Raw genomic sequence first — 57,671 nt, 5'->3', positions numbered from 1 at the left:
TGCCCGATGGACTGGTGGCCCAGGCACACGCCAAGGATCGGCAGCTTGCCGGCAAAATGCAGGATGGCCTCTATGGAGACACCCGCTTCGCTGGGCGTGCACGGGCCAGGGGAAACGACGATGCGCTCGGGGTTGAGGGCTTCGATCTGAGCGATGGTCATTTCATCATTGCGAATGACCTTCACCTGAGCACCCAGCTCGCCCAGGTATTGAACGACGTTGTAGGTGAATGAGTCGTAGTTGTCGATCATCAGTAACATCGGCTGAACCTCTTGAATCTACTGACTTTGAATTCGAACCTTCCCCGGCCACAAGCGCGGGCAGCGGATGTTTCAGGCAAACGGGAAGGTAAACAGGGGCGGGCCGGACGGGCCGGCAGGAGATAAAGTCAGGCGCGCCAACGCCAACGGGCGTGGGCCTTGATTACGCGCATCAAGAGTTTGCTGACGATCAACACAGGATAGGTCTCGCTCATACGTCCCGGCACAGTAGCCTACCGGCGCGGCGGGCGCAATATGCCCGTAAACACGGGGAAACGAATGGACTTGGAAGGCATGCCCAGCGATTTGCTAAGGTCAATCCGATTGTCCTCATAAAAACAATGAAAAGGATGTTCATCGATGCGCCAAGCACCGTTACTGCGTTTCACCCTCGCCTCGCTGGCCCTTGCCTGCAGCCAGGCGTTCGCTGCTCCCTCCCCTTATTCCACGTTGATCGTATTCGGTGACAGCCTCAGCGATGCGGGGCAGTTTCCCGACCAGACCGGCGGTACTTCGGGGGCACGCTTCACCAACCGAGACGCACAGGGCAATTTCGCCCCCGTATCGCCAATGATCCTCGGCGGCAAACTGGGCTTTGGCGCCGCCGAGCTGGGCCCTTCGACCTCCCCCGGCAACCTGGCTCAGGGCCTTCCTGACGGCAACAACTGGGCTGTCGGCGGCTATACCACCGGGCAGATTCTGGCGTCGATTACCGACACCTCCGAAACGGTCATCCCACCCGGCCAACCAGGGGCCGGGGCGGTGCTGCGGGAGCGACCCGGCTACCTGGCCAACGGCCTGCGTGCCGATCCCAATGCGCTCTATTACCTTACCGGCGGTGGCAACGACTTTCTCCAGGGCCTGGTCAACAGCCCGGCGGGCGCCGCAGCGGCCGGCGCACGCCTGGCCGCCAGCGCCCAGGCCCTGCAGCAAGGCGGCGCACGTTACATCATGGTCTGGCTGCTTCCCGACCTGGGCAACACGCCAAACTTCAACGGCACGCCTCTGCAAGGCCCGCTGTCGCAACTCTCCGGTGTATTCAACCAATCGCTGATCAGCCAGCTCGGCCAGATCGACGCCGAGATCATTCCGTTGAACATTCCTGTGCTGATCGACGAGGTCCTGGCCAGCCCGGAACAGTTCGGCCTGGCCAGTGGCCAGAACCTTGTGGGTACCTGCTACAGCGGCAACGGCTGCGTGCAAAACCCGGTATACGGCATCAACGGCCTCACACCCGACCCGACCAAGCTGCTGTTCAACGACTCGGTTCACCCGACCATCGCCGGCCAGCAACTGATCGCCGACTACGCCTACTCGATTCTTGCCGCCCCGTGGGAGCTGACATTGCTACCCGAAATGGCCCATGCCAGCTTGCGCGCGCACCAGGACGAGCTGCGCAACCAGTGGCAGACGCCCTGGCAGGCAGTGGGTCAATGGCAAGCCTTCGTCAGCACCGGCGCCCAGGACCTGGACTTCGACGATCAGCGCAGCGCCGCCAGTGCGGACGGGCATGGCTACAACCTGACCCTCGGCGGCAGCTATCGACTGAACGACGCCTGGCGCGTGGGACTGGCTGGCGGCGTATACCAGCAGAAACTGGAGGCAGGCGAGCAGGACTCGGACTACAAGCTCGACAGTTACCTGGCCACGGCCTTCGCCCAGTTTCGCCAGGACCGTTGGTGGGCCGATTCTGCGCTGACGGCCGGCCACCTGGACTACCGCGACCTCAAGCGTACCTTCGCGCTTGGGGTAAATGACCGCAGCGAGAAAGGCGATACCGATGGCGAAGCCTGGGCCGTGACGGGGCGACTGGGGTACGACCTGATGCCCGAAGCCGGCAGTTGGCAACTGGCACCGTTCGTCAGCGCCGACTATGCGCGGGTGAAGGTCGATGGTTATGACGAGAAGAGCGGACGCTCGACGGCGCTGGGCTTCGATGACCAGGAACGCACTTCGCGGCGCCTCGGCGTGGGGGTGCTGGGCAGCGTGCAGGTGCTACCGAGCACCCGACTGTTCGCCGAGTTGGCCCAGGAACATGAGTTCGAGGATGACCAGCAGGATGTGACCATGCACCTGACGACGTTGCCGGCCAACGACTTCACCCTGACCGGGTATACGCCGCACAGCGACCTGACCCGGGCCAGCCTGGGGGTGAGCCACGAGCTGGTGGCGGGGGTGCATCTGCGGGGGAACTACAACTGGCGCAAGAGTGACGAGTTGACCCAACAGGGCGTGAGCCTGGGCGTCGCCGTCGATTTTTGAACCCGCCCCTCCCACAGGGTTGCCCAGGGTTCCACAGCGCCCCAGTCGCTTTACTTGGCGCTGGTCTGCTCGGCCAACGCCACCGCACGGAACATCGCCCGGCGCTTGTTGATGGTTTCTTCCCACTCCAGCGCCGGCACCGAGTCGGCAACGATGCCGCCGCCAGCCTGCACATGAAGCTCACCGTCCTTGATCACGGCCGTACGAATGGCAATCGCGGTATCCATGTTGCCGTTCCACGCGAAGTAGCCCACCGCACCACCGTAGACACCACGCTTGACCGGCTCCAGCTCATCGATGATTTCCATCGCGCGAATCTTCGGCGCGCCCGACAAGGTGCCTGCCGGCAGAATCGCCCGCAGTGCGTCCATGGCGGTCAGGCCCTCGCTCAGTTGGCCGGTGACATTGGAGACGATGTGCATCACGTTGGAGTAGCGCTCGATCACCATCTTCTCGGTCAAGCGCACGCTGCCGGTCGACGACACACGACCCACATCGTTGCGGCCCAGGTCGATGAGCATCAGGTGCTCGGCGATCTCTTTCTCGTCCGACAGCAGGTCGTCTTCCAACGCCCGGTCCGCTTCCTCGTTGGCACCACGTGGGCGAGTGCCGGCAATCGGGCGCACGGTGACCAGGTTGTCCTCCACGCGTACCAACACTTCCGGCGAGCTGCCGACCACATGGAAGTCGCCAAAGTTGAAGAAGTACATGTAGGGCGTCGGGTTGAAGCAACGCAGCGCGCGATACAGGTCGATGGGCGCGGCCTTGAAGTCGATCGACATGCGTTGCGACGGCACCACTTGCATGCAGTCACCGGCCAGGATGTATTCCTTGATGCGCCCTACCGCGTTCTCGTAGTCGTCACGGGTGTAGCTGGAGCGGAATTCAGGTTCGGCCGCCATCGGGCCGCTCAGGTCAAGGCCTCGGCGTGGCGTGATCGGCTGACGCAGGGTTTCCAGCAGGCCTTGCAGACGAGCCTGGCCTTGTTCGAACGCCTGCTCTTCGGCCGGGTCGACCAGCACGATGGCGTGCATCTTGCCCGCCAGGTTGTCGAACACCACCACGGCATCGGAAACCATCAACAGAATGTCTGGCACGCCCAGTGGATCCGGGTTCGGGCTCGCGCCCAAGCGCTTTTCCACATAACGCACGCAGTCATAGCCGAAGTAGCCCACCAGGCCACCGTTGAAGCGCGGCAAGCCGGGGATGTCGGCGACTTTGTAGCGGTCCTTGAAGGTTTCGACGAAGGCCAACGGGTCTTCGACCTCGTGGCTTTCCACTTCCACGCCATCCTGCAGGATGCTGACGTGGTAGCCATGCACACGCATCACGGTGCGCGACGGCAGGCCGATCATCGAGTAACGGCCCCACTTCTCACCGCCCTGCACCGATTCGAGCAGGTAGCTGTTGGGCTGGTCAGCCAGTTTCAGGTAGATCGACAGCGGCGTGTCGAAGTCGGCCAGGGTTTCGCAGGCCAGGGGAATGCGGTTGTAGCCGGCAGCGGCCAGGCGCAGGAATTCTTCGCGGGTCATGGGTAGCCTCGTGGCAAGCAGCAATAGGTTCGGGCAAGCGGACGGGCCGGCAGGCGCCGGCGGGCATAAGTCAGGCGCGCCAGCGCCAACGGGCCAGGGCCTTGATGACTTTCATCCAGAATTTGCCAGTGACCGCCACGGTAGACTCTCTGTCGGGTGAGGCTTGAAGGTCCGCCAACGTTATCCCAGTGGCCAGGTCTGCGCAACCGGGCAGCAGCGCGCGCAGGTCGTCGATCACCAGGTTCGGGGTCTCTTCATCGATGGGCCGGCCATGGTTGTAGCCATAGCTCAGGCCGACGCACTGCACGCCGGCGGCCTTGGCCGCCAGTACGTCGCTGCGCGAGTCGCCGACGAACAACGATTGCTCTGGCGTGACGCCCGCCATCTTCATGACGTGCAGCAGTGCTGCGGGGTCCGGCTTCTTCTGTGGCAGCGTGTCGCCGCCGATGATCCAGCGGAAGTAGCGGCCGATCTTCATCTGGTCCAGCAACGGCCCGACAAAACGCTCGGGCTTGTTGGTGATCAGCGCCATCTCCACGCCCTGCTTGCGCAGCCAGCGCAGGGTGTCCTGCACACCGGGATAGATGACGGTCAGTTCATGGTTTTCGGCGTAGGCCTCCATGAACAGCGCCAGCGCCTGTTCCGCCAGAGCATCGTCTACCGCAGCATGGTCGATGCTGCCAGCCAGCGCCCGGCGCACCAGCACCTGGGCACCGTTTCCGACCCAATGGCGAACGGCTTCAAGGCCTGCGGGCTGGCGCCCGAGTTCGAGCAGCATGCGGTCCACGGCAGCGGCCAGGTCTGGCACCGAATCGATCAGGGTACCGTCCAGATCGAACATCACCAGCCTGGGCAGCGCCCCGGGGAACAGCTGCTCGAAGCCGCTCATGGGCGGGCCTGGGCCATTTCGGCGCGCATCTTGGCGATGACTTCCTGGTAGTCCGGGGCATTGAAGATGGCCGAGCCGGCGACAAAGGTATCCGCACCGGCGGCAGCGATCTCGCGGATGTTGTTGACGTTGACGCCGCCATCGATTTCCAGGCGGATGTCACGGCCGCTGGCGTCGATCAGCGCACGGGCTTCGCGCAGCTTGTCGAGGGTGCCGGGGATGAACTTCTGCCCGCCGAAGCCTGGGTTGACGCTCATCAGCAGGACCATGTCGATCTTGTCCATCACGTACTTCAAGGCATCCAGGCTGGTGGCCGGGTTGAACACCAGGCCGGCCTTGCAGCCGCCGTCACGGATCAGCTGCAGCGAACGGTCGATGTGCTGCGTGGCTTCCGGGTGGAAGGTGATGTAGGTGGCGCCCGCTTCGATGAAGTCGCCGATGATGCGATCGACCGGGCTGACCATCAGGTGCACGTCGATCGGCGCGGTCACGCCGTACTTGCGCAGCGCGGTGCAGACCATCGGGCCGATGGTCAGGTTGGGCACGTAGTGGTTGTCCATCACATCGAAGTGAACGATGTCGGCCCCGGCGGCCAGCACCTTGTCGACATCTTCGCCCAGGCGGGCGAAATCGGCGGAGAGAATGGAGGGGGCAATAGCGTAGGGCTGCATGGCGCACCTGTTGGCAGAATCACGGTGGCGCGCATTGTAACTCACGGAATCGAATGAAGGCTGATTGGTATCAATCCGTCTCGACGGGTGCCTCTTTTGCCTGAAGCGGCCTCATCGCCGGCAAGCCGGCTCCCACAGGGAGAACAGTGGAGATCCTGTGGGAGCCGGCTTGCCGGCGATGAGGCCAGCACAGACAAGCATCAATCAGGCAGGCTGCTGGGTCCTCAACTTCTCGCTACGCCCCCGCAACCACTCCAGGGTCAGCAACAACACCACCGAGAAGCCAATCAGCAAGGTCGCCGCCGCCGCGATGGTCGGGCTCAGGTTCTCGCGAATGCCGCTGAACATCTGCCGTGGCAAGGTCGCCTGCTCCGGCCCGGCAAGAAACAGCGTCACCACCACTTCATCGAACGAGGTGGCGAAGGCGAACAGCGCACCGGAGATCACCCCAGGCGCAATCAGCGGCAAGGTCACCCGGCGGAAGGCCAACAACGGCGACGCGCCCAGGCTGGCCGCCGCCCGCACCAGGTTGTAGTTGAAACCCTGCAAGGTCGCCGACACGGTAATGATGACGAACGGCACGCCCAGCACCGCATGCACGAGGATCAGCGAGATGAAGCTGTTACCCATGCCCAGGGGTGCAAAGAACAGGTAACTGGCCACACCGATGATGACCACCGGTACCACCATCGGCGAAATCACCAGCGCCATCACCAGCGACTTGCCCGGGAAATCGCCTCGGGTCAGACCGATCGACGCCAGGGTGCCAAACACCATGGCCAGGAACGTGGCCGCCGGCGCAACGATGATGCTGTTCTTCAGCGCCCGCATCCATTCCGCCGAGGCGAAGAAGTCCTGGTACCACTGCATCGAGAAGCCCTGCAGTGGATACACCAGGAAACTGCCACTGTTGAAGGACAGCGGCACGATCACCAGCACAGGCAACACCAGGAACAAGAGAATCAGGCCGCACAGAATGCGCAGGCTGTAGAACCACACCCGCTCAACGGGTGACATGTATGGGCTCAGCATCACAAGGCTCCTCAGCTCAGGCGCAGGCGGCTTGCGCCGACCAGCCAGCTATAGATCAGGTACAGCAGCACGGTCGCCAGCAGCAACAGCCCGCCCAGCGCGGTGGCCATGCCCCAGTTGATGCTGGTGTTGGTGTAGAAGGCGACGAAGTAGCTGACCATCTGGTCGTTGGGGCTGCCGAGCAGCGCCGGGGTGATGTAGTAGCCGATGGCCAGGATGAACACCAGCAGGCAGCCGGCACCCACGCCCGCGTAGGTCTGCGGGAAGTACACCCGCCAGAAGCTGGCGAACGGGTGGCAACCGAGCGAAATCGCCGCGCGCATGTAGCTGGGCGAAATGCCTTTCATCACGCTGTACAGCGGCAGGATCATGAACGGCAGAAGAATGTGCACCATCGAGATGTACACGCCCGTGCGGTTGAACACCAGCTCCAGCGGTTGGTCGATGATGCCCATGGCCATCAGCGCACTGTTGATCAGGCCGCCCGACTGCAGCAGCACGATCCACGCCGCCACCCGCACCAGGATCGAGGTCCAGAATGGCAGCAATACCAGAATCATCAACAGGTTGCTCTGCCGAGTCGGCAGGTTGGCCAGCAGGTAGGCCAGCGGGTACGCCAGCACCAGGCAGATGGCCGTGATCACCACACCCATCCACAGGGTGCGGGCAAAGATATCCAGGTAAATGGCCTGGTCGGGCGTGGCCTTGGCCAGCTCGCCGAGGTCATCGATACGGTGGTCGAGTGCCGCCAGCAGGTAGAACGAGGTCACCGAGCTGGTATTGCGGCGGATCGCCTGCCAGTAGGCTGGGTCACCCCAACGCTCGTCGAGGGCTTGCAGGGCATCTTTGTAAGAGGCCGGCTCTGTCTTGAAAGGAAGCGCCCGCGCGGTTTTCGCCAACAGGCTGCGGTAGCCGGCCAGCTCCATGTTCAGGCGCTTGGACAGGTCGCCCAACGTCTGGTTCTTGCGTGACTCGGCCAGGTCCTGGCTCAGGGCCTTGTAGACCTCTTCACCCGGCAGGCTCTTGCCGTCCCACTGGGCGATGATTTCCACGGTGCGCGGCATGCCGCCGACCACTTCCGGGTTGCCGACGCTCTTGAACAGCAGCGCCGCGATCGGCACCAGGAACACCAGCAGGAGAAACAGCGCCAGCGGCGCGATCAACGCCTGCGCCTTCCAGCGGTTGACCCGCTCGGCGTGCTTGAGGCGCTGCTTCAGATTTGGACCTGCGCCTTCGTTGAGGGGCACTGCAATGGCCATGGCGAACTCCGCAAAACAGGCTGAAATTGGGGCTGCTGCGCAGCCCATCGCCGGCAAGCCGGCTCCCACACCCTCAGGTTGTCACCTCACCTGTGGGAGCCGGCGTGCCGGCGATGAGCCGCGTAGCGGCTCCCTATCGTTTACTTCTTCGCCGCCCAGGCGTTGAAGCGTTGCTCCAGCTGCTCGCTGTTGTCGGCCCAGAAGGCCACGTCGATCTGCACCTGGTTGGCAATGTTCTCAGGCGTGGTCGGCATGTCCTTTTTCACGTCGTCCGACAGCAGGCTGACGGCCTTGGAATTGGCCGGGCCATAGGCGATGTTTTCGGAGTAGGTTTTCTGCTGTTCCGGCTGGACGCTGAAGGCGATGAACTTCTTCGCCTCGTCCGCATCCTTGGCGCCTTTCGGAATGGCCCAGGCGTCGAAGTCGTAGATGCCGCCGTTCCACACCACCTTGAGGTTGCTCTCTTTCTGCACGGCGGCGATGCGGCCGTTGTAGGCCGAGCTCATGACCACGTCACCCGAGGCCAGGTACTGTGGCGGCTGGGCGCCCGCTTCCCACCACTGGATGCTCGGCTTGAGCTCGTCGAGTTTCTTGAAGGCGCGGTCCACGCCTTCCTTGGTGCCCAGCACCTGGTACACCTCTTTCGGTGCCACGCCGTCTGCCATCAGGGCGAATTCGAGGGTGTACTTGGCGCCTTTGCGCAAGCCGCGCTTGCCCGGGAATTTCTTCGTGTCCCAGAAATCGGCCCAGCTGGTAGGCGCGGTCTTGAGCTTGTCGGCGTTGTAGGCCAGCACGGTGGACCAGACGAAGAAGCCCACGCCGCACGGCTGGATGGCGCCCTTCACATAGTCGCTTTCGTTGCCGAACAGGGCCGGGTCGAGTTCTTCGAACATGCCTTCGTCGCAGCCGCGGGCCAACTCTGGCGACTCTACTTCCACCAGGTTCCAGGACACGCTGTTGGTATCGACCATGGCTTTGACCTTGGCCATCTCACCGTTGTACTCGCCAGCGACGATCTTGCCCTTGCCAGCCTTCTCCCAAGGCTCGTAGAACGCCTTGACCTGGGCCGCCTTGTTGGCGCCGCCGAAGGAAACCACGGTCAGGTCCGCCGCCATGGCCTGGCCGGCGGCGAACAGGCCGAGGGCCAGGGCGGTCAGTTTCAACTGCTTGCGCATTATTATTCTCTCCACAGTACAGGGTTGGTGAAGCAATCCATCAGTGGGCTTCGGCAATCGGATCGAGCGCGCGCGCGTGCTCCACCTCCCAGCCCAGCGGTACCACATCGCCCACGGCCAGTGCCGGGTCGAGCTCGGCGATCGGCTGCTTCACGAAGAAGTCGGCCTTGCCGCAGACTTCCAGGCGCACGCGCACGTGGTCGCCCAGGTAGATGAACTCGGCCACACGGCCAGAGAAGCGATTGACGCAGCTTTGGCTGTGGCCATTGAGGCGCACGCGCTCAGGGCGGATCGACAGGGTCACCGGTTCACCGGCCTGGCCGACGTTCACGGCCAGCGCCTCGACCCGCTCGCCGCGCGCCAGTTGCACCTGGCAGCGATTGCCGTCACTGGCCAGCAGGATGCCGTTGATACGGTTGTTCTCGCCGATGAAGTTGGCGACGAAGGTGTTGCGCGGCTCTTCGTAGAGGGTGCGTGGGTCGGCGATCTGCTGGATTTCGCCCTGGTGGAACACTGCCACGCGGTCGGACATGGTCAGCGCCTCGCCCTGGTCGTGGGTCACGTACACCACGGTCACCCCGAGGCGCTGGTGGATGTGCTTGATTTCCATCTGCATGTGTTCGCGCAGCTGCTTGTCGAGGGCGCCGAGCGGTTCGTCCATCAGTACCAGCTGTGGCTCGAACACCAAGGCGCGGGCCAGCGCCACACGCTGCTGCTGGCCACCGGACAACTGGCCGGGGTAGCGCTTGGCGAATGCGTCGAGCTGGACCATGTTGAGGACCCGCTTGACCCGCTCGCTGATGTCGGTCTTGCTCAGGTTGCGCACGCTCAAGGGGAAGGCCAGGTTCTCGGCCACCGTCATGTGCGGGAACAGCGCGTAGTTCTGGAACACCATGCCGATGTCGCGCTTGTGCGGCGGCACGTTGTTGATCGAGCGGCCCGCCAGCTGGATTTCGCCGGCGGTGGGGGTTTCGAAACCGGCCAGCATCATCAGGCTGGTGGTCTTGCCCGAGCCGGAGGGGCCAAGCAAGGTCAGGAACTCACCCTTGCGAATGTCCAGGTTGAGGTCCTTGACGATCAGCGATTCGCCGTCGTAGCTCTTCTGCACACCACGGAAGCTGACCAGCGTCTCGCCGGTGGTCGCGTTCGAATTCGCCTCGCTCATGCCTGCACCTTCTTGTTGGATGACTGCGTGGCAAAAGACTAGTGCAGGCGCAAGCGCCCGGAAATCGGGGCTGCTGAGAGAATGCCATCATCCGTTTGGAAGAGTTGTTGTAAGGAATGCCCTACAACGATGGCGGGTTTGGAATGGACCTCAAGTCCATCACATCACCTTGCGGGAGCGGGCTTGCCCCGCGAACCAGGGCGAAGCCCTGGCCATACGCCTCTATTGCCTGGGCCGGCCCTATCGCCGGCAAGCCGGCTCCCACAGGATCAGCTCAGTGTCAGTGGCAAGGCCGTGTCGCAAACAGAACGGTCACACCAGCTTGTGCTCCATGGCGTACTTCACCAGTTCCGCCAGCGAATTGACCTTGAGCTTCTGCATCAGCCGCGCCTTGTGGGTGCTGATAGTCTTGCTCGACAACGCCAGTTGCTGGGCGATGTCATTGACGTTGGCGCCCTGGGCCAACCGCTCGAACACCGAAAACTCCCGCTCCGAGAGCAAGGTATGCAGAGGCCGGGTTTCGGTCAGGCCTACTTCGAACACCATGCGGTCGGCCAGCGCCGGGTCGATGTAGCGTCCGCCTCCGGCCACCCGGCGGATCGCCGTCAGCAGCAAGGCCGGGTCACTGTCCTTGGTGGCATAGCCAGCCGCGCCAGCCTTGAGCGCGCGGGCAGCCATCTGCGCTTCGTCGTGCATCGACAGCATCAGGATCGCCGGCGCATCCTGCAGCGCACGAATGCGCGGTATCGCCTCCAGCCCGTTCATGCCTGGCATGGAGATATCCAGCAGCACCACTTCGCATGGGGTATGGCGCAAGGTATCGAGCAACTGCTCGCCATTACCGGCCTCACCCGCCACCTGCATGTCCTTGGCCAAGCCGATCAGCTGCTTGATGCCTTCACGGACGATGGTGTGGTCTTCGGCCACCAGCACTCGAATCACGCTCGTTCTCCTACTCCAACGGAATGGCCACGCTCAGGCTGGTGCCCTCGCCCGCTTCACTGTCCAACGTCATGCTGCCGCCCAGCATCAACACTCGCTCACGCACCCCTACCAGGCCGAACGAGGTCGGCCTGGGTTGATCGTGGCAAAACCCACGGCCGTCGTCGCTGACCGTCATGCGCAACTGCCCACCTTCGCGCACCAGCTCGATCTCCACGCTGTGCGCCTGGGCGTGGCGCATGACATTGGTCAGCGCCTCCTGCAGGATGCGGAACAGCCCGGTGGCCTTGGCATCGCTCAATGCTGGCAGATTTTCCGGCACCTGTACCAGGCAAGGAATCTGTGTGCGCGCTTCGAAACGCCGGGCCTGCCATTCGATGGCCGAAGCGATGCCGGCGTCGAGAATCGGCGGGCGCAATGCCGTGGCCACATCGCGCACCAGCTGGAACAACTGGGCGATCAGGCGCTTCATGCTGGCCAGACGCTCGTTCAGCGCGGGGTCCAGTTCGGCGAACGCCAGCTCGCACATCGACACCTCAAGCTTGAGCACCGTCAGCATCTGCCCCAGTTCATCGTGCACTTCGCGGGCGATCCGGGCTTTCTCTTCCTCGCGCACGCTCTCCAGGTGTGCCGACAGTTCGCGCAGCTGCTCCTGGGACCTGGCCAGCGCCAGCTCGGCCCGCTTGCCCTGGGTGATGTCCCAGACCACACCGTCCCAGACCACCCGGCCGTTGGCCAGGCGCCGGGCACTGGCCTTGATGTCGGCCCAGCGCTGTTCGCCGTCGCGGGTCAGGATACGCCCCTGCCAGGACCAGTCCTGGCCACTGGCAATGGCCAGGTCCTGCACCTGGTGGTAATGGGCCCGGTCTTCGGGGTGGACCAGGTTACGCAAGCCCATCTGCGGGTGCTGGATCTGCGCGGGGGTGTAGCCGACCAGCGCCTCGCTGCCCTCACTGATATAGGGGAATTCCGGGTCACCTTCGGCGGGAGCAGGCTCCAGGCGAAACACCAGGCCCGGCACATTGCCAGCAATCCCCTTCAACCGCGCATCGCTCTCACGCAACGCTGCCAGCGCACGGTGGCGCTCGGTCACATCGGCGAGATAGACCACCAGGTACTCGGCATCGCGAAAGCGCAGGAAGCTCAGCGACAGCTCTACCGGCAACAGGCTGCCATCGGCACGCAGGCAGTGAGTCTCGAACTGCCGCACACCACCCTCTCCGGTACGCGCGCCTTTCCACAACTGCAGCCAGCGGTCCATGCCGAGGTTGGGCTCGAAGTCGATCAACGGGCGTTCGAGCAACTCGGCCTCGGCATAACCGAGCATGCGTTCCACGGCATGGTTGGCGTAGCGCACATGGCTGTCCCAGTTGACCCAGAGGATACCCACCGTGCTCTGGTCGATGGCGAACTGGCTCAGGCGCAGCGCCTCTTCACGCACCTGCCGCTCGCTCAGGTTCTCCCTTGCCGCCAGCAGACTGCGCTCGAGCTGCCGCTGCTGACGGCGCTGCCAGACCAAGGTGGCAAGCGCACACAGCAGCGACATGCCGAACAGCAAGGCGAGGTTCTGCCAGAAGCCGGTCGAATCACTCAGGCGCGGGTATCTGGGTTGCAACCAGCGTTGGTGAAGCTGCTCCAGCTCCTTGGCCGGCATGGCCTGCAGGCCACGCTCGAGCACATCGGCGAGCATCGGCCAGTCACGGCGCGAACCGACTCGCAGCAACTGCGGCAGGCCAATGTCGCCGACCACCACCAGCTCGCTGAATTCGCTCTCTCGCGACAGCCTGCTGAGTTGGGCCTCGTCGAGTACCGCAAGACTGGCCTGACCGCCGACCACCAATTGCAAGGCCTCGCGCTCGCTGGGCACGCCCTGCAGGTTGAGGTTGCCGTAATTGCCACGCAGGTAGTCGGCCAGCACGCTGGGCATGCGCACCGCCACACGCTCGTCGGCTTCGAGTTTTTCCAGCTCCACGGCCATTGCCCCGGTGCGTGGCCCCACCACCAGTTGCGGCACGCGCATGTACGGATCGCTGAAGAGCCACAGGCGCAAGCTGGCGGGGGTCTGGGTCAGGCCGGGGGCGAAATCGATTTCGCCCGCCTGCAGGGCGTGCTCAAGGCTGGCCTGGTCGGCGAAGTTGCGCCAGGTCAGGTCCAGCTGGAGCGCCCCGGCCAGCCAGTTCACCAACTCGACATTGGCACCGTAAAGCTGCTGCAGGCGGCGATCGAACTGGGCATAGGGCGCTTGCAGCACCACGCCGACGCGCAGGCTGCGGTGACTCTCCAGCCATTGCTGTTGGGCGGGTTCGAGGACCACCGTTGGCGCCACTTCCGGCCTTGCCAAGGCGATCAAGGGCAGCCAGAGGCAGCCGATAACCCACAGGAGACGCAATCGCTTCATTCACACGCTCGTCTTGGCAAGGGCGGCCATGCAGCATGGCCGTCACGGGCAAATACTATTAGGCTGCCGGTACTATTCCGGCCTTGGGTTGATTCATGTTCACACTTTATCGCACGACGCTGGCAATGTGCTGCCTGGCCTCGCTCCTGCCCCTCGGCGCCCTGGCCGCCGACGGCGAAACACCACCCGCGGCCGCCGAAGTAGCCGCCGCCCCCGCCCCGCGGCCACCCCTGCTCGAACGTAGCCAGGAAGATGCACAGGCACTGGAGCGCCTGGTGCCCAAGGCCGAGCAACAGACCCTGCAGGCTGGCAACGAAAGTTTCCTGGCGCTGTGGAAGCCGGCCAACGACAGCGACCCGCAAGGCGCCGTGATCATCGTCCCGGGTGCCGGTGAGAACGCCGACTGGCCGAACGCGGTCGGCCCATTGCGGCGCAAGTTCCCCGATATCGGCTGGCACAGCTTGAGCGTGAGCCTGCCCGACCTGCTGGCCGACAGCCCGCAAGCGCGGATCGAAAGCAAGCCGGTTGCCGAGGTGCAGAAAGACCAGGGTGAAACCGCCCCGGCCAAGGACACGCCTGCGGACGCCAACGCCAATATTGCCCAGGCCACGGCGGCCGATAGCGACACCGCGCAAAGCACCGACGCCGAGCAGGCCAGCGACCAGAATGACCAGGCTGATGCCGAGCGCATCTTCGCGCGCCTGGATGCCGCCGTGGCCTATGCCCAGCAGCACAACGCACGCAGCATCGTGCTGATCGGCCATGGCAGCGGTGCGTACTGGGCGGCGCGCTACCTGAGCGAGAAGCAGCCAGCGCAGGTGCAGAAGCTGGTGATGGTCGCCGCGCAGACGCCCGCACGGGTCGAGCATGACCTGGAAAGCCTGGCACCTACCCTCAAGGTACCGGCTGCCGACCTCTACTACGCAACCCGCAGCGCCGACCGCAAGGCTGCCGAGTTGCGCCTGCAGGCCAGCAAGCGGCAGAAGGACAGCCAGTACAAGCAACTCTCTTTGATTGCCATGCCGGGTAACAAAGGGGCCGAGCAAGAGCAGCTGTTCCGCCGCGTGCGCGGGTGGATGGCACCGCAGGAATAGATGGCGCGGTCTGTACCGGCCCTATCGCCGGCAAGCCGGCTCCCACAGGGACTCCACAGATCCCCAGGTCCAGTGGAGCACCTGTGGGAGCCGGCTTGCCGGCGATAAGGCCCTCAAAGACCCCGCCGCTTGCGGATCAACGCATAGGCCTGATGCAACTCACGTGTCCGCTCGGTCGCCTCGCGCACCTGCACCTCACTCGCCCCACTCCCGGCGAGTTTGTCCGGATGGTGCCGACTGACCAAGCGGCGATACGCCTGCTTGACCCGGTCGCCGTCGGTGTCGGCCTCTACCCCCAACAGGCGCAGCGCCGCCGCATAGGTCATGACATCCGGGCTCACACGGGCCTTGCGTGGCTCGTACTCCAGCGACATGGCCTGCACCTGCCGCCGGCTGAGCCCCAGCTTCTGCCCCCAGTCCAGAAGTAAGTCACGCTCATGCTGGCCGGCCTTGCCGTCCGCCCAGGCCATGCGCCAGCACGCGCGCAGGGTGCCCTCGGCCGCATGTGGCTGCAGGCGAATGCGTCGCAGGTGCCCGCTCAACCGGTCCTTGCCCGCCTTGCCCCGGTTGAATGCGGCGATCGCTCGCAGCCGCTGCGCCTCGGCCAGGTCCAGGCGCACCATTTCCTGCCGGGCCTGCCGGATATGCTGCTCGGCTACCCGCCCATCGCTCTTGGCCAACCGTCCGAGCAGCACGAACAGCAACTCCTCATCACCCAGGGCCGGACGACCGCCCAGCCGTTCGCGCATGTCTTCCCAGCCCTGCACCCGCAGGCGCCGGTCCATGGCCTGGCCCAGCAGCGCCCCGAGCAGCGCACCGGGAATGCTGGCAACTGCGAACCCCGCGCCCAGCCCGATCACAGTGCCTGGCCACCACATCTCAAGCGCGCTCGCCGATCAGGCGCTCGGCCTCGGCCAGACGCTCCAGGGTGCCGACATCGACCCAGTTCCCGCAGTAATGCTCGCCAGTGACCTGTCCGGCCCGCATGGCCTGGCGCAACAACGGCGCCAGCTTGAAGGCGCCTGCCCGGCAGCCTTCGAACAAGGCCGGATGCAGCACCGACAGGCCGCTGAAGGTGAGGGTGCCGGGCGCATCGTCGCCATCCACTACGTGCTCCCCCTGCAGGCGGAAGTCGCCACGCCCGTGGTGGCCTGGGTTGTCGACCAGCACCAGGTGCGCAAGCCCCTGCAGCGGCGCCTGCAGGCGGGTGAAATCGTAGTCGGTCCAGACATCGCCATTGACCAGCAGGAACGGCGCCTCGCCCAGGAGGGGCAACGCCTTGAAGATCCCGCCCCCGGTCTCCAGCGGCTCGCCCTCTGGCGAGTAGCGAATGCTCAGGCCAAAACGGCTGCCATCGCCCAGGTGGTCCTCGATCTGCTGGCCAAGCCAGGCATGGTTGATCACCACCTCGGTAACACCGGCGCCCGCCAGGGCGCGCAAGTGGTACTCGATCAGCGGCTGACCGGCAACCGGCACCAGGGGTTTGGGGGTGTGCAGGGTGAGCGGACGCATGCGCTCGCCCTTGCCTGCTGCCAGGATCATCGCTTTCATGCAGGTACTCCGGCCTTGAGCTCGGCGATCAGCTGACCCAGTTCTGCAAGCTCCGGACGGCGGCTGATCACTTCCTCTATATAGGCGAAGAAACGCGGCACGTCGGCCAGGTAACGCGGCTTGCCATCGCGGTGGCAGATGCGGGCGAAGATGCCGATAACCTTCAGGTGGCGTTGCACGCCCATCAGGTCACTGGCGCGCTGGAAGTCTTCGAACGCCGGCTGCACCGGGATACCGGCGGCTTGCGCCTTTTCCCAGTAGTTGCGCAGCCAGCCTTCGACTCGGGCCTGTGGCCAGCTGAGGAACGCATCCTTGAACAGGCAGGTGATGTCGTAGGTGACAGGCCCGTAGACCGCGTCCTGGAAATCCAGCACGCCGGGATTGGGTGCGCTCTGCATCAGGTTGCGCGGCATGTAGTCGCGGTGCACCAGCACCTTGGGCTGGGCCAGGGCGCTGTCGATCAGCAGCTGGCTGGTGCGTTGCCAGGCAGCCTTCTGCTCGTCGGTAAAGCTCTTGCCGAGCTCGCGACCGACGTACCATTCAGGGAACAGTTCGACTTCACGGCGCAGCAGCGCGTCGTCGTAGCTGGGCAGCGGCGCCTCCATCGGCAGGCGCTGGAATGCCAGCAGCGCATCGATGGCGTCGGCGAACAGTGGATCGGCGTTTTCGGCGTTGATGATGTCGAGGTAGGTCTGATGGCCCAGATCACCCAGCAACAGGAAGCCGCGCTCCAGGTCCTGTGCGTGAATCTGCGGTACATGCACCCCCGCCCCGGCCAGCAGGTGGTCGATGGCGACGAATGGTCGGCAGTTTTCCTGGGGGGGCGGTGCATCCATGATCACGAAGCTGCGGCCCGCGCCCTGCCAGCGGAAGTAACGGCGGAAGCTGGCGTCGCTGCTGGCGGCGGTCAGGCTGCCTTCAGGCACCTCGCCCCAGGCGTTGCGGCGGAAAAGATCATTGAGCTGCTCATCGAGCCAGACAGTCAGTTGTTGCAGGCGTGCATCGTGTTCAGGCATTACAAGGGTCTCCGACGGCCCTAGCCGTCAAGCGGGTCATGCTTTATTATCCAGCATCTTTTTCAGACCATCGAGAGGCGTGCGGCCCCACACGCGGGCAGATGGCACGCAGGAAGCCCGGACTAATAAGATGGCATTGAAATCCCCCGCGTTTCGTAGAAAGTTTCCGTTGCTGGTGACCGGCGGTCTGCTGGCCCTGCAACCTCTTGCCACCCCTTATGTGGTGGCTGCCGAGCAGTTCGACTGCCAAGTGTCCGCCTCCGGTGGTTGGGACTGCAAGCCCAAGTCCCCAGTGAACAACCTGCCCCCGCGCCCGTTACACGACGGTGCTGCGCTCACATCCGGCACCGAAGCACCGTCGGCAGAGACCGAAAGCGCTGAAAAGCCGATGCTGGTCACCGAAAGCAAGGGCCGTGGCCTGAAGTCGCGCAGCGAAGACTACAGCCACCTGGACTGGGTCCCGCGTGAAAAGCTCACCGCAGCCCAGTTGGCCGAAACCGGCCCGTACTGCGGGGGCGCGTACGTCGAGCCGACTCGTCCAGGCATGGCCGACACCACGCCGAAGGACGAATCGCCGACCTACATCAATGCCAAGGTGTCCAAGTACCAGCAGGAGCAGCAGATCGCGACCCTCGCCGGTGACGTGGTCATGCGCCAGGGCAGCATGCAAGTCGAGGCCGACGAGGCCAACCTGTACCAGACCGAAAACCGCGGCGAGCTCAAGGGCAACGTCAAGATCCGCGACAACGGCTCGCTGGTGGTAGGTGACGAGGCGCAGATCCAGCTCGATACCGGCGAAGCCCAGGTCGACAACGCCGAATACGTGATGCACAAGTCGCATATTCGCGGTAACGCCCTGTACGCCAAGCGTGGCGAAAACGCCATCATCCGTCTCAAGGACGGTACGTACACCACCTGCGAACCGGGCAGCAACGCCTGGCAGCTGAAGGGCAACAACATCACCTTGAACCCGGCTACCGGCTTCGGTACCGCGACCAACGTCACCCTGCGGGTCAAGGATTTCCCGGTGTTCTACACACCGTACATCTACTTCCCGATCGACGACCGTCGCCAGTCCGGCTTCCTGCCGCCGTCGTTCAGCACCAGCAGCGATACCGGCTTCATGCTGGTCACCCCGTACTACTTCAACCTGGCGCCGAACTATGACGCCACGTTGTATCCGCGCTACATGGCCAAACGCGGCATGTTGATGGAAGGCGAGTTCCGCTACCTGACCAAGTCCAGCGAGGGTCAGTTCGGCGGCGCGTACCTGAACGACAAGGACGACGATCGCAAAGAGCAGACCGACTACGAAGATCAGCGCTGGATGGTCAACTGGCAGCACAAAGGTGGCTTGGACGAGCGCCTGATGGCCGAGGTCGATTACACCGCCATCAGCGATCCGTTCTACTTCCAGGATCTTGAGAGCGGTCAGATTGGCGTCGAAAGCCATGATTTCCTGAACCAGCAGGGTGCACTGACCTGGCGTGGCGACACCTACACCGCTCGCCTGAATGCGCAAGCCTGGGAGATGGCGACCATCTCGCAGATCACCCCATACAACAGGCTGCCGCAAATCACCCTCGATGGCACCCTGCCTTACAATCCGGGTGGCTTCGAATTCGGTTACCAGACCGAAGCCGTGCGCTTCGACCGGGACTTGAAAGACGATTTCGTAACCGATGAAGATGGCAACCCAGACTTTACCGCTGGCGCTGCGGGCCGTCGTCTGGACGAAAACATCTTCGGCGTCGCACGTGCCAACGGCAATCGCCTCAATGTTGCACCGGCCATCAGCCTGCCGATGACCGCCAGCTACGGCTACATCACGCCGAAGCTCAAGTACATGTACACCCATTACGACCTGGACCTGGACAGCAAGGGCAAGAGCGACATCGCCAACAACCCTTCTACGGTTGAACTCAATGGCGACTTCAAGAGCAGCCAGAACCGGGAAATACCGATCTTCAGCGTGGACAGTGGTCTGTACTTCGACCGCAACACCTCGATGTTTGGCACCAACTATCGCCAGACCCTCGAACCGCGCATGTACTATCTCTATGTCCCGTACAAGAACCAGACGGACATTCCGCTGTTCGACAGCGGCGAAACCCTGTTCAGCTACGATTCGCTGTTCCGCGACAACCGCTTCAGCGGTGTCGATCGCATCGGCGACGAGAACAAGCTGTCGCTCGGCGTGACCAGCCGCTGGATCGAAGACAATGGCTTCGAACGGCAGAACATCAGCCTCGGCCAGGCGTACTATTTCAAGGATCGCAAGGTCCAGCTGCCAGGCATCGACTACCGCACCCGCAAGGACTCGCAGTCCGACGTATCGCCATACGCGCTGCTGTACAACTACTACTTCAACCGCGACTGGCGCTTCAATTCGGACTTCAACTGGGACCCGGACAGCCGCAGCACCCGTTCGGGCAGCGCGATGTTCCACTACCAGCCTGAAGACAACCCGAACAAGGTGGTCAACCTCGGCTATCGCTACCGTAACGACACCATCTCGTACGACTCCACGACCGGTACGTGGAAAGTGGGTGGTGGCGACTACGGCACGCCAGGCACAGAGGGCTACATCAAGGATTACTACAAGATCCAGCAGCACGACTTCTCGGTCATCTGGCCGCTCGTGCCGCAATGGAGCGTGATCGCCCGCTGGCAGCACGACTACAACCGCAACCGCACCCTGGAAGCCATGGGCGGTTTCGAATACGACAACTGCTGCTGGAAACTGCGCCTGATCAACCGTTACTGGCTTGACTACGACGACTTCAGCCAGGCCACCCCGCAGAACGAAAAAGGCGACCATGGCATCTTCCTGCAAATCGTGCTGAAAGGCCTCGGTGGCGTGGTAGGCAACAAGGTCGAATCTTTCCTCGACGAAGGCATTCAAGGTTACCGTACACGTGAAGACCAAGCTTATTGATCGTCTGCGCCCAGCGTTGCTGGGTGCGGTGTTGCTCAGTGGTGTGGCGCATGCCGCACCGCAACCCCTGGACCGCGTCGTGGCCATCGTCGATAACGACGTAGTCATGCAAAGCCAACTGGACCAACGCGTGCACGAAGTGCAGCAAACCATCGCCAAGCGCGGCGGCGGTGTTCCGCCGACCGGTGCATTGGAACAGCAGGTACTGGAACGTCTGATCGTCGAGAACCTGCAGCTGCAGATTGGCGAACGCTCCGGCATTCGCATCACCGACGAAGAACTGAACCAGGCCATGGGCACCATTGCCCAGCGCAACGGCATGTCGATGGATCAGTTCCGCACCGCCCTGGCCCACGACGGTCTGTCGTTCGACGATGCTCGCGAGCAGATCAAGCGCGAGATGATCATCAGCCGCGTGCGCCAGCGCCGTGTAGCCGAGCGTATCCAGGTGTCCGAACAGGAAGTGAAGAACTTCCTGAACTCCGACCTTGGCAAGATGCAGATGTCGGAAGAGTACCGCCTGGCCAACATCCTCATCCCGACCCCGGAAGCCGCCAACTCTGAAGCCATTCAGGCTGCGGCGCGCCAAGTCGGCGATGTCTACCAGCAGCTCAAGCAGGGCGCCGATTTCGGCCAGATGGCCATTGCCCGCTCAGCCAGCGAGAACGCCCTGGAAGGCGGCGAAATGGGCTGGCGCAAAGCCGGACAACTGCCACCCGACTTCGCCAAGCTGCTCAGCAGCATGGCCGTTGGTGACATCACCCAGCCGATCCGCATTCCCAACGGTTTCATCATCCTCAAGCTCGAAGAGAAGCGCGGGGGCGGTGAGAGCGTGCTGCGCGATGAAGTGCATGTGCGCCACATCCTGATCAAACCAAGCGAAATTCGCAGCGAAGCCGCGACCGAGCAGCTGGCCGAGCGCCTGTACGATCGGATCAACAACGGCGAAGACTTCGCCGAGTTGGCGAAAAGCTTCTCCGAAGACCCGGGTTCTGCCCTCAACGGCGGCGACCTGAACTGGGTCGACCCGAACAGCCTGGTGCCTGAGTTCCGCGAGCAGATGTCCAGCGCCCAGCAAGGCGTGGTGACCAAGCCGTTCAAGACTCAGTACGGCTGGCATGTATTGGAAGTGCTGGGCCGCCGCGCCACCGACAGCACCGAACAGGCCCGCGAGCAACAAGCCCTGAACGTGCTGCGTAACCGCAAATACGACGAAGAGCTGCAGACCTGGCTGCGCCAGATCCGCGACGAAGCCTACGTTGAAATCAAGCTGCCTGGCGCCGACCAGGTCGCACAGTGAAGCCCCTGCGCTTCGCCGTCACACCCGGCGAACCAGCCGGCATAGGTCCCGACCTGTGCCTGCTGCTCGCCGCCGACGCCCAGCCACACCCCCTGATCGCCATCACCAGCCGTGACCTGCTCGCCGAGCGGGCCACGCAGCTGGGGCTGGCCGTCAACCTGTTGCCGGTGTTGCCGGGCCAATGGCCCGATCAGCCTGCACCCGCGGGGAGCCTCTATGTGTGGGACACCCCGCTGGCGGCACCCGTGCTGGCGGGTCAGCTGAACCAGGCCAATGCCGCCTTCGTCCTGCAAACCCTGACCCGTGCAGGCTCAGGCTGCATGAACGGCGATTTCGCGGGCATGATCACTGCCCCGGTGCACAAGGGTGTGATCAACGAAAGCGGCATCGCCTTTTCCGGCCATACCGAATTCCTTGCCGAACTGACCCATACGACCCAGGTCGTGATGATGCTGGCGACCCACGGCCTGCGCGTGGCCCTCGTGACCACGCACCTGCCGCTTCGGGACATCGCGGACGCCATCACCCCTGAGCGCGTGGAACGGGTAACGCGTATCCTGCATGCCGACATGCGTGACAAATTCGGCATCGCCAACCCACGGATCCTGGTCTGCGGACTCAACCCGCATGCCGGTGAAGGCGGCCACCTTGGCCGCGAAGAAATCGACATCATCGAGCCGACACTGGCCCGCTTGCGCAGCGAAGGCATTGACCTGCGCGGCCCGCTGCCGGCCGATACCCTGTTTACCCCCAAATATCTGGAGCACTGCGACGCAGTGCTGGCGATGTACCATGACCAGGGCCTGCCCGTACTCAAGTACAAAGGTTTTGGTGCCGCGGTCAACGTGACCCTGGGCCTGCCGATCATCCGTACCTCGGTCGATCACGGCACCGCCCTGGACCTTGCCGGCACTGGCAAAGTCGACACCGGCAGCCTGCGCGTCGCCCTGGAAACCGCCTACCAGATGGCCGAGAACCGACCATGAACGAGCACTACCAACACCGGGCGCGCAAGCGCTTCGGCCAGAACTTCCTGCACGATGCGGGAATCATCGACCGCATCCTGCGGGCGATCAACGCCAAGGCCGGCGAACACCTGCTGGAAATCGGCCCAGGCCAAGGTGCCCTCACCGAAGGGCTGCTGGGCAGTGGTGCACAGCTTGACGTGGTGGAACTGGACAAAGACCTGGTGCCGATCCTTCAGCACAAGTTCGCAGGCCGCGACAACTTCCGCCTGCACCAGGGCGACGCCCTGAAGTTCGACTTCAACCAGCTGGGCGTGCCAGCACGCAGCCTGAAAGTGGTTGGCAACCTGCCGTACAACATTTCCACGCCGCTGATTTTCCACCTGCTGAGCCATGCCGGGCTGATCCGCGACATGCACTTCATGTTGCAGAAGGAAGTGGTCGAGCGCATGGCCGCAGGCCCGGGCGGTGGCGACTGGGGGCGGCTGTCGATCATGGTGCAGTACCACTGCCGAGTCGAACACCTGTTCAACGTCGGCCCAGGCGCGTTCAATCCGCCGCCGAAGGTGGATTCGGCCATCGTGCGCCTGGTGCCCCATGAAGTGCTGCCGTACCCGGCCAAGGATCATCTGCTGCTCGAGCGCGTGGTTCGCGAAGCCTTCAACCAGCGTCGCAAGACCCTGCGCAACACGCTCAAGGGCCTGCTCGACAGCCAGGCCATCGAAGCCGCCGGCGTCGATGGCAGCCTGAGGCCTGAACAGCTGGACCTGGCCGCCTTTGTGCGCCTGGCCGACCAGCTGGCTGATCAGCAAGCCTGATTCAAGCTGTACCGGCCTATCGCCGGCAAGCCGACCCCACAGGCACACCACAGCATTCAAGCGCTGTGGCGATCCCCGTGGGAGCCGGCTTGCCGGCGACAGGGCCATAACAGGCACTTCACCTCCCCCTCCCCAATAGCCTAGACTGCATGGATCGCCGTATTCGCGTGCTTGCTCAAGGCCTTTGCATGTCCGACCCTCGCTATCAGATCGACGTCAGCGTCGTGACCCGCTACCTCAAAGAACAATCCGACCCCGAAAGCAGTCGTTTCGCCTTCGCCTACACCATCACCGTGCAGAACAACGGCTCGGTCACCGCCAAATTGATGTCCCGCCACTGGCTGATCACCAACGGTGACGGCGAAGTCGAAGAAGTGCGCGGAGCCGGCGTAGTGGGTCAGCAACCGACCATAGAACCCGGTCAGAGCCACACCTACAGCAGCGGCGCGGTTATCAGCACCCGTGTAGGCACCATGCAGGGCAGCTACCAGATGTTTGCCGAAGACGGCAAGCGCTTCGACGCCGAGATCGTGCCCTTCCGCCTGGCGGTCCCGGGAGCCCTGCACTGATGGCTACCTACGCCGTCGGTGACCTTCAAGGCTGCCTGCAGCCGCTGAAATGCCTGCTCGAACGGGTCGACTTCAACCCGGCGGTCGACCGTCTATGGCTGGTCGGCGACCTGGTGAACCGCGGCCCCGAGTCGCTGGAAACCCTGCGCTACCTCTACTCGATTCGCCAGTCGCTGGTCTGCGTACTCGGCAACCACGACCTGCACCTGCTGGCGGCCTGGCACAATGTCGAGCGCCTGAAGAAAAGCGACACGCTGCGCGAGATCATCGAAGCACCTGATGCCGACCTGCTGTTCGACTGGTTGCGCCAACAGAAGCTGCTGCACTACGACGAGCCACGCGGCATCGCCCTTGTACATGCCGGTATTCCACCCCAGTGGACCCTGGGCAAGGCACTGGAGCTGGCAGCAGAAGTGGAGGAAGCGCTACGTGATGACGGGCGCCTGAAACTCTACCTGGATGGCATGTACGGCAACGAACCCAACAAATGGAGCAAGAACCTCAGCGGCATCGAACGCCTGCGGGTCATTACCAATTATCTGACCCGTATGCGCTTCTGTACCGCCGAAGGCAAACTTGACCTCAAGAGCAAGGAAGGTGTGGGTACCGCCCCCAAGGGTTACAAACCCTGGTACGCCCACAAAGACCGCCGCTCCCGCCACGTGAAGATCATCTTCGGCCACTGGGCCGCGCTCGAAGGGCGCGTCGACGAGCCCGGAGTGATTGCCCTGGACACGGGCTGTGTGTGGGGCGGCGCCATGACCCTGTACAACGTCGACAGCGGTGAGTACCACCGCTGCGAATGCGCCGACGACGGCAACCTGCGCCAGCCGGCACAACCCGTTAAACTCACCGATCACCCCTGAAGGAAGCCGTACCCATGAGCGAATTCAAACGCATCCCTCCCGAGCAGGCGCTGGCCCTGCGCGCGCAAGGTGCGGTCGTCGTCGACATTCGCGACCCGCAAGCCTTTGCCGCCGGCCACATCACCGGCGCCAAGCACCTGGATAACCACTCGGTCGCCGACTTCATCCGCAATGCCGATCTGGATGCCCCAACCCTGGTGGTCTGCTACCACGGCAACTCCAGTCAGAGCGCGGCTGCCTACCTGGCAGGCCAGGGCTTCTCGGACGTGTACAGCGTCGATGGCGGCTTCGAACTGTGGCGCACCACCTACCCAACGGAAACCGCCCAAGGCGCTGCCGAATAATTTTTTCATTTTACTGCAGCCCGCGCCCCACGCGGGCTTGCGCCAGACCTGACGAACGGTCACCGGCAACTTCTCCGCCGCTTCCCCTTGACCTTGCGGATAACCAACTATTCTTAAGCGCAGGCCATCCAAAAAAAGGGGAGAGCCGGTACACCGGCGTGCGGGTCATCGGTAAGCGTTACAGGGTGTTCTGGGGGGTATACAGCAATCGGCGAGTCCGGTTGCATGCCAGCATCAGCTGACTGATCCGGCGTCGTCTCCACGTATCGAGCGAGGTGACGTCATGAGTATTTTTAGCCACTTCCAACAACGTTTTGAGTCTACGCGCCAGGAAGAACTTTCGCTGCAGGAGTACCTCGAGCTGTGCAAAGAGGATCGCAGTGCCTACGCATCGGCAGCTGAACGGCTGTTGCTGGCCATCGGTGAGCCGGAACTGATCGACACCTCAAGCAACTCCAGATTGTCGCGAATCTTTTCCAACAAAGTGATCCGCCGGTATCCGGCCTTTGCCGACTTCCATGGCATGGAAGAGTGCATCGACCAGATCGTCTCCTACTTCCGCCACGCCGCCCAAGGCCTGGAAGAGAAGAAACAGATCCTCTACCTGCTGGGCCCGGTAGGCGGCGGTAAATCGTCGCTGGCCGAGAAACTCAAGCAGCTGATGGAAAAGGTCCCCTTCTACGCGATCAAGGATTCGCCCGTATTCGAGTCGCCGCTGGGCCTGTTCAATGCCACTGAAGATGGTGCCATTCTCGAAGAAGAGTACGGCATCTCGCGACGCTACCTGAACACCATCATGTCGCCATGGGCCACCAAGCGCCTGCAGGAATACGGCGGTGACATCAGCAAGTTCAGGGTGGTCAAGCTGTACCCGTCGATCCTCAACCAGATCGCCATCGCCAAGACCGAGCCGGGTGACGAGAACAACCAGGACATCTCTGCCCTGGTCGGCAAGGTGGATATCCGCAAACTCGAGGAATTCCCGCAGAACGACGCCGACGCCTACAGCTACTCGGGCGCGCTGTGCCGGGCCAACCAGGGCCTGATGGAATTCGTCGAGATGTTCAAGGCGCCGATCAAGGTCCTGCACCCACTGCTCACTGCCACCCAGGAAGGCAACTACAACAGTACCGAAGGCCTGGGCGCGATCCCCTACTCCGGGATCCTGCTGGCTCACTCCAACGAATCGGAGTGGCACACCTTCCGCAACAACAAGAACAACGAGGCGTTCATCGACCGGATCTACATCGTCAAGGTGCCGTACTGCCTGCGCGTCAGCGACGAGATCAAGATCTACGACAAGCTGCTGGTCAACAGTTCGCTGGCCAAGGCCCACTGCGCGCCAGACACGCTCAAGATGCTCGCCCAGTTCACCGTGCTCTCGCGTCTCAAAGAGCCGGAGAACTCCAACATCTACTCGAAGATGCGCGTCTATGACGGTGAAAACCTCAAGGACACCGACCCGAAAGCCAAGTCGATCCAGGAGTACCGCGACGCCGCAGGTGTCGACGAGGGCATGAACGGCCTGTCGACCCGCTTCGCCTTCAAGATCCTCTCCAAGGTGTTCAACTTCGACCCGCACGAGGTGGCCGCGAACCCGGTGCACCTGCTGTATGTGCTGGAACAGCAGATCGAACAGGAGCAGTTCCCGGCCGAAGTGCGCGAGCGTTACCTGCGCTACCTGAAAGAGTACCTGGCACCGCGCTACATCGAGTTCATCGGCAAGGAAATCCAGACCGCCTACCTCGAGTCGTATAGCGAGTACGGCCAGAACATCTTCGACCGCTATGTGCTGTACGCCGACTTCTGGATCCAGGACCAGGAATACCGCGACCCGGAAACCGGCGAGATTCTCAACCGCATCGCCCTCAACGAAGAGTTGGAGAAGATCGAGAAACCGGCCGGTATCAGCAATCCGAAGGATTTCCGCAACGAGATCGTCAACTTCGTACTGCGTGCCCGCGCCAACAACAATGGCAAGAACCCGAGCTGGCTGAGTTACGAGAAGCTGCGCGTGGTGATCGAGAAGAAAATGTTCTCCAACACCGAAGACCTGCTGCCGGTCATCAGCTTCAACGCCAAGGCCAGCAAGGAAGACCAACAGAAGCACAACGACTTCGTCACGCGGATGGTGGAGCGTGGCTACACCGACAAACAGGTGCGCCTGCTGTCGGAATGGTACCTGCGGGTCAGGAAATCGCAATAAAGCGGCAAGCTACACGCCGTGCGCCCCGGGCTGGCCTTACAGCCCGCGGCCGCGGCGGCTGCTTTACGTGCAGCTCGTAGCTTGAAGCGTGCAGCTGTTCCCAGCTACCGGAGGGACCATGAGCTACGTTATCGACCGACGCCTGAACGGCAAGAACAAGAGCACGGTAAACCGCCAGCGTTTCTTGCGGCGTTACCGTGAACACATCAAGAAAGCCGTCGAAGAGGCCGTAAGCCGCCGCTCCATCATGGACATGGAGCATGGCGAGCAGATCAGCATTCCGGGACGGGATATCGATGAACCGGTGCTGCACCATGGTCGCGGCGGCAAGCAGACCATCGTGCATCCGGGCAACAAGGAATTCACCGCCGGCGAGCACATCCCCCGGCCTCAGGGCGGCGGCGGTGGAGGCGGCCGTGGCAAGGCCGGCAACTCCGGCGAGGGCATGGACGATTTTGTCTTCCAGATCACCCAGGAAGAGTTCCTCGAATTCATGTTCGAAGACCTCGAACTGCCCAACCTGGTCAAGCGCCATCTGACCGGTGCCGACACTTTCAAGACCGTGCGCGCGGGGATCGCCAACGAAGGCAACCCGTCACGTATCAACATCGTCCGTACCCTGCGCTCGGCTCACGCCCGGCGTATCGCCCTGACCGGCAGCAGCCGTGCGCTGTTGCGTGAGGCGCAGAAGGAACTGGCCCGCCTCAAGGTGGAAGAGCCAGACAACTTCACCGACATCCAGGAGACCGAGCAGGAGATAGAGCGGCTCAAGGCGCGCATCAATCGCCTGCCCTTCCTTGATACCTTCGACCTCAAGTACAACCTGCTGGTCAAGCAACCCAACCCCAGCTCCAAGGCGGTGATGTTCTGCCTGATGGACGTGTCCGGCTCGATGACCCAAGCCACCAAGGACATCGCCAAGCGCTTCTTCATCCTTTTGTACCTGTTCCTCAAGCGCAACTACGACCGCATCGAAGTGGTGTTCATCCGCCACCACACCAGCGCGCGCGAAGTTGACGAGGAAGAGTTCTTCTACTCCCGGGAAACCGGCGGCACCATCGTCTCCAGCGCATTGAAAATGATGCAGGAGATCATGGCCGAGCGTTACCCGGCAAGCGACTGGAACATCTACGCCGCCCAGGCTTCCGACGGCGACAACTGGAACGATGACTCGCCGATCTGCCGCGAGATCCTCTCCAAGCAGATCATGCCGCACGTGCAGTACTACACTTACGTCGAGATCACCCCGCGTGAGCACCAGGCGCTGTGGTACGAGTACGAGCGAATCGGCGAGTCCTTCCCCGATACCTTCGCCCAGCAGCAGTTGGTTTCGGCCGGCGATATCTACCCGGTCTTCCGTGAACTCTTCCAGCGCAGGTTAGCCACATGACCGCCAGAGCACAGAGACGCCAACCCATTTCCACGGGGTCCGAGTGGACGTTCGAGCTGATCCAGACCTACGACCGGGAAATCAGCCGCCTGGCCGAACGTTATGCCCTGGACACCTATCCCAACCAGATCGAAGTGATCACTGCCGAACAGATGATGGATGCCTACGCATCCGTCGGCATGCCGCTGGGCTATCACCACTGGTCCTACGGCAAGCAGTTCCTCAGTACCGAGAAGTCCTATAGTCGCGGCCAAATGGGCCTGGCTTACGAAATCGTCATCAACTCGGATCCCTGCATCGCCTACCTGATGGAAGAAAACACCATGTGCATGCAGGCACTGGTGATCGCCCACGCCTGCTACGGCCACAACAGCTTCTTCAAGGGCAATTACCTGTTCCGCACCTGGACTGACGCCAGTTCGATCATCGACTACCTGGTGTTCGCCAAGCAGTACATTGCGCAGTGCGAGGAGCGCCATGGCATCGATGCCGTCGAAGACCTGATCGACTCTTGCCATGCGTTGATGAACTACGGTGTAGACCGCTACAAGCGCCCCTACCCCATTTCAGCCGAGGAAGAACGGCGCCGCCAGAAGGAGCGTGAAGAGCACCTGCAAAAGCAGATCAACGACCTATGGCGCACCATTCCCAAAAGTGCGGACAAAGGAGGCGAGCGCGATGATGCACGCTTCCCCGCCGAACCTCAGGAAAACATTCTCTATTTCATCGAAAAACATGCACCTTTGCTGGAGCCGTGGCAGCGTGAAGTGGTGCGTATCGTGCGCAAGATCGCGCAGTACTTCTACCCGCAGCGCCAAACCCAGGTCATGAACGAAGGGTGGGCCACGTTCTGGCATTACACCCTGATGAACGACCTCTACGATGAAGGCCTGGTAACCGATGGTTTCATCATGGAATTCCTCCAGTCGCATACCAGCGTGGTGTTCCAGCCTGGCTTCGACAGCCCTTACTACAACGGTATCAACCCCTACGCACTGGGTTTCGCGATGTACACCGACATCCGTCGGATGTGCGAAAACCCGACCGAGGAGGACCGCCACTGGTTCCCCGACATCGCCGGCAGTGACTGGCTGTCGACCATCAAGTTCGCCATGAGCAGCTTCAAGGATGAAAGCTTCATCCTGCAGTACCTGTCACCCAAAGTGATCCGCGACCTCAAGCTGTTCAGCATTCTCGACGACGACCAACGCGACGACCTGCTGGTACCGGCCATCCACGACGAAGCAGGCTACCGCACTATCCGCGAGCAGCTGGCCTCCCAGTACAACCTTGGCAACCGCGAACCCAACGTGCAGATCTGGAGCATCGACCGCCGGGGTGACCGCTCCCTGACCTTGCGCCACCAGCAGCACAACCGCAAACCGCTGGGCGACTCCACCGAGGAAGTACTCAAGCACCTGCACCGGCTGTGGGGCTTCGATATCCACCTGGAAACCGTGCAGGGCGACCAGGTGGTCAAGACCCATCACATGCCACCGCGTGGCGAGCACGGCGAAGGCGGCGATTATGGCCGCATGGACCTGGCCGTCATTCATCATCTCTAGCCGCAAAGCACCGCCATTGCTGCCGACAGGGTATCCTGTGGGCAGTAATGGAGGCTGCACATGCACATCTACAAAGTCGGCGGCGCGGTCCGTGACCGCCTGCTCGGACGCCCGGTCAGTGATATCGACTGGCTGGTGGTCGGCGCTACCGTCGAAGAAATGCACGCCAAGGGCTATCGCCCGGTAGGCGCTGATTTCCCGGTTTTCCTGCATCCCAAGACGGGCGAGGAATATGCCCTGGCCCGCACCGAACGCAAGAGCGGACGCGGTTATGGTGGTTTCACCTTCCATGCCAGCCCGGACGTAACGCTCGAAGAAGACCTGATTCGACGGGACCTGACCATCAATGCAATGGCCGAAGACGACCACGGTAACGTGATCGATCCCTACCATGGCCAAATCGATCTTGAGCAGCGCATTCTGCGTCACGTTTCACCGGCGTTCGCCGAAGATCCCCTGCGAGTACTGCGCGTAGCGCGCTTTGCCGCTCGCTATGCGCCGCTCGGCTTCAGGGTCGCTGACGAAACCCTTGCGCTGATGCGGCAGATCAGTGCTTCCGGCGAGCTGCAGGCGTTGACCGCCGAGCGCAGCTGGAAGGAGATCGAGCGCGCATTGATGGAGGACCAGCCACAAGTGTTCATCCAGGTACTGCGCGATTGTGCAGCCCTGCGCGAGCTGATGCCTGAGATCGAGACTGGGACGGCTTCGCTGAACGCGCTCATCCTGGCTGCCGAGCACCATCAACCCCTGCACGTGCGCTGGGCCTGCCTGCTGTGGGGTCTGCAACCGGCTGCGATCAAGGCGCTCAACCAGCGCTTCAAGGCCCCGCGCGAATGCCAGGAGCTGGCCATGCTGGCTGGCGAGTTTGGTGAGCGTGGCCAAGGCGCCTTTGAATTGGAGCCAGAGGCTTTACTGGAGTTGTTGCAGAAGTTCGACGTGTATCGGCGACCGCAGCGGTTCGAGGACTTCATTGCCACGTGTGAAATGGATGCGCGGGGACACGGCGCGCAAAGTTACCCACAGGGCGACTACTTGCGTGGCGCAGCGACGACAGCGAGGGAAGTGGATGTGAAGCCCTTGGTGGCCGCGGGGCTGACCGGGCAGCAATTGGGAGAGGCGCTCAAGCAGGAACGGCTCAAGGCACTGCAAGTCTACAAACACGCCCCAAAGCCCTGAAGCTTGCACGATCCCTGTGGGAGCCGGCTTGCCGGCGATGAGGCCGGAGCAGGCACAACACGACCGCCTTGGGCAGCCTGTTCGGGCCCTATCGCCGGCAAGCCGGCTCCCACAGACCGTTTTCAATGCTTGTGGTGTGCCCCGCTCCATTCAGGCCGGGGTGAGCTGCAACCCGCGCCACTCGAACGCAACAGGCGCCAGCACCTGCTCGATGCGCGCTTCCTGCCACAACTGCGCCATGCCCTTCCCCGCTCCCGGATGCACCAGTTCAGGCGCCAGCAATGCCAAGGGCCACAGCACAAAGGCATTTTTCAGGATCTCGGCCCTGGGCAACACCAACCCATCATAGGTACCGTGCAGATCGTCATACATCAGCACATCGATATCCAGCGGCAAACCCTTGCGGTCCGGGGCATATCGGCCGTTGTCAGCCTCGATGAACTTGAGGCGGCGGTCCAGCTCCATCAGCGGCAGGTCGGTCTTGCCCGTCACCACGAAGTTGATGAACGGGCCACTCTTGATCCCTACCGCGTGGCTCTCGAAAGCCGGAGAACAGCGCATGTCAGTGAGTATGGCGGCCAAGGCATCGAGCCCGGCGCACAGGTGCCTGTGGCGGTCGATATTGCTGCCAAGGCCCAGGTAAACCGTGCTCAAAGGCATCCGCGCTCGATCTCCACGCCAACACCACCACGGGCTGCGGGGACCGCCCCCGGCTTGGTCAGCTTCAGCCGTACCCAAGGGATGTGGAATTCGTCCATCAGCGTCGCCACCAAGCGTTCGGCAAAGGTTTCCACCAGCTCGAAGCGCGCCTGCTCGGCAAAGGCCTGGATACGCGACGAAACGCTGGCGTAGTCCAACGCCAGGCTCAGATCATCTCCAGCCGCAGCTGGGCGATTTTCCCAGGCGAAACTCAGGTCCAGGCGCAGGCACTGGCGAATATCCCGTTCCCAGTCATAGGCACCAATGACGGTGTCGACTTCCAGGCCTTCGATGAACACTCTGTCCAAGCACTTCTCTCCACAGCACGACAAGGGCGACTGGCGCCGTTAGAATCAGGGCGTCCTCGCCCGGAATAGTTAGCATGTTTTGGTTACTGGCGCTGCTTGCCTACCTGCTCGGCTCACTGTCCTTCGCCATCGTCCTCAGCCGCCTTTCGGGCAGCCCGGACCCGCGTTCCAGCGGTTCGGGCAATGCCGGCGCCACCAACATGCTACGCCTGGCGGGCCGCAAGCTGGCGATCCTGACCTTGCTCGGCGACCTGTGCAAGGGCTTGTTACCGGTGTTGCTCGCGCGCCTGGCCGGGCTCGACTTGCAGGAACAAGCCTGGGTCGGCATCTGCGCGGTACTCGGTCACCTGTTCCCAGTGTACTTCCACTTCCAGGGCGGCAAGGGCGTGGCCACCGCAGCGGGCATGCTGATGGGCCTGTACTTCCCTGCCGCGCTACTGGCCATCGGCGCCTGGCTGATGACCTTCTACCTCACCCGCACCAGTTCGCTGGCGGCACTGATCGCCACGCCTCTGACCCTGCCATTGCTGGCCTGGCGCGAGCCCGAGGCCTTGCTGCCGGTCAGCGTGCTCACAGTGATGATCGTCTGGCGCCACCGCAACAACTTGCGCGACCTGTTCGCCGGGCGCGAGCGGCACTTCTGACGCGATTCACAGGGGAGGCAACTGCTCCATCGGCCAGCGCGCCTGCACGCTGATCGCCAGGTCTTGCTGCTGCCCGGCCAACAAGCGCTGGCAGCCGGCATAGGCGATCATCGCGCCGTTGTCGGTGCAGAACTGGGGGCGCGCGTAGTACACGTTGCCTTTGATACCGGCGAGCATGTCCTCCAGGGATACACGCAACGCCTTGTTGGCGCTCACACCACCGGCGATCACCAGGCGCTTGAGGCCCGTCTGCTTGAGGGCCCGCTTGCACTTGATGGTCAGAGTCTCCACCACCGCCTGCTGGAACGCCAGGGACACGTCGCAACGGGTTTGCTCATTGTCGTCGCCAGCATTGCGGCACTGTTGCCAGGTGTTGAGGGCGAATGTCTTGAGGCCACTGAAGCTGAACTCAAGGCCCGGGCGATCGGTCATCGGCCGCGGGAACACGAAGCGTCCAGGCACACCCTGTTCGGCCAGGCGAGCGATTTCCGGGCCGCCGGGGTAATTCAGACCCATCAGCTTGGCAGTCTTGTCGAACGCCTCACCGGCGGCGTCGTCGAGGCTCTCGCCCAGCAGCTCGTACTGGCCGATACCATCGACGCGCACCAGCTGGGTATGCCCGCCAGACACCAACAAAGCGACGAACGGAAACTGCGGAGGGTTTTCCTCCAGCATCGGCGCCAGTAAATGACCTTCCATATGGTGCACACCGATCGCCGGGATATCCCAGGCGAACGCCAGTGCCTGGGCGCACGAGGCGCCGACCAGCAACGCCCCGACCAGGCCAGGACCCGCGGTGTAGGCGATGGCGTCGATCTCGGTGGCCACGCAGCCGGCCTCGTCCAATACCTGACGGATCAGCGGCAACATGCGTTTGACATGGTCCCGCGACGCAAGCTCGGGCACGACCCCGCCAAACACACGGTGCAGGTCAATTTGGCTGAACAGCGCATCGGCTAACAAACCGCGTTCGCTGTCGTATAATGCGACGCCGGTTTCGTCGCAGGATGTTTCCAATCCCAGTACTAGCATGGGCTCGTCCCTTGTGGGGGCTGATTTCGAAGCCGCGCATGATAGTCCCCGTGCCGGGTGCCGACCAGCGGTTTTCGATCAGAGGCTTTGCATTCCGGCGTGCTAAGGGTTAACATCCGCAACCCTTGAAAACCGACGTTCTCCAGCACACCTTTGTTTTGCCAGGAGCACGTCTACCCCGGTAATGAATTAAGGTAGCCCTGGATGCCAGCCGTCAAAGTTAAAGAGAACGAACCCTTCGACGTAGCTCTGCGTCGTTTCAAGCGCTCCTGCGAAAAAGCCGGTGTACTGGCTGAAGTTCGTAGCCGCGAGTTTTACGAGAAGCCGACCGCAGAGCGTAAGCGCAAAGCAGCTGCTGCTGTTAAGCGTCACGCCAAGAAAGTTCAGCGCGAACAGCGCCGCGCCGTTCGTCTGTACTAATACAGACGTTCAACGCAAAGCTTCTGCCCTGCCCGGCTCACCGCCGGGCCGATGGCAGCGGTTTGTTTCAACCTTGAGCAGCTAGCCCAAGGCGTCCGCCGCAACTCGTAGTGGACAACCGCTTCAACACGTCAGAACTGGTCTTCGACCAGCCGTGCACGTCCTGACTGACGAGCCCCCGGTAATTTTGGTGGCTACCGACGAGCACACATTCCCTCGCACTTCCCCTAGCTGCACTCGCCCCAACCGGCGCGCTAGCGATTAGACTTGCCAGTTGCCAGATGACGAGACTGCTATGGCCGGGCTGATTCCCCAAAGCTTCATTGACGACCTGATCAACCGCCTCGACATCGTCGACGTGGTGAGCTCACGCGTCCAGCTGAAAAAGACCGGCAAGAATTACTCCGCCTGCTGCCCGTTCCACAAGGAGAAGACTCCCTCCTTCACGGTCAGCCCGGACAAGCAGTTCTATTACTGCTTTGGCTGCGGTGCCGGCGGTAACGCCCTGGGTTTCGTCATGGACCACGACAACCTGGACTTTCCCCAGGCCGTCGAGGAACTGGCACGCGCCGCCGGCATGGAAGTACCTCGCGAGGAGGGCCGGCGCGGGCAGAAACCACGCCAGCCGACCGACTCGCCGCTCTATCCCCTGCTGGATGCCGCCGCCGAATTCTACCGCCAGGCCCTGCGCAGCCACCCCACCCGCAAAGCAGCGGTGGAGTACCTCAAGGGCCGCGGCCTGTCAGGCGAAATTGCCCGCGACTTCGGCCTGGGCTTCGCCCCGCCAGGTTGGGACAACCTGCTCAAGCACCTGGGCGCCGACACCCTGCAGCAGAAGGTGATGATCGATGCCGGCCTGTTGATCGAGAACGCCGAAAGCGGCAAGCGCTACGACCGCTTCCGCGACCGAGTGATGTTCCCGATCCGCGACAGCCGCGGGCGCATCATCGCCTTTGGTGGCCGGGTGCTCGGCGACGACAAGCCCAAGTACCTCAACTCGCCGGAAACCCCGGTGTTCCACAAGGGCCAGGAGCTCTACGGGTTATACGAGGCACGCAAGCACAACCGAAACCTCGACGAGATCATCGTCGTCGAAGGCTACATGGACGTCATCGCCCTGGCCCAGCAGGGCCTGCGCAACGCCGTGGCCACCCTCGGCACCGCGACCAGCGAAGAGCACCTCAAGCGCCTGTTCCGCGTGGTACCCAGCGTGCTGTTCTGTTTCGACGGCGACCAGGCCGGACGCAAGGCGGCATGGCGCGCGCTGGAATCAACCCTGTCGGCCCTGCAGGACGGGCGTCGGGCGCGCTTTCTGTTCCTGCCCGAAGGCGAAGACCCCGACAGCCTGGTGCGCGCCGAAGGCACCGATGCCTTCATGGCACGCATCAACCAGCACGCCCAACCGCTGGCTGACTACTTTTTCGAGCAACTGAGCGTCGAGGCCGACCCTCGTTCGCTGGAAGGCAAGGCGCATATGGCGACCCTGGCCGCACCGTTGATCGAAAAAATTCCTGGCGCCAACCTGCGCCAGTTGATGCGCAATCGCCTGAAGGAAATCACCGGCCTCGATCCGCAGCAGGTCGAGCAGCTGGCCCAACACGCCCCCGCCGCCAGCAGCGTGCCGGACTATGACCCCGGCTTCGACTACGACGCCATGGCCAGCTACACCCCGGACTACAGCGACATGCCGGTGCACGACTACGCCCCGGCGCAGCAGGAGCAGCAGTGGAAGCCGAACAAGGGTGGCGGCAAGAAACCGTGGAGCGACAAGCCCTGGGACAAGAACCGCAAAGGTGGCAAGCCGTGGCAACAGCGCGACGAAGCGCCGCCACGCACCCCAGCACCGGTGGAACCACCGACCCTGGCCGCCCTGCGCACTCTGCTGCACCACCCGCTGCTGGCTGGCAAAGTCGAGGACGCCAGCCATTTCGCCGACGAAGAACACCTTTACAGCCAGCTGCTGGTGGCATTGATCGAAGCCGCTCAGAAAAATCCTGGGCTAAGCTCAATGCAACTGATCGCACGCTGGCACGGCACCGAACAAGGTCGCCTGTTGAGGGCCTTGGCAGAAAAGGAATGGCTGATCGTGGCCGACAACCTTGAACAACAGTTTTTCGACACTATAACTAGCTTGTCCGCCCGCCAACGCGAGCGCAGCCTGGAACAACTGCTCAGAAAAGCACGTCAAAGCGAATTGACCAGCGAGGAAAAATCACAGCTCCTCGCCCTGCTGAGCCGGAATGTTCCCGCACAAACGCCGACCTCATCTGGCGCGTGAGGCCCATGCTCGGGTATAATCCTCGGCTTGTTTTTTGCCCGCCAAGACCTTCAGTGGATAGGGTGTTATGTCCGGAAAAGCGCAACAGCAGTCTCGTATCAAAGAGTTGATCACCCGCGGTCGTGAGCAGGGCTACCTGACTTACGCGGAGGTCAACGACCACCTGCCGGAGGATATTTCAGATCCGGAACAGGTGGAAGACATCATCCGCATGATCAACGACATGGGGATCAACGTATTCGAGAGTGCTCCGGATGCGGATGCCCTTCTGTTGGCGGAAGCCGACACCGACGAAGCCGCGGCCGAAGAAGCCGCTGCTGCGTTGGCGGCAGTTGAAACCGATATCGGCCGCACGACCGACCCGGTGCGCATGTACATGCGCGAAATGGGTACCGTCGAGCTGCTGACCCGCGAAGGCGAGATCGAAATCGCCAAGCGTATCGAGGAAGGCATTCGCGAGGTGATGGGTGCCATCGCCCACTTCCCGGGCACTGTCGACTATATCCTCGGCGAATATGACCGCGTCACCACCGAAGGTGGCCGTCTGTCGGATGTTCTCAGCGGTTACATCGACCCTGACGACAACATCGCCGCCCCGACCGAAGAGGTGCCGATTCCTGGCGCCAAGGCCGCGGCTGCGAAGGAAGAGTCCGACGACGAAGAAGAAAGCGAAGAAAGCAGTGATGACGAGGAAGAGGCCGAAAGCGGTCCGGACCCAGTCGTCGCAGCCCAGCGTTTCGGTGCAGTCTCCGATCAGCTCGCTGTCACCCTCAAGGTGCTGAAAAAGCATGGCCGCAGCCATGCCGAAAGCATCGGTGCCATGCAGGCCCTGGCCGATCTGTTCATGCCGATCAAGCTGGTGCCCAAGCAGTTCGACGTACTGGTAGAGCGTGTACGTGATGCCTTGAGCCGCCTGCGTCAGCAAGAGCGCGCGATCATGCAACTGTGCGTCCGTGATGCGCGCATGCCGCGTGCCGACTTCCTGCGCCTGTTCCCGAGCAACGAAACCGACCAGACCTGGAGCGGTGACCTGGCCAAGCGCAACACCAAGTGGGCTGCCGCCCTGGGTGAAAAGGACGCCGCCATCGTTGCTTGCCAGCAGAAGCTGATCGACCTCGAGACCGAGACCGGCCTGACTGTCGCCGAGATCAAGGAAATCAACCGTCGCATGTCCATCGGTGAGGCGAAAGCCCGCCGCGCCAAGAAGGAAATGGTCGAGGCGAACCTGCGTCTGGTGATCTCCATCGCCAAGAAGTACACCAACCGCGGCCTGCAGTTCCTCGACCTGATCCAGGAAGGCAACATCGGCCTGATGAAGGCGGTGGACAAGTTCGAATACCGTCGCGGCTACAAGTTCTCGACCTACGCCACCTGGTGGATTCGCCAGGCGATCACCCGCTCGATCGCCGACCAGGCGCGCACCATCCGTATCCCGGTGCACATGATCGAGACGATCAACAAGCTCAACCGAATTTCCCGCCAGATGCTGCAGGAAATGGGCCGTGAACCGACCCCGGAAGAGCTCGGTGAGCGCATGGAAATGCCTGAGGACAAGATCCGCAAGGTATTGAAGATCGCCAAAGAGCCGATCTCCATGGAAACACCGATCGGTGACGACGAAGATTCGCACCTGGGCGACTTCATCGAGGACTCGACCATGCAGTCCCCGATCGACGTGGCCACGGTCGAAAGCCTCAAGGAAGCGACCCGCGACGTGCTCTCGGGCCTGACCGCACGTGAAGCCAAAGTGCTGCGCATGCGTTTCGGTATCGACATGAACACCGACCACACCCTCGAAGAGGTGGGCAAGCAGTTTGACGTGACCCGTGAGCGGATCCGTCAGATCGAAGCGAAGGCGTTGCGCAAGTTGCGCCACCCGACTCGCAGCGAGCATCTGCGCTCCTTCCTCGACGAGTGATGACGAACCCCGGCCCAGGCCGGGGTTTTTCTTTTGGGATAAAGGCTCGTCGTGGCCACTCGCTACCCACCGGGCCAAATGCCCGTCTACACTCGACTTCAGACCACCTGAATGCGAGGCCGATATGCCGCCGATGCCGGCCATTCTGTTGCTGCTCCTGATCCTGTGGAACACAACGGCCGGCGCCCTGACCCTGACAGACGAGGAAAAAACCTGGCTTGCTGCCCACCCGCAGCTGAAGCTGGGCGTCGACGCCTCATGGCCACCATTCGAGTTTCGTGACCAGGAGGGCCGGTACCAGGGATTGGCCGCCGATTACATCGCCTTGCTCCAGGAACGCCTGAGTGTATCGCTCAAGCCGGTCGAGCCCAGCAGCTGGACCGAGGTACTCCAGCAGGCGCGGGAAAACCGCATCGACCTGTTGCCCGGCATCATGTCCACGCCGGAGCGCCAAGGCTACCTGGCCTTTACCCGCCCCTACCTGGACTTCCCGATCGTCATCCTGGCCCATGATGGCGGCCCGCAACCACGCACCCTGAAGGACCTTTACGGCCTGAAGATCGCCGTGGTGGAAAACTACGCCCCCCACGAGCTGCTGCGCACCCATCACCCCGACCTCAACCTCGTGGCCATGCCCAATGTCAGTTCGACCCTGCAGGCACTGGCCACCGACGAAGTGGATGCGGTAGTCGGCGACCTCGCTTCGAGCATCTGGAGCCTGCGCCAGCTCAAGCTCGACGGCCTGTACGTCAGTGGTGAAACACCCTATCGCTACCAATTGGCCATGGCCGCACCGCGCGACAAGAAGATATTGGTCGGCATCCTCGACAAGGTCATGGCCGACATGTCCAGCGACGAAATCAACCAGATCCAGCAACGCTGGGTCGGCAACGTGGTAGACCAGCGCAGCTTCTGGCGCGACGTGCTGATGTACGGCCTGCCCGCCGTCCTGCTGCTGGTGGCCATCCTGGCCGTGGTTATCCGCATCAACCGCCGGCTCAGCTCGGAGATTTCCCGGCGCATCGCGCTGGAACAGGAGCTGCGCAGCAGCGAATACCACTACCGGGGCCTGATCGAGAGCCTGTCGGCGATCGCCTGGGAAGCCGACGCCAACGATTTCACCTACAGCTACGTGTCGCCCCATGCCGAAGACTTGCTCGGCTATCCCTTGCACGATTGGCTCAAAGCCGGCTTCTGGCGCAGCATCCTGCACCCCGAGGACGCGCTGTGGGCCCAGGCCTTCTGCGAAAGCGAAACGGCTGCCGGGCGCGACCACAGCCTCGATTACCGGGTGATTGGCGCCGACGGCCAGGCCCTTTGGGTGCGCAATATCGTCAGCATGATCGAACACGGCCACCGGCCGGTGATGCGCGGGCTGATGATCGATATCAGCGAAACCAAGCGCACCGAGGACGCCCTGCGCCTGTCCGAGCAGAAGTTCGCCTCGGTGTTCCAGCAATGCCCCGATATTCTGCTGATCGCCCGCCATAGCGACGGCTGCCTGCTGGAGGTCAACGAAGCCTTCGAAGAACAGATCGGCCTTAGCCCAGGCCAGGTCATAGGCCGTACCGCGACCGAGCTGGACCTCTGGGGCGAGCGAGGCGCCGGCCCGCATCTGCTCGAGCGCCTGCATCAGGGCGGCATCCGCAATCTGGAAATGAGCTACCGCCGCAGCAATGGCCAGCTGTTCATCGGCCTGACGTCTGCAGAAACCTTCGAACTGGACGGCACCCTGGCCTTCGTCGTGGCGGTGCGTGACATCAGTCAGCTGAAAGAAACCCAGCAACAATTGCAAATTTCCGAAGAGAAGTTCGCCAAGGCTTTCCATGCCTCTCCCGACGGCCTGTTGCTGTCGCGTCAGAGCGATGGCCTGCTGGTCGAGGTCAACGAAGGCTTCTGCCGCCTGACCGGCTATGAACTCAATCCCTCGATCGACCAGACATCTTTCGACCTGGGGATCTGGGTCGACCTCAATGAACGCAAGCGCATGATCGACCAACTGGCCCGCGATGGCTTCGTGCGCGATTTCAGCTGCCATATCCGCCGTAGCGACGGGCAGATTCGCCTGTGCGAGCTGTCCGCAAGGCCGCTTCCGATTGGCGGGGTCGACTGCATGCTGACCATCGCCCGCGACATTACCGAGCGCCACCTGATGCAAGAGAAGTTGCAGCTGGCCGCCACCGTGTTCGAAAACACGGCCGAAGGCGTGCTGATCACCGACATCGACCAGCGCATCAGCGCCGTCAACCGCGCGTTCAGCGAAATCACCGGCTACAGCGAAATCGAGGCACTCGGGCAGACCCCGCGTCTAATCTCTTCCGGCCAGCATGACAGCGCCTTCTATGCCGCCATGTGGCACCAGCTCACCGCCGAGGGGCACTGGCAGGGCGAGATCTACAACAAACGCAAGAATGGCGAGTTGTACCCTAGCTGGCTGACCATCAGCGCCGTGCGCAACAACGAGCGCGCAATCACTCACTTCGTCGCCGTGTTCGCCGATATTTCCAGCCTCAAGCACGCCCAGGCCAAGCTCGACTACCAAGCCCACCACGACCCGCTCACAGGCTTGCCCAACCGCGCCCTGTTCGAGAACCGCCTGCAGGCCGTGCTCACCTGTTCGCAGACCTCCAACCGCCAGGGCGCCGTGCTGTTCCTCGACCTCGACCGCTTCAAGCACATCAACGACAGCCTCGGTCATCCCGTCGGCGACCTGCTGCTCAAAGGCATCGCGCAGCGCCTCAAGGAGCAGGTGCGCGACGTCGACACCGTGGCCCGCCTGGGCGGCGACGAGTTCATCATCCTGCTGCCTGGCCTGCACAGGCCCAGCGATGCCAGCGCCATCGCCAACAAGCTGCTGGCCTGCTTCAGCGCACCCTTTCAGGCCGGCGAGCACGAGTTCTTCACCAGCGCCAGCATCGGCATCAGCCTCTACCCGCAGGACGGCACCGACGTCGCCACGCTGATCCGCAACGCCGACGCCGCCATGTACCGCTCCAAGGCCAAAGGCCGCAACCGCGTCGAAGCCTACACCCGCGACCTCACCGCCCAGGCCAGTGAACGCATTGCCCTGGAGCACGAATTGCGCCGGGCCATCGAGCGCAACGAAATGAGCTTGAGCTATCAGCCCAAGCTCAGCCTCAAGACCCAGGCCCTGGTCGGCGCCGAAGCGCTGATCCGCTGGAGTCATCCAACCTTCGGCGAGGTGCCGCCAGAGCATTTCATTCATCTCGCCGAAGAAAACGGCACCATTCTGCAAATTGGCGATTGGGTACTGGAGCAGGCCTGTCGACAGATACATCACTGGAAGATGGACTACCAGGCCTTCGGTCCGCTGTCGATCAACCTTGCCGGGGCGCAACTGCGCCACGGCGGCCTGGCCAAACGCATCGAGCAGTTGCTCAAGACTTACCAGCTCAAGGCTGGCGACCTGCAACTCGAGATCACCGAGAACTTCATCATGAGCCAGGCCGAGGAAGCCCTGGCCGTGCTGCACCAGCTCAAGCAGCTGGGCGTGCAGTTGGCCATCGACGACTTCGGCACCGGATACTCGTCGCTCAGCTATCTCAAGCGCCTGCCGCTGGACATCCTCAAGATCGACAAGTCGTTCATTCGCGGGCTTCCCGATGATCCACACGATGCCGCCATTGCCCGCGCGATCATCGCCCTAGGCCGCAGCATGCAATTGACCATCATTGCCGAGGGGGTGGAAAACCAGGCGCAGCAACGGTTCCTGGCTGCCGAAGGGTGCGAGCAGATCCAGGGGTACATCGTCAGCCTGCCGCTGCCGCCGGAGGAATTTGCCGCTACCTTTCTTCGCATAGCACTATCCGATCTTTCGGATGGCACGCTTTCGAAACCCTCGTTATAATCCGGGCGCTTACTGAGGGCCTATAGCTCAGTCGGTTAGAGCAGAGGACTCATAATCCTTTGGTCCACGGTTCGAGTCCGTGTGGGCCCACCATCAAATCAGGAGCTGCAGCGCTGCTGCAGTTTCGAGATTGCCTCATCAGATTCAGCGCTCGATAGCGCAGCTTGCCTCCCTGGCCATGCGCCTTCAGGCGCTTGATGCCCTGCTCCCGCCCCCTCCGCTGAGCGCCCCGCGTACCAGACGCTCACACCCAGGCCAGTCCGACAAACTCGCAAAAATTTGCCAGGTCACACTTGTACGCCCGGCCGGGTGCACGACAGCCCAAACGCAGCCCCCTCTTGCTCGCCAAGCTGGAAATCCAGTTTCGATCAGGTCGTGTCCTGGACAATAATGGTGCAGCGCTGGCAGTCGCCTTAAGAGCACCTGCCCATCATTCCTGAAGTAGCTGAGTCTATCTCGAACACATCAAGGCGACCTCGGGAACAAAAGCAACCGAGGACCGCCAACGCGTTAAGGAAGAAACCTGACATGGCCGTACCCGAAAAGCTGAGAGAACTGGTTTCACTGTATGAAGAAAACAGAACGGAATACCGCTCAGGCAAATTCAATGAAACACAGGCAAGAATCCAGTTCATCAATCCGCTGTTCGAGCTTCTGGGTTGGGATGTCAGCAACAAGAACGAGTACGCCGAGCTTTACAAGGATGTCGTTCATGAAGACGCGGTAAAAATAGGCGGAAGAACCAAGGCCCCCGATTACTCGTTTAGAATTGGAGGCGCGAGAAAATTCTTTCTCGAAGCGAAGAAGCCTGCAGTCCCGGTCACAGACGACATACCCTCAGCCTACCAGCTCAGGCGTTACGGTTGGAGCGCCAAGCTTTCTCTATCGGTACTGTCCAACTTTGAAGACCTTGCCATTTACGATTGCCGCATCAAGCCGGAGCCCTCGGACAAGGCAAGCAAGGCACGCGTCAAGATCTACCACTTCAAAGACTACGTAGAGCACTGGGACGAGATCTATTCCATCCTGTCCAAAGAGTCCGTTCTCAGAGGGTCTTTCGATAAATTCTCCAACGACGCCCGCAAGAAAAGAGGCACGGCACAGGTCGATGATGCGTTCCTGGATGATATCGAGTCATGGCGAGAAGCCTTGGCCAAAAACATCTTTCTGAGGAACAAGACGCTCAGCATTCGAGAGCTCAATACCGCCGTCCAGCGAACGATAGATCGAATCGTCTTCCTGCGGATCGCTGAAGACCGCGGCATCGAGCCTTACGGAACCCTCGGAAATCTCAAGGGCACCAAGAACATCTACGCCGCGCTCTGTGAGCTTTTTCGCAAAGCGGACGCTCGTTACAACTCTGGCCTCTTTCACTTTGATGAAGCAGACGGATCCCAGGAAACACTCGATAACTTCACGCTTGACCTGAAGATTGATGACAAAGTCCTGCATGAAATCATCAAAGGACTTTACTACCCCGACAGCCCTTATGTGTTCAGCGTTTTGTCTGCGGACATCCTTGGGCAAGTGTATGAGCAATTCCTTGGCAAGGTAATAAGCCATAGCAAGAACGCCATTACGATCACGGAAAAACCGGAAGTCAAAAAGGCCGGCGGGGTCTATTACACCCCCTCGTACATTGCCGAGTTCATCGTCGAAAACACCATTGGAAAATGGGTAAGCGGTCGCACCCCCAACCAGGTGTCTGGCAATGATGCGAGAGTCAAGGATTCCGCGCCCTTACGGATCATCGACCCTGCGTGTGGCTCTGGCTCCTTTCTCATCGTCGCCTACCAGTACCTGTTGAATTGGTACTGCACGAAATATGTAGAAGAAAACGCAGAAAAACACGCCAAAGGCAGGGATCCTAAACTCTACTATGCGGCGGGCGGTGAGTGGCGCCTCACCATTGCGGAAAAAAGACGCATCCTGACCAGTCATATCTTTGGCGTGGACATTGACCCACAGGCAGTGGAGGTCACCAAGCTGTCTCTCCTGCTGAAGGTGCTTGAAGGTGAGAACGGCGACGTCGTTTCCAGCCAGATGGATCTTTTCAAAATGCGCGTACTTCCCGACCTCGGGAAAAACATAAAGTGCGGAAATTCTCTTATCGGTGACGACTTCTACGAGCTGTTCGACGCCGACAGCTTGTCACTGGACGAACGACTGTCAGTCAACACGTTCAACTGGGACAGGGAGTTCTTCAAAGGATTCAAAGGGAAATTCGATATTCTAATCGGAAACCCGCCGTACCTTTACTCGTCTGCCGGCGAGAACAAGAAATACTTTTCAGAACACTATAAATACTCTCAATATCAAACCGACTTCTATCAGTACTTTATCGAGAAATCCTACACGCTTGTCAAAGATAACGGTGTCATCTCTTACATCGTCCCAGACTCGTGGCTAAACTCCTCGAACTTTAGCAACCTTCGCAAGCTCATGGTTGAAGTCAACGGCGTCAACACGCTGGTGTTCTTCGACTATCTGGTCTTCAAGTCAGCCAGCATCGAGAACACAATCTTCATCGGCTCTCCGACCCAGAGCAATTCAATTTCAGTCGTTCGATCATCGGCACCCGGCGTATTCACTGACTACGCTGTACTTGATACCTCGAAGGTCATCGCGCGAGGCATCATTGACCCCCGGTACACCGAAGCGGACGAGAAAATCATAGCCAAGGTGGACACGTTCTCTCCCGCCAGCGAGCGGTATGATATCAACCGCGGCCTGCACGCTTACCGCACAGACGGTTATGGAAAATCCGCCTATCAAGACGGTCCCCAAACAAAAGCTGATAAAGATAAACGCTCTTATCATTCCGAAGAAAAACTTAACGACACCTACCTGCCTGAAATTCGCGGTCGGGATGTCGGTTTTTTTGATTATTGCTACAGCGGAAGCTTCATTTCATACGGCGATTGGCTGGCCGAGCCGCGTCCAGAGCGGTTCATGAGAGCGCCCAAAGTCGTTCTCAGGAAGACGCTGGGCAGAAGGCTATCGTGCGCCATTATCGAAGAGCCTGCTGCTGTAGATCAGGCACTGTATATCGCTATTTCCAAAAACAGTTCGGCAGACGATCTGAAGCTGCTTGCCGGCCTGGCAGGGAGTACGTTTGGCGCGTGGTACATCCGCACAAAATATGCGATCTATGATCGTCTGCACCCTTGGTACACGAAAAAGAATCTTGCCGATTTCCCCATTCCGGAATCGACTTCACCGATCATCTCTGTCTATGAAAAGATTACTTCCAAGCGCGCCAGATTCAAGGAATCGAAGCTTGAGCAGGAGCGAAACCTGCTTCTCGCGGACATTGAACGGCTTGAGACATCCCTGGATGACGCCGTCTTCAATGCCTATGGCCTGACCGACAGCGAGAAAGCGGTCGTACTGTCAGGGGCACTCGATTAAGGAAGCCTTGCACATGACAAAGCCGCGCGAATGCGCGGCTTTTCCATGTTCCGCCCAGATCTACTCTTTGCTGCGCAGCGAGGTTTGCCGAGGGTTGTAGAACGTGCTGTTGGCTGGGATGTCACGGGTTACCAGCGACATGGCGCCGATGACCACATTGTCCCCGATGCTGATGTGATCGGCGATGATGCAGCTGTTGGCCCCCAGGCTGACGTTGTCGCCTATGTGCAGCGCGTAGTGTTCCAGGCCAAGGGTCTTGATCCCGATCGAGCAGTTCTGGCGGACGAAGAAATTGCGGCCAATGGTCACGTGCCGGGTAATCACCACGCCGGGCAAGTGGGCGATGCGCAGGCCGGGTGCGATCTGCGCGCCAATGTCGATGTCCACGGCGTACTTCAGGTTCAAGCGCTGCTGCATGCGCCGGGCGTGGCGCCGGGCCAGTCCGCCGCGGGCGTCGAGGTACTGCGCCAGGCGGAAAGCGAAGAGATAGCGAAGTTTATTGTCCTTGCGTACACGTCGCAGAACATTGAACAACAGGCTGATGCGGCGTCCGGGCCCTTTCTTGTTGGAGACTTCCATCCTCCAACATTCGAGCAGGTCGGCGAACTTCACACCGGGCCTCCACTGAAACGGTTCATTATGATGCCGCATAAATGGCCGTTATGCACTCGCCCTTGCCCTGCTCCCCTATGGCTGGCTAGGCTAGCCAGCCCACTGCAGAGACTCGCCATGCCGGATTCGCGCCCCATCACCCTCGACGAAATCGACCGCCAGTTGATCGCCCTGCTACAGATCAACGCCCGCGAGAGCGTTGCCACCCTGGCACGCCAGCTGGGCATCGCCCGCACCACCGTCAACTCGCGCCTGGCGCGCCTGGAAAAAGGCAAGGTCATCACCGGCTACGGCGTGCGCCTGGGCCAGCGCCTGATCGGTGGCGGCCTGCAAGCCTACGTCGGGATCAAGGTGCAGCCGCGTTCCGGCAAGGAAGTGGTACGCCGCTTGAGTGGCATGGGGCAAGTGCAGCAGCTGTGCGCGGTGAGTGGCGAGTTCGACTATGTGGCCTGGTTGCGCAGCGATACGCCAGAGCAGCTGGACCAACTGCTGGACCAGATTGGCAGTGTCGAGGGCGTGGAGAAGACCACCACGTCGATCATTCTGAGCAGCAAGGTCGATCGCGGCCAGCCGGCCTAGCTCGCCTCTCTGGCAGAATCGTCAAGTTCGATCAAGCCTTCGTCGTTATGACGAAACAACTTACATTCAGCCATCACTCTGCATCTTAATTACGAACATCCCACTCCATAAAATGACCCCCAGCCATCTCCTATACTCAGGCTCCGCCCTTCGCGCAGCCGCTCTGGCAAGGTCACTTCATGAACAAGAAAAACCGCCACCCCGCCGACGGCAAGAAACCCATCACCATCTTCGGCCCGGACTTCCCTTTCGCCTTCGACGACTGGCTTGAGCACCCTGCCGGCCTGGGCAGTATTCCCGCCGAGCGCCACGGTGAAGAGGTTGCCATTGTCGGTGCTGGCATAGCGGGCCTGGTGGCCGCCTACGAGCTGATGAAGCTGGGCCTGAAACCGGTGGTGTACGAGGCGTCGAAGTTGGGTGGCAGACTGCGCTCCCAAGCCTTCAACGGCACCGACGGCATCATCGCCGAACTCGGCGGCATGCGCTTCCCGGTCTCCTCCACCGCTTTCTATCACTACGTAGACAAGCTAGGTCTGGAGACCAAGCCCTTCCCCAACCCGCTGACCCCTGCTTCGGGCAGCACGGTAATCGACCTGGAAGGCCAGACCTACTACGCCGAAAAGGCCAGCGACCTGCCTGAACTGTTCCACGAAGTGGCCGACGCCTGGGCCGATGCACTGGAAAGCGGTGGCCAGTTCGCCGAGATCCAGCAGGCGATCCGCGACCGCGACGTAACGCGCCTGAAGGCACTGTGGAACAAGCTGGTGCCGCTCTGGGACGACCGCACTTTCTACGATTTCGTCGCCACTTCGCGCTCGTTCGCCAAGCTCAGCTTCCAGCACCGCGAGGTCTTCGGCCAGGTCGGCTTCGGCACCGGCGGCTGGGACTCGGACTTCCCCAACTCGATGCTGGAAATCTTCCGCGTGGTGATGACCAACTGCGACGATCACCAGCACCTGATCGTCGGTGGCGTCGAACAGGTGCCGCAAGGCATCTGGCGCCATGTGCCGGAGCGTTGCAGCCACTGGCCCGAGGGCACCAGCCTCAGTTCGCTGCATGGCGGCGCGCCGCGCACTGGCGTCAAGCGCATCGCCCGTGCCGCCGATGGGCGCCTGGCGGTCACCGACAACTGGGGCGACACCCGCCACTATGGCGCTGTCCTTGCCACCTGCCAGAGCTGGCTGCTGACCACCCAGATCGACTGCGAGGAATCCCTGTTCTCGCAGAAAATGTGGATGGCCCTGGACCGTACCCGCTACATGCAGTCGTCGAAGACGTTCGTCATGGTCGACCGGCCGTTCTGGAAGGACAAGGACCCGCAAACCGGGCGCGACCTGATGAGCATGACCCTCACAGACCGCCTGACCCGCGGCACCTACCTGTTCGACAACGGTGACGACAAACCGGGGGTGATCTGCCTGTCCTACGCGTGGATGAGCGACGCCCTGAAGATGCTGCCGCACCCGGTGGAAAAACGCGTGCAGCTGGCCCTGGATGCACTGAAGAAGATCTACCCGAAGACCGACATCGCCGGGCATATCATCGGCGACCCGATCACCATTTCCTGGGAAGCCGACCCGCACTTCCTCGGCGCCTTCAAGGGCGCACTGCCGGGCCATTACCGTTACAACCAGCGCATGTACGCGCACTTCATGCAACAGGACATGCCCGCCGAGCAGCGTGGCATGTTCATCGCCGGCGACGATGTGTCGTGGACCCCGGCCTGGGTCGAAGGCGCGGTGCAGACTTCGCTGAACGCGGTGTGGGGTATCATGAACCACTTCGGTGGCCAGACCCACCCGGACAACCCTGGCCCGGGCGATGTGTTCGACGAGATCGGGCCTATCGCCCTGGCCGATTGAGACAAGGAGGCAGCATGCGCATCGCTCTGTTCCAGGGCGCACCCAACCCGCTGGACGTGCCCGGCAACCTGCAACGGCTGCGCCACCAGGCGCAACGGGCGGCCGAGCGCGGCGCGCAGTTGCTGGTGTGCCCGGAAATGTTCCTGAGCGGCTACAACATCGGCCTGGAGCAGGTCGAGCGTCTGGCCGAGGCCGAGGATGGCCCTTCGGCCATGGACGTGGTGGAGATCGCCCAGGCTCACCGCATCGCCATCGTCTATGGCTACCCGGAGCGCGCCGAGGATGGCGCCTTCTACAACAGCGTGCAATTGATCGATGCCCATGGCCGCAGCCTGTGCAATTACCGCAAGACGCACCTGTTCGGTGAGCTGGACCGCTCGATGTTCAGCGCCGGCGCCGACCACTTCCCGGTCGTCGAACTGGAAGGCTGGAAGGTCGGGCTGTTGATCTGCTACGACATCGAGTTCCCGGAGAATGCCAGGCGCCTGGCGCTGGCGGGCGCCGAGCTGATTCTGGTGCCGACGGCGAACATGACGCCCTACGATTTCGTCTGCCAGGTGACCGTGCGCTCGCGGGCGCAGGAGAACCAGTGCTACCTGGTGTATGCCAACTACTGCGGGGCGGAAGGCGAGATCCAGTACTGCGGGCAGAGCAGCATCATCGGGCCGGATGGCAGCCTGCTGGCGATGGCCGGGCGCGATGAGTGCCAGTTGCTGGCGGAACTGGAGCATGAGCGGGTGGTACAGGGGCGCGAAGCGTTTCCCTACCTGACGGATCTGCGTCAGGAGCTGCATTGGCATAACGTCTGACGGCCCTATCGCCGGCAAGCCGGCTCCCACAAAAAGCCGGCTCCCACAAAAAGCGCGCTGCTCTGCTCTCCTGTGGGAGCGGGCTGGCCCCGCGAAGAGGCCTGCCCAGACACCGGAGTAGTCTGGCACGGGCTACGCCCATGTTCGCGGGACAAGCCCGCTCCCACAGGCATAAGCTCACCGCTGACTTTGTGGGAGCCGGCTTGCCGGCGATGAGGCCGGGCCTGCCAGTACAAATGGGTTAGCATGAACACCTGCCCCGGAGTTCCCATGCCTGACGCCACCCGCCATCTCACCCTCGCCAACGGCCTGCGTCTGGCCCTGCGCCACGCCCCGCACCTCACGCGCGCGGCGGCGGCATTGCGGGTGCATGCCGGCAGCCACGATGCGCCGCCCAAATGGCCTGGCCTGGCCCATTTCCTCGAACACCTGTTCTTCCTTGGCACGCCTCGCTTTCCCCTGGCCGATGGCCTGATGCGCTACGTCCAGGCCCTGGGTGGCCAGGTCAACGCCAGCACCCGCGAGCGCACCACCGACTTCTTCTTCGAAGTGCCGCCCGCCGCCCTGGACGGTGGACTGCAGCGCTTGTGCCAGATGCTTGCCGAACCCGACCTGGCCATCGATCGCCAGCGCCGCGAGCGGGAAGTGATCCACGCCGAATTCATCGCCTGGTCGCGCAACCCGCAGGCCCAGCAGCAGTTCGCGTTGTTGCAATCGGTGGGTGCAAACCATCCACTGCGTGGCTTTCATGCCGGCAATCGCTACACGCTGGCCTTGCAGGATCCTGCCTTTCAGCGGGCCCTCGCGGGTTTCCATGAACGCTTCTATCGAGGTGGGCAAATCACCTTGAGCCTCTGCGGCCCGCAAACGCTGGACGCGCTTGAACAGCTTGGCCGGCAAGCCGCCAGCCTGTTCGCGCCTGGAGAGCCTGTAGCGCAGTTGCCACCGCCCGCTTTATCGGCAAAACCCCACACACAGCTCTTTGCCCATGACAACCTGCCCAATGGCGCCGAACAGGCACTGGAATTGTTACTTGCCTGCCTGAGCGACAACAGGCCGGGCGGCTGGCTCGACGCACTTCGGCAGCGAGGCTGGCTGCAAGGGTTCAAGGCGCAAATGCTGTACGCCTACGCCGGGCAAGTGCTCTGGCACATCGACTTGCAGCTGACTCCAGACGCCAGCGCCGATGAAGCCTGGGCCTTGCTGCACGGCTGGTTCGGGTTCCTTCGCCAGCTTGACCCGGCGCAGCTCAATGCCGAGTTCAGGCTCTTGCAGCAGCGCCGCGAACGCAGCGCCAGTCCGCTTGAGCTGGCCCGCCGAGACAGTGCAGGCCAACCGTTCACGGCGCTGGATAGCCAGGCCTTGCACGCGCTGCAATCACTACTCGCACAGTTGCCATGCCGCGAACAGGGGCAATGGCAACTGCCTGCCATCGATCCGCTGCTGCTGGACGCATTGCCTGCTGCCAAGGCGAACCCTCTGCCCGCAGCCGTTACGTTCTGCGACCAACTGCCTGCGGCGCGCCAATACGCAGCGCTTTATTTGCGCTGGCATATACCTTCAGCCCTGCGCCTGCCTCTGCACGCCGCGCTGGAACGCGCCCTGCGCCCTCTACAGCAGCGCTGTGAGCGAGCTTCATTGCAGCTGCAATTCAGCGCCGCAGGCGAGTACTGGCAATTGCGCTGCGCGGGGCATCCGGCTGCGGTGATACGGGCTGTAGAACTGGCGCTGGCAAGCTTGCGCGTACCTTCACCCGGCAGTTGGCTCACGCCAGTGAATCAGGCGCCTGCCTTGATCCCGATCAGAGCACTGCTTAAGCGACTGCCTGATGCCGTACTCGGTACCGCCGACGAACCCGCGCCCGCCGGCACCCTCGGACAACAGGTACTCGAAGACGCATGGCAACACAGCCGCTGGCATGGGCTGTCCGTGGGCTTCGACCAGACCGCCCGCGATGCGCTTGGCGCCGTGCTGCAAGGCTGCCCTGGCCATGCTGGCAAGCCGGACGCTCCGCCCGCGTGGCAGGGCCACCGCTGGCACCACGCCCAGGTCCCCGGCAACGAACATGCACTGCTGCTGTTCTGCCCGCTGCCGGCTCGGCAGCAAGCCTGCGGCCGTCTGCTGGCCCAGCTGCTGCAGGGGCCGGTGTACCAACGTCTAAGGGTCGAGCTGCAACTCGGCTACGCGGTGTTCAGTACCTTCCGTCAGATCGAGGGCGTGGGCGGCCTGCTGTTCGGTGTGCAGTCGCCGCACACCCGCCACGGTGAAATCATCGACCATCTGTGGGCCTTGCTGCACCAGGGCGTGACGCTCGACCCAGGCGCTAGCCAGGTACTGGCCGAGCAATTCGATACAGCCGCCATGGCCAACGACGATCTCGCGCAATGGCTGTGGCAGACGCACCTCGCGGTACAGGGCGACGAGCTGGCATCGCTGCGCGCGTCTATTCTGAGCACGCAGCAAACAGATCTGGACGCGCTGCTTGATGCGATGCTCGACGAGCAATCCCCTTGGCTCTGCCTGGCCAATGCAGCTGCGGTGGCAGGACCCTGGCGGTAGGATTATTACATCGGCTGCAAGAGCGCTTTTCGAAGAATTAACCTTCCGGTACAAATTTTTCTTGTAAGATAGCGCAATCCCAGCCAATGGAACCTCCTGCGCAAGGTGGCATCCCAACAAGTAGCTGATCACCCCAACCCATTCGGAAGGAGTCTCCCATGTGGACCAAACCTGCATACACTGACCTGCGTATCGGCTTCGAAGTGACCATGTACTTCGCCAACCGCTAAGCCTTGCTTGCGGCTCGACGCCTCGGCCCGCCGGGGCGTCGTCGTTTTTCAGATATGCTTTTCGGATAAAGAGCCAAGCCATGTACATCCAGATTCTCGGCTCCGCCGCCGGCGGTGGTTTCCCCCAGTGGAACTGCAACTGCGTCAACTGCAAGGGCTATCGCGATGGCACCCTGCGCGCCACGGCACGCACCCAGTCATCCATCGCCTTGTCCGACGACGGCGAGCACTGGATCTTGTGCAACGCCTCGCCCGACATCCGCGCCCAGCTCCAGGCCTTCGCGCCCATGCAGCCAGCGCGTGCCCTGCGCGACACCGGCATCGACGCCATCGTCCTGCTCGACAGCCAGATCGACCACACCACGGGCCTGCTCAGCCTGCGCGAAGGCTGCCCGCACCAGGTCTGGTGCACTGACATGGTCCATCAGGACCTGAGCACCGGCTTCCCGCTGTTCACCATGCTCAGCCACTGGAACGGTGGCCTGCAGTGGAACCGCATCGAGCTCGAAGGCAGCTTCGTCATCCCGGCCTGCCCCAACTTGAGGTTCACGCCCTTCCCCCTGCGCAGCGCCGCGCCCCCCTACTCGCCGCACCGCTTCGACCCGCACCCGGGCGACAACCTTGGCCTGTTGGTCGAGGACACGCGCAGCGGCGGCAAGCTGTTCTACGCCCCCGGCCTCGGCCAGGTCGATGACAAGCTGCTGGCGATGATGCACGGCGCGGATTGCCTGCTGGTCGATGGCACGCTGTGGGAAGACGACGAAATGCAGCGCCGCGGTGTCGGCACCCGCACTGGCCGCGAAATGGGCCACCTGGCGCAGAACGGCCCCGGCGGCATGCTCGAAGTGCTGGACGGTTTTGCACAGCAGCGCAAGGTGCTTATCCACATCAACAACACCAACCCGATTCTTGACGAAGACTCTCCAGAGCGCGCCGAAGTGGTCCGCCGCGGGGTGGAAGTCGCCTACGATGGCATGAGCATCGAGTTGTAATGCACGCGGTACCTGTGGGAGCTGGCTTGCCAGCGATGAGGCCAGCCTGGGCAGCTCCCACAGGTTCCTGCTCCCGCGAGGCATTTTCTGTTCTACAGGAGCCAGCTGAATGAACGACGCACTGCCACTGTCCCCGGCCGAATTCGAACAGGCCCTGCGCGCCAAGGGCGCCTACTACCACATTCACCACCCGTACCACGTGGCGATGTACGAGGGCCGCGCCAGTCGCGAGCAGATCCAGGGCTGGGTAGCCAACCGCTTCTACTACCAGGTCAACATCCCGATGAAGGATGCCGCGATCCTGGCCAACTGCCCGGACCGCGAAATCCGCCGCGAGTGGATCCAGCGCCTGCTCGACCACGACGGCGCGCCAGGCGAGGATGGCGGTATCGAAGCCTGGCTGCGCCTGGGCCAGGCCGTGGGCCTCGACCCGGACCAGCTGCGCTCCCAGGAGCTGGTGCTGCCCGGCGTGCGCTTCGCCGTCGACGCCTACGTGAACTTCGCCCGCCGCGCCAGCTGGCAGGAAGCGGCCAGCAGCTCGCTGACCGAGCTGTTCGCCCCGCAGATCCACCAGTCGCGCCTGGACAGCTGGCCGCAGCATTACCCGTGGATCGACCCCGCCGGCTACGAATACTTCCGCACCCGCCTGGGCCAGGCCCGGCGTGATGTGGAACACGGCTTGGCGATCACCCTGCAGCACTACACCACGCGGGCGGGCCAGGAGCGTATGCTGGAAATCCTGCAGTTCAAGCTGGATATCCTCTGGAGCATGCTCGACGCCATGAGCATGGCCTACGAGCTGAACCGCCCGCCTTACCATTCCGTCACCCAGGAACGGGTGTGGCACAAAGGAATCGCCCTATGAGTCTTGATCGCAAACTGGTGCCGAACTGGCGCCCCGGCTACCGTTTCCAGTACGAGCCGGCGCAAAAAGGCCATGTGCTGCTGTACCCCGAGGGCATGATCAAGCTCAACGACAGCGCCGGCCTGATCGGCGGCCTGATCGACGGAAACCGCGACGTGGCGGCGATCATCGCCGAACTCGAACAACAATTCCCTGGTGTGCCCGAGGTCGCCGACGACATCGAGCAATTCATGGAGGTGGCCCGTGCCGAACACTGGATCACCCTCGCCTGAGGTGCCGGTCGGCCTGCCGCTGTGGCTGCTGGCCGAGCTGACCTACCGCTGCCCGTTGCAGTGCCCGTACTGCTCCAACCCGCTGGACTTCGCCGAGCAGGGCAAGGAGCTGACGACCGCGCAATGGTTCAAGGTCATGGCCGAGGCGCGCGAAATGGGTGCGGCGCAGATCGGCTTTTCCGGCGGCGAACCGCTGGTGCGCCAGGACCTTGCCGAGCTGATCGCCGAAGCCCGGCGGCTGGGCTACTACACCAACCTGATCACCTCGGGCATCGGCCTCACCGAAGCGCGCATCGCCGCCTTCAAGGAGGCTGGCCTGGACCATATCCAGATCAGCTTCCAGGCCAGCGACGAGCAGGTGAACAACCTGCTGGCCGGCTCGAAGAAAGCCTTTGCACAGAAACTGGAGATGGCCCGTGCGGTGAAGGCCCACGGCTACCCGATGGTGCTCAACTTCGTCACCCATCGGCACAACATCGACAAGATCGACCGCATCATCGAACTGTGCATCGCCCTGGACGCCGACTTCGTCGAGCTTGCCACCTGCCAGTTCTATGGCTGGGCGCACCTCAATCGCCTGGGCCTGCTGCCAACCCGTGAGCAACTCGAGCGCGCCGAGCGCATTACCAACGAGTACCGGGCGAAGCTCAAGGCCGAGGACAACCCGTGCAAGCTGATCTTCGTCACCCCGGACTACTACGAAGAGCGCCCCAAGGCCTGCATGAATGGCTGGGGCAGCCTGTTCCTGACCATCACCCCGGACGGTACCGCCCTGCCCTGTCACGGCGCCCGGCAGTTGCCGGTGCAGTTCCCCAACGTGCGCGACCACGACCTGCGGCACATCTGGTACGACTCGTTCGGCTTCAACCGTTTCCGTGGCTATGACTGGATGCCCGAGCCCTGCCGCTCGTGCGACGAGAAGGAAAAGGACTTCGGCGGCTGCCGTTGCCAGGCCTTCATGCTCACCGGCGATGCCAGCAAGGCCGACCCGGTGTGTGCCAAGTCGGCCGACCACGGCATCATCCTCAAGGCCCGCGAGGAGGCGCAAACCGCCGAGCTCGCCATTGAACAGATGACCTTCCGCAATGAACGCAACTCCCGTGTCATCGCCCGCGGCTGAATTCAGCGCCGCTCAGGCCGTCGCCGCCGGCACCGACTTCGCCGAGCTCAAGGTCAGTGACCAAGGGCTGTTCTGGAACGAGTTTCGCCCGGCCGACGGTGCCTGCCGGGTCTGGCGCTGGCACGGGCAACAGGCCAGTTGCCTGACGCCAGACGGCTTCAGTGTGCGCAGCCGGGTCTACGAATACGGCGGCGGCAGTTTCTGCCTGGGTGGCGACGGGCTGCTGTTCGTCAACGAACAGGACCAGCAGGTCTATACCCAGCCACTGGAAGGCGGCGCCCCCCGCGCACTGACAGGCGATAGCGCCAGCCGCTTCGGCGATGTGCAGTGGCACGGCGGCAAGGTGCTGGCCGTGCAAGAGCGCCATGGGCAGTCGGTCCAGCACCGTCTGGTCGCCTTCGACGAGTGCACCTTGGAGGTACTTGCCGAGGGCGCCGACTTCTATGCCTCGCCCACCTTGAGCGGCGATGGCCAACGCCTGGCCTGGATCGAGTGGGACCGCCCGGCGCAGCCCTGGACGGTCACGCGGCTGATGTGCCGAGCACGTGATACCGAAGGCAACTGGGGACAGGCGCGCTGCATTGCAGCGGCTGACGAATCCCTGCAGCAACCGCGCTTCGACGCTGCAGGCCGACTGTACTGCCTGTCCGATCGCAATGGTTTCTGGCAGCCGTGGGGTGAAATCGACGGTCACTGGCAAGCCTTGCCTGCAGAGCCTGCGGACCACGCCGCCGCGCCCTGGCAGCTTGGCACCTGCACTTGGCTGGCACTGGGACCGCAGACCTACCTGGCCAGCTGGTTCGAAGACGGCTTTGGCCAGTTGGGGATGCGTACCGCCGATGGCCGGATGCAACGCTACGCCAGCGCCTATACCCGCTTTCGCAGCCTGGCCATGGATGGCGAACACCTCTACGCCATCGCCGCATCGCCCATCAGCCCGCCCGCCGTCATCGCCATCGAGCGCGCCAGCCACGAGGTGCGCATCCTGGCAGGCGGCGCCGACGTTTTACCGGCAGCCTGCATCAGCCTGCCCAAGCCGATCCACTACGACAGCGGCGGCGAAATTGCCCATGGATTCTTCTACCCGCCAGCTCGCGCGCAGGGCCCAGCGCCGCTGGTGGTGTTCATCCACGGCGGTCCGACTTCCGCCTGCTACCCAGTACTCGACCCCCGCATTCAGTATTGGACCCAGCGGGGCTTTGCGGTTGCCGACCTGAACTACCGCGGCAGCACCGGCTATGGCCGTGCGTATCGCCAGGCACTGCACCTGCGCTGGGGCGAAAGCGATGTGCAGGATGCCTGCGCTGCCGTCGAGCACCTGGCCGCGCAAGGCTTGATCGATCGGCACAAGGCCTTCATTCGCGGCGGCAGCGCAGGCGGTTACACCACCCTGTGTGCCCTGGCTTTCCAGGATGTGTTCCGTGCAGGTGCCAGCTTGTACGGCGTCAGCGATCCCATTGCCCTGGGCCACGCCACGCACAAGTTCGAAGGCGATTACCTGGACTGGCTGATCGGCGATCCGCAGCACGATGCCGAGCGTTATCGCCAGCGCACTCCGCTGTTGCATGCAGCGCAGATCAAGGTGCCGGTGATCTTCTTCCAGGGCGAGCTGGATGCCGTGGTAGTGCCGGAGCAGACACGTTCGATGCTGGAGGCATTGCGGGCCAACGGCATCGAGGCCGAAGGGCACTTCTATGCGGGGGAGCGGCATGGCTTGCGCAAGGCCGAGAACCTGGCGCATGCGCTGGAGGAAGAGTGGAAGTTCTATTGCCGGGTGTTGGGACAGTAACGGCCAATCGCCGGCAAGCCG

The 57,671-nt window shown here is 62.4% G+C and carries 46 protein-coding genes and 1 tRNA gene (1 of these 47 running past the window's edge); 30 read left to right on the top strand and 17 right to left on the bottom strand.

Annotated elements, in window-relative coordinates:
• Positions 1 to 260: part of an aminodeoxychorismate/anthranilate synthase component II coding region (locus PMI38_RS04570; protein WP_008091229.1), annotated on the bottom strand (this coding region is incomplete at its 3' end). The annotated region extends 329 nt beyond the left edge of the window; the window shows 260 of its 589 annotated nt.
• Between the two features lie 360 nt (positions 261 to 620).
• Here PMI38_RS04570 and estP point away from each other — a divergent pair.
• Positions 621 to 2,522 carry an esterase EstP gene (gene estP, locus PMI38_RS04565; protein ID WP_008091227.1) on the top strand — a complete coding sequence of 634 codons (1,902 nt, stop codon included), beginning with the start codon at positions 621 to 623 and terminating at the stop codon, positions 2,520 to 2,522.
• A gap of 50 nt (positions 2,523 to 2,572) precedes the next feature.
• Here the strand turns inward: estP and trpE are convergent, their stop codons facing one another.
• From trpE to PMI38_RS04520, 9 genes are all read right to left on the bottom strand, one after another.
• A complete protein-coding gene (trpE, locus tag PMI38_RS04560) occupies positions 2,573 to 4,054 on the bottom strand; it encodes an anthranilate synthase component I (protein ID WP_008091225.1) in 1,482 nt (493 codons plus the stop codon).
• Positions 4,055 to 4,124: 70 nt separating this feature from the next.
• Positions 4,125 to 4,943 (bottom strand): phosphoglycolate phosphatase, encoded by an 819-nt coding sequence (locus tag PMI38_RS04555; RefSeq protein ID WP_008091223.1) that lies wholly within the window; start codon positions 4,941 to 4,943, stop codon positions 4,125 to 4,127.
• Positions 4,940 to 5,614: a ribulose-phosphate 3-epimerase gene (gene rpe, locus PMI38_RS04550; protein WP_008091221.1), complete on the bottom strand. Its 675-nt coding sequence runs from the start codon at positions 5,612 to 5,614 to the stop codon at positions 4,940 to 4,942. The genes PMI38_RS04555 and rpe overlap by 4 nt, the downstream gene beginning before the upstream one ends.
• A 204-nt stretch (positions 5,615 to 5,818) precedes the next feature.
• The gene (locus tag PMI38_RS04545) at positions 5,819 to 6,646 is read right to left on the bottom strand and encodes an ABC transporter permease (RefSeq protein WP_008091220.1); all 828 of its coding nucleotides are present in this window, start codon (positions 6,644 to 6,646) and stop codon (positions 5,819 to 5,821) included.
• An 11-nt stretch (positions 6,647 to 6,657) separates the two neighbouring features.
• On the bottom strand, positions 6,658 to 7,905 hold the full coding sequence (locus PMI38_RS04540; protein WP_008091219.1) for an ABC transporter permease: 1,248 nt from the start codon (positions 7,903 to 7,905) through the stop codon (positions 6,658 to 6,660).
• A gap of 140 nt (positions 7,906 to 8,045) precedes the next feature.
• Positions 8,046 to 9,080, bottom strand: coding sequence for an ABC transporter substrate-binding protein (locus tag PMI38_RS04535; RefSeq protein ID WP_008091216.1), 1,035 nt, complete (start codon positions 9,078 to 9,080; stop codon positions 8,046 to 8,048).
• A gap of 40 nt (positions 9,081 to 9,120) precedes the next feature.
• On the bottom strand, positions 9,121 to 10,245 hold the full coding sequence (locus PMI38_RS04530; protein ID WP_008091215.1) for an ABC transporter ATP-binding protein: 1,125 nt from the start codon (positions 10,243 to 10,245) through the stop codon (positions 9,121 to 9,123).
• A 312-nt stretch (positions 10,246 to 10,557) separates the two neighbouring features.
• Positions 10,558 to 11,187 carry a response regulator gene (locus PMI38_RS04525; RefSeq protein ID WP_008091214.1) on the bottom strand — a complete coding sequence of 210 codons (630 nt, stop codon included), beginning with the start codon at positions 11,185 to 11,187 and terminating at the stop codon, positions 10,558 to 10,560.
• Positions 11,188 to 11,197: 10 nt separating this feature from the next.
• Positions 11,198 to 13,585: a PAS domain-containing sensor histidine kinase gene (locus PMI38_RS04520; RefSeq protein WP_008091213.1), complete on the bottom strand. Its 2,388-nt coding sequence runs from the start codon at positions 13,583 to 13,585 to the stop codon at positions 11,198 to 11,200.
• Positions 13,586 to 13,680: 95 nt separating this feature from the next.
• Here PMI38_RS04520 and PMI38_RS04515 point away from each other — a divergent pair, with 95 nt between their 5' ends.
• Entirely contained in the window at positions 13,681 to 14,679 is a 999-nt protein-coding gene (locus PMI38_RS04515; protein WP_043273032.1) for an alpha/beta hydrolase family protein, read from the top strand.
• Positions 14,680 to 14,792: 113 nt separating this feature from the next.
• On the opposite strand, the gene PMI38_RS04510 is transcribed toward PMI38_RS04515, so the two are convergent.
• The 3 genes from PMI38_RS04510 to PMI38_RS04500 are packed head-to-tail and all read right to left on the bottom strand — an operon-like array spanning position 14,793 to position 17,246.
• A complete protein-coding gene (locus PMI38_RS04510; RefSeq protein ID WP_008091211.1) occupies positions 14,793 to 15,557 on the bottom strand; it encodes a TerB family tellurite resistance protein in 765 nt (254 codons plus the stop codon).
• 1 nt (position 15,558) lies between these two features.
• On the bottom strand, positions 15,559 to 16,230 hold the full coding sequence (gene murU, locus PMI38_RS04505) for an N-acetylmuramate alpha-1-phosphate uridylyltransferase MurU (RefSeq protein ID WP_008091210.1): 672 nt from the start codon (positions 16,228 to 16,230) through the stop codon (positions 15,559 to 15,561).
• Positions 16,227 to 17,246: an aminoglycoside phosphotransferase family protein gene (locus PMI38_RS04500; protein ID WP_008091208.1), complete on the bottom strand. Its 1,020-nt coding sequence runs from the start codon at positions 17,244 to 17,246 to the stop codon at positions 16,227 to 16,229. Before PMI38_RS04500 ends, murU begins: the two co-directional genes overlap by 4 nt.
• Positions 17,247 to 17,376: 130 nt before the next feature.
• Between PMI38_RS04500 and PMI38_RS04495 the strand changes: the two genes are divergently transcribed.
• From PMI38_RS04495 to PMI38_RS04445, 11 genes are all read left to right on the top strand, one after another.
• A complete protein-coding gene (locus PMI38_RS04495) occupies positions 17,377 to 20,184 on the top strand; it encodes an LPS-assembly protein LptD (protein WP_008091207.1) in 2,808 nt (935 codons plus the stop codon).
• Entirely contained in the window at positions 20,165 to 21,484 is a 1,320-nt protein-coding gene (gene surA, locus PMI38_RS04490; RefSeq protein ID WP_008091205.1) for a peptidylprolyl isomerase SurA, read from the top strand. Before PMI38_RS04495 ends, surA begins: the two co-directional genes overlap by 20 nt.
• Positions 21,481 to 22,470, top strand: a complete 990-nt coding sequence (gene pdxA / locus PMI38_RS04485) for a 4-hydroxythreonine-4-phosphate dehydrogenase PdxA (RefSeq protein WP_008091203.1) — start codon at positions 21,481 to 21,483, stop codon at positions 22,468 to 22,470. The genes surA and pdxA overlap by 4 nt, the downstream gene beginning before the upstream one ends.
• The gene (gene rsmA / locus PMI38_RS04480; RefSeq protein WP_008091200.1) at positions 22,467 to 23,267 is read left to right on the top strand and encodes a 16S rRNA (adenine(1518)-N(6)/adenine(1519)-N(6))-dimethyltransferase RsmA; all 801 of its coding nucleotides are present in this window, start codon (positions 22,467 to 22,469) and stop codon (positions 23,265 to 23,267) included. The genes pdxA and rsmA overlap by 4 nt, the downstream gene beginning before the upstream one ends.
• 188 nt (positions 23,268 to 23,455) lie before the next feature.
• A complete protein-coding gene (gene apaG / locus PMI38_RS04475) occupies positions 23,456 to 23,836 on the top strand; it encodes a Co2+/Mg2+ efflux protein ApaG (protein WP_008091198.1) in 381 nt (126 codons plus the stop codon).
• A complete protein-coding gene (locus tag PMI38_RS04470; protein WP_008091196.1) occupies positions 23,836 to 24,702 on the top strand; it encodes a symmetrical bis(5'-nucleosyl)-tetraphosphatase in 867 nt (288 codons plus the stop codon). The genes apaG and PMI38_RS04470 overlap by 1 nt, the downstream gene beginning before the upstream one ends.
• 14 nt (positions 24,703 to 24,716) lie before the next feature.
• A complete protein-coding gene (gene glpE, locus PMI38_RS04465) occupies positions 24,717 to 25,046 on the top strand; it encodes a thiosulfate sulfurtransferase GlpE (RefSeq protein ID WP_008091194.1) in 330 nt (109 codons plus the stop codon).
• Positions 25,047 to 25,329: 283 nt separating this feature from the next.
• Positions 25,330 to 27,252: a PrkA family serine protein kinase gene (locus PMI38_RS04460; protein ID WP_008091191.1), complete on the top strand. Its 1,923-nt coding sequence runs from the start codon at positions 25,330 to 25,332 to the stop codon at positions 27,250 to 27,252.
• A gap of 118 nt (positions 27,253 to 27,370) precedes the next feature.
• Positions 27,371 to 28,642: a YeaH/YhbH family protein gene (locus PMI38_RS04455; RefSeq protein ID WP_008091189.1), complete on the top strand. Its 1,272-nt coding sequence runs from the start codon at positions 27,371 to 27,373 to the stop codon at positions 28,640 to 28,642.
• The gene (locus tag PMI38_RS04450) at positions 28,639 to 30,207 is read left to right on the top strand and encodes a SpoVR family protein (RefSeq protein WP_008091187.1); all 1,569 of its coding nucleotides are present in this window, start codon (positions 28,639 to 28,641) and stop codon (positions 30,205 to 30,207) included. The genes PMI38_RS04455 and PMI38_RS04450 overlap by 4 nt, the downstream gene beginning before the upstream one ends.
• A 60-nt stretch (positions 30,208 to 30,267) precedes the next feature.
• A complete protein-coding gene (locus tag PMI38_RS04445) occupies positions 30,268 to 31,383 on the top strand; it encodes a multifunctional CCA addition/repair protein (protein WP_008091185.1) in 1,116 nt (371 codons plus the stop codon).
• Between the two features lie 150 nt (positions 31,384 to 31,533).
• Here the strand turns inward: PMI38_RS04445 and folK are convergent, their stop codons facing one another.
• Together folK and folB are read right to left on the bottom strand one after the other, a co-directional pair.
• Entirely contained in the window at positions 31,534 to 32,043 is a 510-nt protein-coding gene (gene folK, locus PMI38_RS04440; RefSeq protein WP_008091183.1) for a 2-amino-4-hydroxy-6-hydroxymethyldihydropteridine diphosphokinase, read from the bottom strand.
• On the bottom strand, positions 32,034 to 32,390 hold the full coding sequence (folB, locus tag PMI38_RS04435) for a dihydroneopterin aldolase (RefSeq protein WP_008091181.1): 357 nt from the start codon (positions 32,388 to 32,390) through the stop codon (positions 32,034 to 32,036). Before folB ends, folK begins: the two co-directional genes overlap by 10 nt.
• A 74-nt stretch (positions 32,391 to 32,464) precedes the next feature.
• Here folB and plsY point away from each other — a divergent pair, with 74 nt between their 5' ends.
• Complete coding sequence (plsY, locus tag PMI38_RS04430) at positions 32,465 to 33,034, top strand: glycerol-3-phosphate 1-O-acyltransferase PlsY (RefSeq protein WP_008091177.1); 570 nt, start codon at positions 32,465 to 32,467, stop codon at positions 33,032 to 33,034.
• Positions 33,035 to 33,040: 6 nt separating this feature from the next.
• Here plsY and tsaD read toward each other — a convergent pair whose 3' ends face one another.
• Positions 33,041 to 34,066, bottom strand: coding sequence for a tRNA (adenosine(37)-N6)-threonylcarbamoyltransferase complex transferase subunit TsaD (gene tsaD, locus PMI38_RS04425; protein ID WP_008091175.1), 1,026 nt, complete (start codon positions 34,064 to 34,066; stop codon positions 33,041 to 33,043).
• 204 nt (positions 34,067 to 34,270) lie between these two features.
• Between tsaD and rpsU the strand changes: the two genes are divergently transcribed.
• The 6 genes from rpsU to PMI38_RS04395 all read left to right on the top strand — a co-directional run bounded on the left by rpsU (position 34,271) and on the right by PMI38_RS04395 (position 45,961).
• Positions 34,271 to 34,486: a 30S ribosomal protein S21 gene (rpsU, locus tag PMI38_RS04420; protein ID WP_003255575.1), complete on the top strand. Its 216-nt coding sequence runs from the start codon at positions 34,271 to 34,273 to the stop codon at positions 34,484 to 34,486.
• 295 nt (positions 34,487 to 34,781) lie between these two features.
• Positions 34,782 to 36,764 (top strand): DNA primase, encoded by a 1,983-nt coding sequence (gene dnaG, locus PMI38_RS04415; RefSeq protein WP_008091169.1) that lies wholly within the window; start codon positions 34,782 to 34,784, stop codon positions 36,762 to 36,764.
• Between the two features lie 67 nt (positions 36,765 to 36,831).
• On the top strand, positions 36,832 to 38,682 hold the full coding sequence (rpoD, locus tag PMI38_RS04410) for an RNA polymerase sigma factor RpoD (RefSeq protein WP_008091168.1): 1,851 nt from the start codon (positions 36,832 to 36,834) through the stop codon (positions 38,680 to 38,682).
• 124 nt (positions 38,683 to 38,806) lie between these two features.
• Positions 38,807 to 42,550 (top strand): bifunctional diguanylate cyclase/phosphodiesterase, encoded by a 3,744-nt coding sequence (locus tag PMI38_RS04405; protein ID WP_008091166.1) that lies wholly within the window; start codon positions 38,807 to 38,809, stop codon positions 42,548 to 42,550.
• A 16-nt stretch (positions 42,551 to 42,566) separates the two neighbouring features.
• Positions 42,567 to 42,643, top strand: a tRNA-Ile gene (locus PMI38_RS04400).
• A gap of 435 nt (positions 42,644 to 43,078) precedes the next feature.
• The gene (locus tag PMI38_RS04395; protein ID WP_008091165.1) at positions 43,079 to 45,961 is read left to right on the top strand and encodes an Eco57I restriction-modification methylase domain-containing protein; all 2,883 of its coding nucleotides are present in this window, start codon (positions 43,079 to 43,081) and stop codon (positions 45,959 to 45,961) included.
• Positions 45,962 to 46,021: 60 nt separating this feature from the next.
• On the opposite strand, the gene PMI38_RS04390 is transcribed toward PMI38_RS04395, so the two are convergent.
• Positions 46,022 to 46,540 carry a serine acetyltransferase gene (locus PMI38_RS04390; protein WP_043273035.1) on the bottom strand — a complete coding sequence of 173 codons (519 nt, stop codon included), beginning with the start codon at positions 46,538 to 46,540 and terminating at the stop codon, positions 46,022 to 46,024.
• 150 nt (positions 46,541 to 46,690) lie between these two features.
• On the opposite strand from PMI38_RS04390, the gene PMI38_RS04385 reads away from it, so the two are divergent.
• The 10 genes from PMI38_RS04385 to PMI38_RS04345 all read left to right on the top strand — a co-directional run bounded on the left by PMI38_RS04385 (position 46,691) and on the right by PMI38_RS04345 (position 57,650).
• Positions 46,691 to 47,152, top strand: a complete 462-nt coding sequence (locus PMI38_RS04385) for an Lrp/AsnC family transcriptional regulator (protein WP_008091161.1) — start codon at positions 46,691 to 46,693, stop codon at positions 47,150 to 47,152.
• A 179-nt stretch (positions 47,153 to 47,331) separates the two neighbouring features.
• Positions 47,332 to 49,014, top strand: a complete 1,683-nt coding sequence (locus PMI38_RS04380; RefSeq protein ID WP_008091159.1) for a flavin monoamine oxidase family protein — start codon at positions 47,332 to 47,334, stop codon at positions 49,012 to 49,014.
• Positions 49,015 to 49,028: 14 nt separating this feature from the next.
• Complete coding sequence (locus PMI38_RS04375; protein WP_008091157.1) at positions 49,029 to 49,823, top strand: carbon-nitrogen hydrolase family protein; 795 nt, start codon at positions 49,029 to 49,031, stop codon at positions 49,821 to 49,823.
• A gap of 270 nt (positions 49,824 to 50,093) precedes the next feature.
• Positions 50,094 to 52,382 (top strand): pyrroloquinoline quinone biosynthesis protein PqqF, encoded by a 2,289-nt coding sequence (gene pqqF / locus PMI38_RS04370; RefSeq protein ID WP_008091155.1) that lies wholly within the window; start codon positions 50,094 to 50,096, stop codon positions 52,380 to 52,382.
• Between the two features lie 158 nt (positions 52,383 to 52,540).
• Positions 52,541 to 52,612 carry a pyrroloquinoline quinone precursor peptide PqqA gene (pqqA, locus tag PMI38_RS26390; protein ID WP_003243383.1) on the top strand — a complete coding sequence of 24 codons (72 nt, stop codon included), beginning with the start codon at positions 52,541 to 52,543 and terminating at the stop codon, positions 52,610 to 52,612.
• 80 nt (positions 52,613 to 52,692) lie between these two features.
• Positions 52,693 to 53,604, top strand: a complete 912-nt coding sequence (gene pqqB / locus PMI38_RS04365; RefSeq protein WP_008091153.1) for a pyrroloquinoline quinone biosynthesis protein PqqB — start codon at positions 52,693 to 52,695, stop codon at positions 53,602 to 53,604.
• Between the two features lie 109 nt (positions 53,605 to 53,713).
• On the top strand, positions 53,714 to 54,469 hold the full coding sequence (gene pqqC, locus PMI38_RS04360) for a pyrroloquinoline-quinone synthase PqqC (RefSeq protein WP_008091151.1): 756 nt from the start codon (positions 53,714 to 53,716) through the stop codon (positions 54,467 to 54,469).
• Positions 54,466 to 54,741 (top strand): pyrroloquinoline quinone biosynthesis peptide chaperone PqqD, encoded by a 276-nt coding sequence (gene pqqD / locus PMI38_RS04355; RefSeq protein ID WP_008091150.1) that lies wholly within the window; start codon positions 54,466 to 54,468, stop codon positions 54,739 to 54,741. Before pqqC ends, pqqD begins: the two co-directional genes overlap by 4 nt.
• Positions 54,713 to 55,861: a pyrroloquinoline quinone biosynthesis protein PqqE gene (gene pqqE, locus PMI38_RS04350; protein ID WP_008091148.1), complete on the top strand. Its 1,149-nt coding sequence runs from the start codon at positions 54,713 to 54,715 to the stop codon at positions 55,859 to 55,861. Before pqqD ends, pqqE begins: the two co-directional genes overlap by 29 nt.
• Complete coding sequence (locus PMI38_RS04345; protein WP_008091147.1) at positions 55,827 to 57,650, top strand: S9 family peptidase; 1,824 nt, start codon at positions 55,827 to 55,829, stop codon at positions 57,648 to 57,650. The genes pqqE and PMI38_RS04345 overlap by 35 nt, the downstream gene beginning before the upstream one ends.
• The last annotated feature ends 21 nt before the right edge of the window (positions 57,651 to 57,671 follow it).

The sequence above is a fragment of the Pseudomonas sp. GM84 genome, from assembly GCF_000282535.1.
In the GTDB taxonomy this organism is placed as follows: Bacteria; Pseudomonadota; Gammaproteobacteria; order Pseudomonadales; family Pseudomonadaceae; genus Aquipseudomonas.
The sequence above is the reverse complement of the archived record's forward strand: the minus strand, read 5'-3'. Positions and strand labels throughout refer to the sequence as shown.

Coding starts and splice junctions, on each gene's coding strand:
- PMI38_RS04500 (WP_008091208.1), bottom strand. CDS start 17,246: ATGCCTGAACACGATGCACGCCTGCAACAACTGACTGTCTGGCTCGAT.
- PMI38_RS04450 (WP_008091187.1), top strand. CDS start 28,639: ATGACCGCCAGAGCACAGAGACGCCAACCCATTTCCACGGGGTCCGAG.
- PMI38_RS04545 (WP_008091220.1), bottom strand. CDS start 6,646: ATGCTGAGCCCATACATGTCACCCGTTGAGCGGGTGTGGTTCTACAGC.
- rsmA (WP_008091200.1), top strand. CDS start 22,467: ATGAACGAGCACTACCAACACCGGGCGCGCAAGCGCTTCGGCCAGAAC.
- PMI38_RS04540 (WP_008091219.1), bottom strand. CDS start 7,905: ATGGCCATTGCAGTGCCCCTCAACGAAGGCGCAGGTCCAAATCTGAAG.
- tsaD (WP_008091175.1), bottom strand. CDS start 34,066: ATGCTAGTACTGGGATTGGAAACATCCTGCGACGAAACCGGCGTCGCA.
- pqqB (WP_008091153.1), top strand. CDS start 52,693: ATGTACATCCAGATTCTCGGCTCCGCCGCCGGCGGTGGTTTCCCCCAG.
- pqqD (WP_008091150.1), top strand. CDS start 54,466: ATGAGTCTTGATCGCAAACTGGTGCCGAACTGGCGCCCCGGCTACCGT.
- PMI38_RS04535 (WP_008091216.1), bottom strand. CDS start 9,080: ATGCGCAAGCAGTTGAAACTGACCGCCCTGGCCCTCGGCCTGTTCGCC.
- PMI38_RS04530 (WP_008091215.1), bottom strand. CDS start 10,245: ATGAGCGAGGCGAATTCGAACGCGACCACCGGCGAGACGCTGGTCAGC.
- PMI38_RS04405 (WP_008091166.1), top strand. CDS start 38,807: ATGCCGCCGATGCCGGCCATTCTGTTGCTGCTCCTGATCCTGTGGAAC.
- PMI38_RS04515 (WP_043273032.1), top strand. CDS start 13,681: ATGTTCACACTTTATCGCACGACGCTGGCAATGTGCTGCCTGGCCTCG.
- PMI38_RS04455 (WP_008091189.1), top strand. CDS start 27,371: ATGAGCTACGTTATCGACCGACGCCTGAACGGCAAGAACAAGAGCACG.
- PMI38_RS04520 (WP_008091213.1), bottom strand. CDS start 13,585: ATGAAGCGATTGCGTCTCCTGTGGGTTATCGGCTGCCTCTGGCTGCCC.
- PMI38_RS04390 (WP_043273035.1), bottom strand. CDS start 46,540: ATGGAAGTCTCCAACAAGAAAGGGCCCGGACGCCGCATCAGCCTGTTG.
- PMI38_RS04460 (WP_008091191.1), top strand. CDS start 25,330: ATGAGTATTTTTAGCCACTTCCAACAACGTTTTGAGTCTACGCGCCAG.
- PMI38_RS04345 (WP_008091147.1), top strand. CDS start 55,827: ATGAACGCAACTCCCGTGTCATCGCCCGCGGCTGAATTCAGCGCCGCT.
- rpoD (WP_008091168.1), top strand. CDS start 36,832: ATGTCCGGAAAAGCGCAACAGCAGTCTCGTATCAAAGAGTTGATCACC.
- PMI38_RS04555 (WP_008091223.1), bottom strand. CDS start 4,943: ATGAGCGGCTTCGAGCAGCTGTTCCCCGGGGCGCTGCCCAGGCTGGTG.
- PMI38_RS04495 (WP_008091207.1), top strand. CDS start 17,377: ATGGCATTGAAATCCCCCGCGTTTCGTAGAAAGTTTCCGTTGCTGGTG.
- rpsU (WP_003255575.1), top strand. CDS start 34,271: ATGCCAGCCGTCAAAGTTAAAGAGAACGAACCCTTCGACGTAGCTCTG.
- PMI38_RS04470 (WP_008091196.1), top strand. CDS start 23,836: ATGGCTACCTACGCCGTCGGTGACCTTCAAGGCTGCCTGCAGCCGCTG.
- PMI38_RS04385 (WP_008091161.1), top strand. CDS start 46,691: ATGCCGGATTCGCGCCCCATCACCCTCGACGAAATCGACCGCCAGTTG.
- apaG (WP_008091198.1), top strand. CDS start 23,456: ATGTCCGACCCTCGCTATCAGATCGACGTCAGCGTCGTGACCCGCTAC.
- trpE (WP_008091225.1), bottom strand. CDS start 4,054: ATGACCCGCGAAGAATTCCTGCGCCTGGCCGCTGCCGGCTACAACCGC.
- PMI38_RS04395 (WP_008091165.1), top strand. CDS start 43,079: ATGGCCGTACCCGAAAAGCTGAGAGAACTGGTTTCACTGTATGAAGAA.
- plsY (WP_008091177.1), top strand. CDS start 32,465: ATGTTTTGGTTACTGGCGCTGCTTGCCTACCTGCTCGGCTCACTGTCC.
- PMI38_RS04380 (WP_008091159.1), top strand. CDS start 47,332: ATGAACAAGAAAAACCGCCACCCCGCCGACGGCAAGAAACCCATCACC.
- pqqC (WP_008091151.1), top strand. CDS start 53,714: ATGAACGACGCACTGCCACTGTCCCCGGCCGAATTCGAACAGGCCCTG.
- PMI38_RS04510 (WP_008091211.1), bottom strand. CDS start 15,557: ATGTGGTGGCCAGGCACTGTGATCGGGCTGGGCGCGGGGTTCGCAGTT.
- pqqF (WP_008091155.1), top strand. CDS start 50,094: ATGCCTGACGCCACCCGCCATCTCACCCTCGCCAACGGCCTGCGTCTG.
- murU (WP_008091210.1), bottom strand. CDS start 16,230: ATGAAAGCGATGATCCTGGCAGCAGGCAAGGGCGAGCGCATGCGTCCG.
- dnaG (WP_008091169.1), top strand. CDS start 34,782: ATGGCCGGGCTGATTCCCCAAAGCTTCATTGACGACCTGATCAACCGC.
- PMI38_RS04375 (WP_008091157.1), top strand. CDS start 49,029: ATGCGCATCGCTCTGTTCCAGGGCGCACCCAACCCGCTGGACGTGCCC.
- glpE (WP_008091194.1), top strand. CDS start 24,717: ATGAGCGAATTCAAACGCATCCCTCCCGAGCAGGCGCTGGCCCTGCGC.
- PMI38_RS04445 (WP_008091185.1), top strand. CDS start 30,268: ATGCACATCTACAAAGTCGGCGGCGCGGTCCGTGACCGCCTGCTCGGA.
- folK (WP_008091183.1), bottom strand. CDS start 32,043: ATGCCTTTGAGCACGGTTTACCTGGGCCTTGGCAGCAATATCGACCGC.
- estP (WP_008091227.1), top strand. CDS start 621: ATGCGCCAAGCACCGTTACTGCGTTTCACCCTCGCCTCGCTGGCCCTT.
- rpe (WP_008091221.1), bottom strand. CDS start 5,614: ATGCAGCCCTACGCTATTGCCCCCTCCATTCTCTCCGCCGATTTCGCC.